At 38.5% G+C, this 56980-nt stretch carries 42 protein-coding genes (1 of these 42 only partly in view); 24 read left to right on the top strand and 18 right to left on the bottom strand.

From position 1 onward, the window contains the following. Positions 1-215, top strand: a 215-nt coding sequence (locus tag H5089_RS20180; RefSeq protein ID WP_220486925.1) for a hypothetical protein, incomplete at its 5' end; no start/stop codon positions are given. 134 nt (positions 216-349) lie between these two features. On the opposite strand, the gene H5089_RS08530 is transcribed toward H5089_RS20180, so the two are convergent. Beyond that, complete coding sequence (locus H5089_RS08530; protein WP_182711996.1) at positions 350-913, bottom strand: YSC84-related protein; 564 nt, start codon at positions 911-913, stop codon at positions 350-352. Positions 914-1062: 149 nt separating this feature from the next. Here H5089_RS08530 and H5089_RS08525 point away from each other — a divergent pair, with 149 nt between their 5' ends. Next, a complete protein-coding gene (locus tag H5089_RS08525) occupies positions 1063-2274 on the top strand; it encodes a tyrosine-type recombinase/integrase (RefSeq protein ID WP_182711995.1) in 1212 nt (403 codons plus the stop codon). Further along, a complete protein-coding gene (locus H5089_RS08520; RefSeq protein ID WP_182711994.1) occupies positions 2274-3473 on the top strand; it encodes a sodium:proton antiporter in 1200 nt (399 codons plus the stop codon). Before H5089_RS08525 ends, H5089_RS08520 begins: the two co-directional genes overlap by 1 nt. A gap of 141 nt (positions 3474-3614) precedes the next feature. Here H5089_RS08520 and H5089_RS08515 read toward each other — a convergent pair whose 3' ends face one another. Further along, positions 3615-6662, bottom strand: a complete 3048-nt coding sequence (locus H5089_RS08515; RefSeq protein WP_182711993.1) for an FAD-binding and (Fe-S)-binding domain-containing protein — start codon at positions 6660-6662, stop codon at positions 3615-3617. A gap of 145 nt (positions 6663-6807) precedes the next feature. Between H5089_RS08515 and H5089_RS08510 the strand changes: the two genes are divergently transcribed. Next, a complete protein-coding gene (locus H5089_RS08510) occupies positions 6808-7017 on the top strand; it encodes a PGPGW domain-containing protein (protein ID WP_024596520.1) in 210 nt (69 codons plus the stop codon). 71 nt (positions 7018-7088) lie between these two features. Here H5089_RS08510 and ppsA read toward each other — a convergent pair whose 3' ends face one another. Next, the gene (gene ppsA / locus H5089_RS08505) at positions 7089-9464 is read right to left on the bottom strand and encodes a phosphoenolpyruvate synthase (RefSeq protein WP_007378803.1); all 2376 of its coding nucleotides are present in this window, start codon (positions 9462-9464) and stop codon (positions 7089-7091) included. A 157-nt stretch (positions 9465-9621) separates the two neighbouring features. Between ppsA and H5089_RS08500 the strand changes: the two genes are divergently transcribed. Further along, the gene (locus H5089_RS08500) at positions 9622-10431 is read left to right on the top strand and encodes a pyruvate, water dikinase regulatory protein (protein WP_007583184.1); all 810 of its coding nucleotides are present in this window, start codon (positions 9622-9624) and stop codon (positions 10429-10431) included. Between the two features lie 62 nt (positions 10432-10493). On the opposite strand, the gene H5089_RS08495 is transcribed toward H5089_RS08500, so the two are convergent. Continuing rightward, positions 10494-11843 (bottom strand): class II 3-deoxy-7-phosphoheptulonate synthase, encoded by a 1350-nt coding sequence (locus H5089_RS08495; RefSeq protein ID WP_024596521.1) that lies wholly within the window; start codon positions 11841-11843, stop codon positions 10494-10496. 955 nt (positions 11844-12798) lie between these two features. Between H5089_RS08495 and H5089_RS08490 the strand changes: the two genes are divergently transcribed. Next, entirely contained in the window at positions 12799-13674 is an 876-nt protein-coding gene (locus H5089_RS08490) for a DNA replication terminus site-binding protein (RefSeq protein ID WP_165723776.1), read from the top strand. A 70-nt stretch (positions 13675-13744) separates the two neighbouring features. Here the strand turns inward: H5089_RS08490 and H5089_RS08485 are convergent, their stop codons facing one another. Next, complete coding sequence (locus H5089_RS08485; RefSeq protein WP_024596523.1) at positions 13745-14959, bottom strand: hypothetical protein; 1215 nt, start codon at positions 14957-14959, stop codon at positions 13745-13747. Between the two features lie 773 nt (positions 14960-15732). Between H5089_RS08485 and H5089_RS08480 the strand changes: the two genes are divergently transcribed. The 6 genes from H5089_RS08480 (at position 15733) to H5089_RS08455 (ending at position 25871) form a co-directional block, all read left to right on the top strand. Further along, positions 15733-16971, top strand: a complete 1239-nt coding sequence (locus tag H5089_RS08480) for an AAA family ATPase (RefSeq protein ID WP_182711992.1) — start codon at positions 15733-15735, stop codon at positions 16969-16971. A gap of 15 nt (positions 16972-16986) precedes the next feature. Continuing rightward, a complete protein-coding gene (locus H5089_RS08475) occupies positions 16987-17949 on the top strand; it encodes a transcriptional regulator (RefSeq protein ID WP_182711991.1) in 963 nt (320 codons plus the stop codon). Between the two features lie 406 nt (positions 17950-18355). Then, the gene (locus H5089_RS08470; protein ID WP_182711990.1) at positions 18356-21502 is read left to right on the top strand and encodes a DEAD/DEAH box helicase; all 3147 of its coding nucleotides are present in this window, start codon (positions 18356-18358) and stop codon (positions 21500-21502) included. A gap of 877 nt (positions 21503-22379) precedes the next feature. Next, positions 22380-23846: a DNA recombination protein RmuC gene (gene rmuC, locus H5089_RS08465; RefSeq protein WP_024596527.1), complete on the top strand. Its 1467-nt coding sequence runs from the start codon at positions 22380-22382 to the stop codon at positions 23844-23846. 50 nt (positions 23847-23896) lie between these two features. Continuing rightward, on the top strand, positions 23897-24088 hold the full coding sequence (locus H5089_RS08460) for a DUF3185 family protein (protein ID WP_024596528.1): 192 nt from the start codon (positions 23897-23899) through the stop codon (positions 24086-24088). Positions 24089-24704: 616 nt separating this feature from the next. Continuing rightward, positions 24705-25871, top strand: coding sequence for an aldo/keto reductase (locus H5089_RS08455; RefSeq protein WP_182711989.1), 1167 nt, complete (start codon positions 24705-24707; stop codon positions 25869-25871). A gap of 56 nt (positions 25872-25927) precedes the next feature. On the opposite strand, the gene H5089_RS08450 is transcribed toward H5089_RS08455, so the two are convergent. Further along, complete coding sequence (locus tag H5089_RS08450) at positions 25928-26659, bottom strand: aspartate/glutamate racemase family protein (RefSeq protein ID WP_182711988.1); 732 nt, start codon at positions 26657-26659, stop codon at positions 25928-25930. A 115-nt stretch (positions 26660-26774) separates the two neighbouring features. On the opposite strand from H5089_RS08450, the gene H5089_RS08445 reads away from it, so the two are divergent. After that, on the top strand, positions 26775-27656 hold the full coding sequence (locus H5089_RS08445; protein ID WP_165743966.1) for a LysR family transcriptional regulator: 882 nt from the start codon (positions 26775-26777) through the stop codon (positions 27654-27656). An 86-nt stretch (positions 27657-27742) separates the two neighbouring features. Here H5089_RS08445 and H5089_RS20300 read toward each other — a convergent pair whose 3' ends face one another. Then, positions 27743-27910, bottom strand: a complete 168-nt coding sequence (locus tag H5089_RS20300) for a LysR family transcriptional regulator (RefSeq protein WP_261765618.1) — start codon at positions 27908-27910, stop codon at positions 27743-27745. 7 nt (positions 27911-27917) lie between these two features. After that, positions 27918-28823 (bottom strand): LysR family transcriptional regulator, encoded by a 906-nt coding sequence (locus tag H5089_RS08435; RefSeq protein ID WP_182711987.1) that lies wholly within the window; start codon positions 28821-28823, stop codon positions 27918-27920. Positions 28824-28928: 105 nt separating this feature from the next. On the opposite strand from H5089_RS08435, the gene H5089_RS08430 reads away from it, so the two are divergent. Next, the gene (locus H5089_RS08430; protein ID WP_182711986.1) at positions 28929-29705 is read left to right on the top strand and encodes a class III extradiol ring-cleavage dioxygenase; all 777 of its coding nucleotides are present in this window, start codon (positions 28929-28931) and stop codon (positions 29703-29705) included. An 80-nt stretch (positions 29706-29785) separates the two neighbouring features. Next, positions 29786-30463, top strand: coding sequence for a haloacid dehalogenase type II (locus H5089_RS08425; protein WP_182711985.1), 678 nt, complete (start codon positions 29786-29788; stop codon positions 30461-30463). 61 nt (positions 30464-30524) lie between these two features. Here H5089_RS08425 and H5089_RS08420 read toward each other — a convergent pair whose 3' ends face one another. Continuing rightward, the gene (locus tag H5089_RS08420; protein ID WP_182711984.1) at positions 30525-31400 is read right to left on the bottom strand and encodes a LysR family transcriptional regulator; all 876 of its coding nucleotides are present in this window, start codon (positions 31398-31400) and stop codon (positions 30525-30527) included. 114 nt (positions 31401-31514) lie between these two features. Between H5089_RS08420 and H5089_RS08415 the strand changes: the two genes are divergently transcribed. Next, complete coding sequence (locus tag H5089_RS08415; protein WP_002959229.1) at positions 31515-32015, top strand: lactoylglutathione lyase family protein; 501 nt, start codon at positions 31515-31517, stop codon at positions 32013-32015. Positions 32016-32254: 239 nt separating this feature from the next. Here H5089_RS08415 and H5089_RS08410 read toward each other — a convergent pair whose 3' ends face one another. Next, complete coding sequence (locus H5089_RS08410; RefSeq protein ID WP_182711983.1) at positions 32255-32635, bottom strand: hypothetical protein; 381 nt, start codon at positions 32633-32635, stop codon at positions 32255-32257. Positions 32636-33358: 723 nt separating this feature from the next. On the opposite strand from H5089_RS08410, the gene H5089_RS08405 reads away from it, so the two are divergent. Continuing rightward, positions 33359-34291: a ChaN family lipoprotein gene (locus H5089_RS08405; RefSeq protein WP_182711982.1), complete on the top strand. Its 933-nt coding sequence runs from the start codon at positions 33359-33361 to the stop codon at positions 34289-34291. Between the two features lie 66 nt (positions 34292-34357). Here H5089_RS08405 and H5089_RS08400 read toward each other — a convergent pair whose 3' ends face one another. The 4 genes from H5089_RS08400 to H5089_RS08385 are packed head-to-tail and all read right to left on the bottom strand — an operon-like array spanning position 34358 to position 37717. Next, a complete protein-coding gene (locus H5089_RS08400; RefSeq protein ID WP_182711981.1) occupies positions 34358-35077 on the bottom strand; it encodes a HugZ family protein in 720 nt (239 codons plus the stop codon). After that, positions 35074-35862: a heme ABC transporter ATP-binding protein gene (locus H5089_RS08395; protein ID WP_182711980.1), complete on the bottom strand. Its 789-nt coding sequence runs from the start codon at positions 35860-35862 to the stop codon at positions 35074-35076. The genes H5089_RS08400 and H5089_RS08395 overlap by 4 nt, the downstream gene beginning before the upstream one ends. Next, complete coding sequence (locus H5089_RS08390; RefSeq protein WP_024603606.1) at positions 35859-36911, bottom strand: iron ABC transporter permease; 1053 nt, start codon at positions 36909-36911, stop codon at positions 35859-35861. Before H5089_RS08390 ends, H5089_RS08395 begins: the two co-directional genes overlap by 4 nt. Beyond that, positions 36908-37717 (bottom strand): hemin ABC transporter substrate-binding protein, encoded by an 810-nt coding sequence (locus tag H5089_RS08385; RefSeq protein ID WP_182711979.1) that lies wholly within the window; start codon positions 37715-37717, stop codon positions 36908-36910. The genes H5089_RS08390 and H5089_RS08385 overlap by 4 nt, the downstream gene beginning before the upstream one ends. A gap of 139 nt (positions 37718-37856) precedes the next feature. Here H5089_RS08385 and H5089_RS08380 point away from each other — a divergent pair, with 139 nt between their 5' ends. Further along, entirely contained in the window at positions 37857-39938 is a 2082-nt protein-coding gene (locus tag H5089_RS08380; RefSeq protein ID WP_182711978.1) for a TonB-dependent hemoglobin/transferrin/lactoferrin family receptor, read from the top strand. A 261-nt stretch (positions 39939-40199) separates the two neighbouring features. On the opposite strand, the gene H5089_RS08375 is transcribed toward H5089_RS08380, so the two are convergent. Further along, positions 40200-40871 carry a hypothetical protein gene (locus tag H5089_RS08375; RefSeq protein ID WP_182711977.1) on the bottom strand — a complete coding sequence of 224 codons (672 nt, stop codon included), beginning with the start codon at positions 40869-40871 and terminating at the stop codon, positions 40200-40202. A gap of 108 nt (positions 40872-40979) precedes the next feature. On the opposite strand from H5089_RS08375, the gene H5089_RS08370 reads away from it, so the two are divergent. After that, positions 40980-41855 (top strand): LysR family transcriptional regulator, encoded by an 876-nt coding sequence (locus tag H5089_RS08370; RefSeq protein ID WP_182711976.1) that lies wholly within the window; start codon positions 40980-40982, stop codon positions 41853-41855. A gap of 263 nt (positions 41856-42118) precedes the next feature. Here the strand turns inward: H5089_RS08370 and H5089_RS08360 are convergent, their stop codons facing one another. After that, the gene (locus H5089_RS08360) at positions 42119-46141 is read right to left on the bottom strand and encodes a rhombosortase-dependent M36 family metallopeptidase (protein WP_182711975.1); all 4023 of its coding nucleotides are present in this window, start codon (positions 46139-46141) and stop codon (positions 42119-42121) included. A 149-nt stretch (positions 46142-46290) separates the two neighbouring features. Between H5089_RS08360 and H5089_RS08355 the strand changes: the two genes are divergently transcribed. Then, the gene (locus H5089_RS08355; protein WP_165723782.1) at positions 46291-46815 is read left to right on the top strand and encodes a hypothetical protein; all 525 of its coding nucleotides are present in this window, start codon (positions 46291-46293) and stop codon (positions 46813-46815) included. On the opposite strand, the gene H5089_RS08350 is transcribed toward H5089_RS08355, so the two are convergent. Further along, positions 46812-48329 carry a sensor domain-containing diguanylate cyclase gene (locus H5089_RS08350; RefSeq protein WP_182711999.1) on the bottom strand — a complete coding sequence of 506 codons (1518 nt, stop codon included), beginning with the start codon at positions 48327-48329 and terminating at the stop codon, positions 46812-46814. The genes H5089_RS08355 and H5089_RS08350 overlap by 4 nt on opposite strands. Before the next feature lie 370 nt (positions 48330-48699). Here H5089_RS08350 and H5089_RS08345 point away from each other — a divergent pair, with 370 nt between their 5' ends. The 3 genes from H5089_RS08345 (at position 48700) to H5089_RS08335 (ending at position 53420) form a co-directional block, all read left to right on the top strand. Beyond that, entirely contained in the window at positions 48700-50511 is a 1812-nt protein-coding gene (locus H5089_RS08345) for a glycoside hydrolase family 3 protein (RefSeq protein ID WP_182711974.1), read from the top strand. A 1-nt stretch (position 50512) separates the two neighbouring features. Beyond that, positions 50513-51247, top strand: coding sequence for a 5-oxoprolinase subunit PxpA (locus H5089_RS08340; RefSeq protein ID WP_182711973.1), 735 nt, complete (start codon positions 50513-50515; stop codon positions 51245-51247). A gap of 154 nt (positions 51248-51401) precedes the next feature. Beyond that, positions 51402-53420, top strand: coding sequence for a S9 family peptidase (locus tag H5089_RS08335; RefSeq protein WP_182711972.1), 2019 nt, complete (start codon positions 51402-51404; stop codon positions 53418-53420). Between the two features lie 819 nt (positions 53421-54239). Here the strand turns inward: H5089_RS08335 and H5089_RS08330 are convergent. Beyond that, positions 54240-55841, bottom strand: coding sequence for an isocitrate lyase (locus H5089_RS08330; protein ID WP_182711971.1), 1602 nt, complete (start codon positions 55839-55841; stop codon positions 54240-54242). 239 nt (positions 55842-56080) lie between these two features. Between H5089_RS08330 and H5089_RS08325 the strand changes: the two genes are divergently transcribed. Next, positions 56081-56980, top strand: partial view of a malate synthase G gene (locus H5089_RS08325; protein ID WP_182711970.1) — the beginning only. 1290 nt of this gene lie beyond the right edge of the window; 900 of the gene's 2190 nt are visible here — the first part of the coding sequence; it begins with the start codon at positions 56081-56083; its stop codon lies beyond the right edge, outside the window.

The following is a 56980-nucleotide window of genomic DNA, read 5'->3' as shown; positions in this document are numbered from 1 at the left end:
TGTTAATGAGTAATATATTTGTTTTAGGGAAATTACATGCAAGAGTAACGGGATTATTTGATTTCGGTAGAAATCAAAAAGATTTAAATTATTTACCTCTGACAGTAAGTCAAATTCATAACTCGTATAAAAACTTAGGATTAGATGTATTGGAAGTAGATGGGTTACTGGAGCTTACTGAACGTTTTTGCAAAAATAAAATGAAGAGAACTTAATTGAAAGTTAAGGCAGGGATAATATAAAGCAGACAGTAACAACCCATAAATTACGTTATGTTAAATTGGTTGGATTATAATAAAGCGAGCGTGATTATACAAACCAGCTCGCTTTTAGGAGAGTAATTTGGTGGTTAATTAAGCTCTGAATCTACCCAAAACTTAGTTCCTTTTAATACAGCTTGTAGTGCAAGGCCATTTTCGGTTACAGAATACACAGTAACTTGATCTGCAATTGCTTCAGCAACCAGTGCACCGCCTTTATCTTCATATTTTGCAGCCGCATCAGCGTTTCCGCCAAATGCCCAACCATGTTCAATAAATCTATTTAATGCAGCTTGGTTATGAAAAACCATTACAACGTTAAAATCTTTTACACCTAAGCCAAGCCCTAAACCGGCTTCGCCCATATTCATGTAAGTCGATTTACCCGTAAGATTATTTTTAACTACGCCGTAACCGCCACCAAAACTAGCTAAAACAACATTTACGTTAGCGTTATCAAAAACGGCGAAACCAGCAGAATTAGCAATTTGTTTTTTAACATCAGGTTTTTCAGCGTATAATTTATCTAATGTATTTGTTTTCATACTTTGTACAAGTGAACGTTTTTCGCTTGGTGATGCACTACCTGTAGTAGCACACCCAGTTAACGCAACAGTTAAAGCAAGTACGCTTAGTATAATTAGTTTTTTCATAATGTTTTCCTTAATAAGATATAGCAACCAACAACCATAGAATAATCACGGTATTAAAATAATTAGAGCTTTACTATGTCCAATACTAGACAGTATCGGACTTTAACGTTATTCTGTAAGTCTATTATTTAATTGAATATTTATACATTATGCTTGTTGCTTTGGTTGATACGTTAAAACAATTAAGATATCAAATTGCCCATCTAGATGACGGTACTCTCAATTCAGAATACCCAGAACTTGCATCCTTTATACAGGAAATTGGCTTGACTGTAACTGAATCAAAAGCTGATCTGACATTCTTGTATCAGTTTTTATATGTTTATGGCCGAAAGTCAGAAGCCACTTATAGTCGTTTTCGAAATGAGCTTGAACGCTTTTATTTATGGTCGTGGTTAATAGCAGAAAAATCAGTATTTGATTTAAAACGTGAAGATATTGAAGCTTACGTTGATTTTATGGTTGAACCCGATAAAGCATGGGCTGCAACTTCAGTGCAATGGCGTTATAAAGATGAGCAAGGAATTCGTCGATTAAACCAAAATTGGCGCCCTTTTATGCTTAAAGAATCCATTGCTAGTCAGCAAACTTTATCGTCTATGTTTACTGCTCTAAATGTATTTTATAAGTTTGCCTTACTAGAAGAAAAAACATTTGCTAACTTTGTCCCTGTTGTTAAAAAAAATAGTCCGTACTTAGTTGTTCAATCACAAATTCAAATTCCAGACACATTAAGCGATATTCAATGGGAATACGTTTTTGGTGTAACGCGTGATTTATGCGAACATAACCCTGATTTAGAGCGAAACTTATTTACGCTTGCCTGCTTAAAAGGTCTGTATTTACGAATTTCAGAATTATCTGAGCGCCCACAATGGTCGCCGGTGATGTCTAATTTTTGGCAAGATAATGATGGCTTTTGGTTTTTACGTATAATGGGAAAAGGTAATAAATTACGAGATGTAACCTTAAGCGATGATTTTGTTGAATATTTAAAACGTTATAGACTATACAGAGGTTTACCTGCCCTTCCCCGTGTTGATGAATCAGATCCTTTGGTTCATAAAATTCGCGGGCAAGGTGGTATGACCGTAAGGCAAATTAGGCGTTTAGTTCAACAAAGTTTTGATTATGCTCAGCAATCATTACTTGATGATGGTTTTAAAGATGACGCTGAACAACTTGGCGCTGCAACTGCACATTGGCTTCGTCATACTGGCGCTACACATGATGCGCAAACCAGACCGCTTAAACATTTATCAGAAGATTTAGGTCATTCTAAAATTGCGACTACCGATCAAATTTATATTCAAACAAATATTAAAGAGCGAGCAAAGTCAGGACTTAAAAGGAAAATTTAATGGAGTATTTAGTAATAGCATTTATAGGCGGATTATTTTTAATTTATTCTTTAACACTTCGCCAGTTAGAAAAAACAGAAGTAACAGGCCCAATGTTTTTTGTTGTTGGCGGAATATGTTTAGCTTTAATGCTACCCAACGAAGGGGATAAAATAAAAGAAGGCGTTGATCTTTTATTACCATTTATAGAGCTTACGCTAAGTATTTTTTTATTTTCTGATGCAGCTAAATCAAAGTTGAGTGTATTAAGGCATAGTTTTCAGTATCCTAGTTTACTGTTGTTTGTAGCCCTACCCTTAACTTTGTTACTTGGTATTGCTGTTGCTTTATTTTTCTTTGCTGAGCTTTCACTTATTCAAGCAGCGTTGCTCGCTATTATTTTAACACCTACCGATGCAGCTTTAAGTAAAGGGTTACTAGCAAGTACACAAGTGCCTGAAAAAATACGCGAAGGAATAAATACTGAAAGTGGTTTGAACGATGGATTATGCGTACCTATATTTTTAATATTTATATTACTCGCTAAAAATCCTGATTCAGCTATTACTGCAACACAAACATTAAGTGTGTTTGGCCGAGAGCTTGGCTTGGCATTATTAATAGCCATTACAAGCATTGTTTTTTTTATACCGAGTTTAAACTTTGCAATGAAACGTCATTACTTTGCACAAAATACCAGTCCATTTTTATTACTCGGTTTTGCCATGGCTGTGTTTTCTGTCACTCAGTATTTTCACGGCAGTGGATTTATTGCGGTGTTTATTGCAGGTTTATTATTTGATAAATTTTCGACTGAAGAAGTTAAAACAGAATTAATTGAAGACTCAGAGCACATCGCAGATTTTACATCGCTAATGATTTGGTGCTTGTTCGGGTTTGTTTGTGCTTACTTAGTTATTCCTAAATTAAATACTGAAATTATAATTTACGCTTTGTTAAGTACAACATTGATTAGAATAATTCCTGTTATGTTGTCACTGCAGTTTACGGCATTGAATATTAAAGAGCGTTTTACATTTGCGTGGTTTGGACCAAGAGGATTAGCATCAATTGTTTTTACATTGATGGTGATTGATACGCAAATAGAAAACAAATATCAAATAGCGACAATAGCAATGACGACTATTTTGTTTAGTGTATTTATTCACGGTATAAGTACAAAGCCAATTGCAGACAGTTTCGCTAAAAAATCTAAATAGCTTTTATAAAAATTAGTGAATTTTTTGCCGAGGTATCAAGGCGTTTTTCCAGCCTCAAAAACGATCATTTAATTAAGCGAATGGGTATTAATAAAAAAAGGCGTAACTTATTTTTAAGTTACGCCTTTTTTTTAACTTTTATTAGCTAAGTACCTGTGCGAGTAATTCAATTGGGTGTTTTGGTTTAAATTGTTCAAAACGTTTAACTTGGCTACGACAAGAAAATCCCGTAGATAAAAGTTGCTCAGGTTTATTTTTATCTACAATTGGTTTCCAGCTCATTTCGTAAAGCGCACGTGAGTTATCTTGATTTTGTGCTTCGTGGCCATAAGTCCCCGCCATTCCACAGCAACCTGTATTTGTTGTTTTTAATGTTAAACCAATATCACTGAAAATTGTTTGCCAAACATTTGCCGCTTTTGGCAGTGCAGTTGTTTCAGTACAGTGACTCAGTAATGTAAATTCAGTATCTGTATTTTGCTTTGCGCTTAGTGATTTAAACGATTGTGTTTCTAGCCATTCATGGGCAAGTTGCACATTAAATTGCCCACGGTTATTTTCTAAAATTGTATTATATTCATCGCGGTAGCACATAACGAGTGACGCATCTAAACCGACTAGGGGTGCATTAATATCATTTAATTTATTTAAAAACTCGGCTGCATTTTTAGCTGTAACTTTAAATTCATGCAAAAAACCTTTTACGTGTTGCGGTTTACCATTTGGTTTAAAAGGTAATAGCATTGGTTTTTTGCCAAGTTGGGTTATTAAAGTAATAAAACTTTCTACTAATTCGGCTTCGTAAAAGCTCGTAAATGGGTCTTGTACTATTAATACATATTCACTTTGTTGCTCTGCATTTAATTTATTTAATAAATCAAAATCAAATTTTTGTGTTTTAGTAATACGCTTTGAAAGTGCAGGAATACTTAACTGTGGTGTATCAACATAGCCAACTGTTTTTTTAATAACATTGCTTACTAATGATGTTTTAACAACTGGGTTTATAACTTTTGCAAACTTTGCCATTAATGGCGCGCTGTTTTCTATGTTACCAACAAGGTAATCTTTTAGCGGACGCGCATAATAACTATGATAATAATTTAAAAAGCGCGAACGAAAAGTAGGAACATCTACTTTAATTGGGCAAGCAGTTGTACATGCTTTACATGCTAAACATTCATCCATTGACGCTTTTACCTCGTGAGAAAAATCGTAAATACCTTTTCGTTTTTCGCGGCTGTGAACGAAACGTTCCCACCAGGTGATTACTTCACCTTTGTTAAGCTGCTTTTCTACTTCGAGTAAATCTACATTTTTTGACTCTTGTAAACGAAGCCATTCGCGCATTAAACTTGCGCGTCCTTTTGGTGAATTACGACGATCGCCAGTTACTTTATACGATGGACACATAGGTGAATTTTCATCGTAATTAAAGCATATGCCATTACCATTACAGGTCATTGCATTGTTAAAACTGGTTTTAACTTCTATTGATATTTGCTTATCGAAGTGCGATCTCTTTTGTCCATCAACACTAACTAGTGAGTCTTCACTATCGATAGGGGTACATATTTTACCAGGGTTGATGCGGTTGTTAGGATCGAAAGCTGTTTTTATTTTACGAAGTTGCGTATATAAATGCTCACCAAAAAACTCAGGACTATATTCACTTCGGTAACCTTTACCGTGTTCGCCCCACATTAAACCGCCGTACTTAGCGGTTAGTTTTACTACCTGATCTGAAATAGTTCTAAGTAGTTTTTCTTGTTCTGGGTCGCACATATCAAGTGCTGGGCGTACGTGTAAAACGCCTGCATCAACATGGCCAAACATACCATATTGTAAATTATGGCTGTCGAGTAATGCTCTAAATTCGACAATATAATCTGCTAAATTTTCAGGGGGTACAGCGGTATCTTCTGCAAAGGCGAGCGGTTTTTGGCTACCTTTTACATTACCTAATAAACCCACAGACTTTTTACGCATTGCGTAAATTTTTAGTATATCGCTTTTATCACTGGTTAACTGATAACCAATAACGCCATTAGTTTGATTTGCTACGCATTCATCTAGAAGCTTACAAAGCGTGTCTACTTTGTCTTTTATATCATCGTTTGATACTGCATTAAACTCGACCATGTTAAGGCCTTGCATATCTTTATTTGGTACGTCGGTTATTAAGTCCGATACTAAATTCCAAATAATGTCTTCACGCGCTAAGTTTAAAACTTTGCTATCTACGGTTTCTACCGATGTTGCGCGTGCATCAACTAAAAACGGTGAGTGACGAAGTGCTGAGTCAAAGCTATCGTACTTGATATTAATAAGTGTTTTGAATTCGGCAATAGGCGTTAGGTTTAATTTAGCTTCTGTTACTATACCTAATGAGCCTTCTGAACCCGTTATTAAGCGGCTCATATCAAAAGTTAGTAAGTCATCACTTAGCACATGCTCTAGGTCGTAGCCGGTTAAAAACCTATTTAACCGTGGAAACTTAGCTAAAATAGCAGCGCGTTCATTAACTGAAATATCTAAAACTGTTTTATATAAACTACCAATTAGAGAGTCTTGCTCGGCTATAATTTTTGCTTTGTCGATGTCTATTGGTGAGGTACACATAGGTGTACCATCGACTAAATAAGTTGTAAGCCCTAAAACATGATCGCTTGTTTTTCCGTAAACTAACGAACCTTGCCCCGATGCGTCAGTATTTATCATGCCACCAATAGTTGCTCTGTTACTGGTAGATAAATCGGGCGAGAAGAAAAAACCATAAGGTTTTAAAAAGTCATTAAGTTGATCTTTTATTACGCCGGTTTGAACGCGTACCCAGCCTTCTTCTACATTTATTTCGAGGATTTCGCGCATATAGCGAGACAAATCTACAACAATGCCTGGTGTTAACGATTGACCGTTAGTACCTGTTCCGCCACCACGAGGGCCAAAAGTTAAAGATAAAAATGGGTCGCGAGATGCAGTTTGCAGTGCGAGTTGAATATCTTTTTCATTTTTTGGAAAAATAACACCTTGGGGTATTTCCTGATACACACTGTTATCGGTTGAAGCAGTAATACGCGTTGCATAACTTGCATCGGTATCTCCACTAAAACCTTGGCTTGCAATGGTATTTAGGTAATTTGCGACAAGTTCTGTCGCGGCATCTTGCTGTGTAATTGTTGCTATCATGACGGCGATATTTTAGGGCATTTGACTAATTATATCATGGTGATGGCGAATAGAAATTGAAGATTTTACAGTTTGTAACACTCTTTTAGTCGATTTTAATGCAGCTTAAATTATACTCAAGTTAACGAGTAATGAGGTGTGTTATATGAAAAAATTACTATTACAGATCAGTGGCGTGCTATTTATTTTACTAGGGTTATTTTTTGCGGTTGTACCAGGACCATCACTTATATTTTTTATGGCGGGTTTATTGTGTTTTTCGTTTTATTACCCTAAAGCGCGACATTACTTATCACTTTGCCAAAAGGCGTTAACTAAATCATGTGCTTATTTAGATAAAAAATTAGCCCGTTAATTTAACTTTTAATTGGGTATAAAAAAATGCCAGCAATACATTGCTGGCATTTTTTATAGCTTACCTATTTATTACTTTGCTAATTTTTTAGCTAGGTATAACCATGTTTCTATTACTGTGTCTGGATTGAGTGAAACAGAGTCAATGCCCTGCTCTACTAACCATGCTGCAAAGTCTTCGTGATCTGAAGGACCTTGACCACAAATACCTACGTACTTGCCTTTTTCTTTAGCTGTTTTAATTGCCATAGAAAGTAGTTTTTTAATTGCTGGGTTACGCTCATCAAATAAATGTGCGATTAAACCTGAATCACGATCAAGACCAAGCGTTAACTGTGTTAAATCGTTAGAGCCGATAGAAAAACCATCAAACATTTCTAAAAATTCATCAGCAAGTAATGCATTTGAAGGCAGCTCACACATCATGATTACTTTAAGACCATTTTCACCCCGTTTAAGGCCATGCTCTTCTAGTAATTCAATTACGCGTTTACCTTCTTCAAGGGTACGTACGAATGGGATCATGATTTCAATGTTTGCCATATCCATGTCGTTTCTTACGCGTTTTATAGCTTCACATTCTAATGCAAAACAATCGCGGAAGTCTTCAGAGATATAACGTGCGGCGCCACGAAAACCAATCATTGGGTTTTCTTCTTCTGGCTCGTATTGCTGGCCACCAACTAGGTTTGCGTATTCGTTTGATTTAAAATCAGACATACGCACAATTACACGCTCCGGTGCAAAAGCACAACCAAGCGTTGAAATACCTTCAACCAGTTTTGTTATGTAAAACTCTACCGGTGATTCGTAACCGGCAATCATGTCAGTAATTTCTGCTTTTAATGCATCGGTTTGCGCATCAAAATTTAATAACGCTTTAGGGTGAACGCCAATCATACGGTTGATAATAAATTCAACTCGCGCAAGGCCAACACCTGCATGCGGTAAGCGTGCAAAGTCAAAGGCGCGATCGGGGTTACCCACGTTCATCATTACCTTCATTGGTAGTTCTGGCATTTTATCAACGCGTGACGTTAGTATTTCAAAATCTAAAATACCTTCGTAAATAAAGCCGGTATCGCCTTCGGCGCACGATACTGTTACTTCTTGTCCCGCTTTAATTAAATCAGTTGCATTACCACAACCAACAACTGCTGGAATACCAAGTTCGCGTGCAATTATTGCCGCGTGACACGTACGGCCACCACGATTTGTAACAATCGCTGCTGCACGTTTCATGATTGGTTCCCAATCAGGGTCGGTCATATCGGTTACTAAAATGTCGCCTACTTGTACCTGGTCCATTTCTTTAATTGAATCAAGAACACGTACAACACCGCTACCAATTTTGTGACCAATTGCACGGCCTTCAACAAGTACATTACTTGTGCCATTTAATTGAAAACGTTCCATTACGTTTGAGTCTTCGTTTGAGCGGACAGTTTCTGGACGTGCTTGAACTATATATAGTTTGCCGTCGTTTCCGTCTTTTGCCCATTCGATGTCCATGGGACGACCGTAATGTTTTTCAATGATTACAGCTTGTTTGGCAAGATCTTGCACTTCTTCATCTGTAATCGAAAATTTATTAGAAAGCTCAGGGTCAACATCAACGATGTCTACTTGCTTACCATGTGCTTTATCTTCTGAGTAAATCATTTGTATGGCTTTAGAACCAATATTACGACGTACTACTGAAGGTTTGTTTTTAAGGAGTGTTGGTTTATGAACATAAAATTCATCAGGGTTAACCGCGCCCTGTACAACCATTTCACCTAAGCCGTAGCTTGATGTAATAAATACAACGTCTTCAAAACCAGACTCTGTATCAATACTAAACATTACGCCAGATGCTGATTTATCTGAACGTACCATGCGCTGTATACCTGCTGATAACGCTACACCACGGTGATCGTAACCTTGGTGAACACGATATGAGATTGCGCGGTCATTAAATAATGAAGCAAATACGTGTTTAATAGCGACCATGACTGAATCGATACCGACAACGTTAAGGAAAGTTTCTTGTTGGCCTGCGAATGATGCATCTGGCATATCTTCAGCGGTAGCTGATGAACGTACTGCAAATGAAACATCTGCTGCAGTATCGCCATGGAGTTGGCTATATGCGTCGCGAATGGCTTGATCTAGGTTTGGTTGGAATGGTGTGTCGATTATCCATTGGCGGATATCGGCACCGACTTTAGCGAGTGTATTTACATCATCAACATCAAGTGTATCTAGGATGTCATGAATTTTGGCGGTGAGTCCTGATTGATCTAGAAACTCATTAAAAGCATCTGCGGTAGTTGCAAAACCACCCGGTACTTGTACACCAGCGTTTGCGAGGTTTGAAATCATTTCGCCAAGTGACGCGTTTTTACCGCCAACTCGAGGAACATCTTGCATACCAAGCTCTTGATACCAGAGAACGTATTCTTGCACGGATCTTTCTCCAAAAAAAACAAATTGTAGGTCTAACTGTGAGAGTTAAGAAAGAAAACCTTTTATAAAGGTCGTCATCATTCTACACTGGCAACAGTCCTCACGTAAACCGTGGGAAACCCATTTTAGGGATTTAAACGCAATAAAAAGGTTAATTATGAGAACTGCTTTTTATATATCAGATGGAACAGCAATTACTTCAGAGGTATTTGGGCATGCGACTTTGTCGTTGTTTCCTATCGATTTTAATCATAAAACAATTCCATTTGTAGAAACTGAAGAAAAAGCGCACGAAATTAAAGCTTTAATTAATGCAACCGCTGCAAAAACAGGTGAAAAGCCTTTCGTGTTTTTTACTTTTGTAAATCACAATTTAAGTGAAATTATAAAATCGGCTGATGCAGTTACGTATGATTTTTTAACTACGTATAGCGAAAAAATAGAAAAAGAGCTCAATGTAGCCCCTGTTCCAAAAATGCATCGTACGCATTCTATCCACGAAAAAAGTTATGATTTTAGAATTGATGCGGTTAACTATGCTCTTATGAATGATGATGGTGGAAATATTAAAAACTTTTCCGAAGCAGACATCATTTTAATTGGCGTTAGCAGAAGTGGTAAAACACCGACAAGCTTATACTTAGCACTGCAGTACGGCATTAAAGCGGCTAACTACCCTATTACAGAAGAAGATTTAGATAATGAAGGTTTGCCTAAATGTTTAGTCCCTTATAAACATAAGTTATTTGGACTGACGATTGACCCTGAGAGGCTTGCGGCTATAAGGCATCGACGTATGGCTAACTCTAAGTATGCTTCAATTAAACAGTGCCGTATTGAGGTGCGCGAAGTAGAAATGTTGTATAAGCGTCACAAAATAGCTTACTTTAATTCTACGCATCATTCTGTTGAAGAGATTTCTGCAAAAATACTGATAGAAACAGACTTGGAGCGACGTAAGTACTGACTTACTCATCAAATTTGAAATAAAAAAACCGCAACTAAGCGGTTTTTTTGTATCAATAAATATTATTTACGTGCGTCTTTTAGTAAATCAGCTACTAAAAAGCCTAACTCTAATACTTGGTCGGCGTTAAGGCGTGGATCACACTGTGTTTTGTAACGCTGTGCTAAGTCATCGTCAGATAAACCGTAAGCACCGCCTGTACATTCTGTTACGTGCTGACCTGTCATTTCTAGGTGAACACCACCTGCGTATGAACCTTCAGCTTTGTGTACAGCGAAGAATTGACTGATCTCGCGCATGATATTATCGAAGTTACGCGTTTTGTAACCTGAAGTCGCTTTTTCAGTATTACCGTGCATTGGATCAGAACTCCAAATTACTTTACGGCCTTCTTGTTGAACTCTTCGTACTAGTGCTGGGAGTTTTTCTGGCAGTACGTCTGCACCCATACGTGTAATTAGCGTTAAACGACCAGGAATGTTATCTGGGTTTAATGCGTCAATTAAACGAATTAGGTCGTCTGGGTCCATACCTGGGCCAACTTTAACACCAATTGGGTTTTTAATGCCTTTAAAGAACTCAATATGTGCGTGGTCTAGTTGGCGTGTACGTTCACCAATCCAAACAAAGTGAGCAGAACAATCGTACCAATCACCCGATAAATGGTCGCGACGTGTTAGTGCCTCTTCGTAACCAAGTAGTAAAGCTTCGTGAGAAGTGTATAAATCGGTTTCTTTTAAGCTTGGCGCAATTGTAGAGTTAATTCCGCACACTTCCATAAACTCTAGTGCGTCTTGAATTTTATCTGCAAGTTGTTGGTATTTTTCTTTAAGTGGATTTGCAGCAACAAAGCCCATGTTCCAGCGGTTAACCTGATGAAGATCGGCTAGGCCACCTTGTGCAAATGCACGTAATAAGTTCAACGTAGCGGCACTGTGATGGTATGCAGTCATTAAACGTTGTGGGTCTGGAATGCGCGCTTCTTCTGTAAACTCAATATTATTAATGATGTCGCCACGGTAAGATGGTAAAGACACGCCATTAATTGTTTCTAAGTCTGCTGAACGAGGTTTAGCGTATTGACCAGCCATACGCGCTATTTTAACTACAGGGCATTTACCGCCATAAGTTAATACAACAGCCATTTGTAAAATTGTTTTGAATGTATCGCGAATATTAGCGGCATTAAAATCGCTAAACGACTCGGCACAGTCACCACCTTGAAGTAAAAATGCACGACCTTCGCACACGTCTTCAAGTTGTTTGAATAGGCTTCGTGTTTCTTCTGCAAAAACTAGAGGCGGAGCCGTTTTTAATTGGCCTTCAACTGATTTAAGTATTTCTTGATCTGGGTACTGTGGCTGCTGCAGTATTGGCAGCTCTCTCCAGCTATTTGGGTTCCACGATGACATAATTTTTCCTCATTCCTACATTACCTGATAAGAAGAAATTAACGTATGCAGACCCCTATGTTCAAGGACTAAATTCACTATTTTCCAATTATTTAGTTATGAGTTAAGTATAAAAGTAATTTTACTTAACTCAGGTGGTTATATAACAATCACTTTAGTTTTATTTCAAATAAACTAAAGTGATTAAAAACATACAATTAAAGTTAATTAGTTTCAATTTTAACACATTGAGAATAAATAAAGCACAAGGGTATATTATATGTATTTTACTTAAGAACACATCATACTTAAATTGCATCAAATGTAATCTTAACTTTACGCGCTAAATTAATTATTAACTAACAGGGACTATGTGCAGGCCTAAATATATGATATGGGATTTTGTGTTGCTCATTTATATGTACTTTAAGCCTAGTAGAATAGCGCTGTTGATTATTCTGATGCCAGAATATACTTACAACTGACCCAAGGTAATCTGCTGATTTACCACTCACCTTCCCACCCTGCCGCCAACGTTATGTAGCAAGTTGTGATAACTAAAAACTTAACTGCCAGTGATGCCTTAAATGGCTCTCATGCAACAAAAATCATGTATGACATTCTACGCTTTTGGATGATAAACCCATAGTTAAAACACGTTATAATATTAATCACTAATTAGAGAAACAACCAAAACCAACCTATTATTTAGAACTTAACCGCACCATTTTCATTTTACATCCCTCATTTATTACACTACATGGGCAATTAAGCTCTAAGCGGACTAACTCTTTAATCAATAAACCAGTACTAAATTACAGGAATAAGTAGAACCATTCACTCCAGAAAGAACACATCATACATTATATGCTTTTAATGGTATCTGAACACCGAGTATTATTATATTAAATATTTACTCAATGCAAAGTGCATGCAATAATATGGAGTTAGTAAGATGTGTTCTTTGAGGTGTGCAGTGGTTACTAAAGTACAAATTAGGAGTCAGTTTGATTTAATGAACGAATTAACTTTAAGGTTAATTGAGGAATTAAACGAATGTGAGTTTTCCAGAGCAGAGTACTATCAGTTACCTGATGTAAGTAATTTAGATGAAAATAAGGTTCCTGAGTCCATACTTGTCTCTAAAATAACTGGAGCGCCGGCTCAAAAGGCAATTTTAAACTCCTTTTCTGACATTTATAAAAAATCGGGCTTAAGCAGTCGCGTGTTAAAAAGGCACCCTGGTTTACTTGTTATTAAAAATGCAGATAAACAAGCTTTAAATAATCGTATAGCACAAGTTAACAAAGCTAAAGCTAGTTTCAAAGAGTGTATATTGGCAATTGATAATAACGATGCCCGATTTGAGGCTGTTCATAATGCAATACCAAATTTAATAACACTTGCTGCTTATCGTAAGATTCACAGTGAGAGTGAATCACCATTTTCTGTTAGGTTTACTTGGATGCACAAGCACGCAACTAAAACGTTGACTAAAAAAATGGCCCTCGAAATGCTCGACAAATCGGCCAGTTATCGAAATCCAAGAATGATAGATCAGCAAAAATGGCAATCACTTGTAGCTCAAGAACAATTACGGGTTGCTAGTTTAGGTGAAAAGGAAAAATTAAGAATTCGTCGCCCTACTCGTGTAAGCCCTCAAGTTAATGTGAGATACACAGCACAAAACCGCTATCATGTGAGCGCCGCATTACCATTTATTCTGATTAATCCAGAACCAGACGTTAAACTAGGTATCTTACCTGATTATAAAAAACCCGAAGCTCATCCTCGAAAACGTGAGTATGATTTTTTAGTTGATAGGCTATATTTAGAACAAGTTGACCGATAGCTATTATGTTAAAAAGGCCACAATATGTGGCCTTTTTAGTAAATATGTACAGTATTTAAAATAACGTTTATTATTTTTCTACTATCTCTTCTATTTTATCTTCATCAATTAACACTGCATTTTCAACAATACGTTTACCGCCTTGAATCTCAATGCGCTTGTTGTGTTTGTTCAATGTAAGTATTTCATCGCAAAACTGATCAGAGGGGTGCATTTCGTATGTGTAATCAATAATGTTACCAGTTTTGTCATCTTTGACGTTTGTAATGCTGTATTCTGATATAGCACCTTTTTCAATCAAATCTTTCATTGTGGTGGTCATATCACGACGAAGCGCTTTTAATTTATTTTCCGTAATATCATCAGTTGAATAAATAGATCCATATTTTTCCATAATAGAAAGTAATCTAAAATGATACGTTTTACCTGGAGCTGCATAACGCCAAAGGTGATACAAACGAAGCATCATCCAACGCGATAATCCCCGTTTTAATTCTTGTGCACTATTAAAGTAATACCCTTTGTATTCAAGGTTATCAATCATGTTATGAACAAACGCATTTAAGCAGGCCACACACTTTACATTGCCACCTTGACCTTTTTTACCACTAAAGTGAAGTGACGATAAAAAGTTCATATTTGACTCGTAAAACGAATCATCTATATCAGAGTTTTTAGTATCGGTTGCTGAATATTTAAATGAAAGTTTAGAACCTTGCAATGCTTCAAGTGACTCTTTAATTGCAGGATATGGCATTGACTGCCCTACCGCTTTGAGCTCTTGCGCTAATTCGTTCATAGAAAAAACAACCGCGTATTGAATACCGGACTTAAAATTAATTTTAACTATTTTGCCTTTAGAAGCTAAACGAATAAGTGCTCGTTCTACTTTTTCTTCTCTGTCCGATGGCCAAACAAGATACTCGATATCTTCACCATCTTTACGAGTACTGACAACAGCAGGAGTAATTTTTATCTCACCATCGTATAAAATACCATCTACTTTCTCTGATATTTTACGCGTAATGATTGTTTTTTTAGGCGCTTCTTCAAGTGGCAATTTTTTATAGCCAGAGCGAACAAAACGGCCCCACAAATCATAATGATTAAACGTGTTTGAATATGCACGTAAACCATGAGCTGCATTTTCAATAGAAATTCGCACGTCTTTGTTGTCTGTAAATAGTGCTAAACTTTCGTTATCAATTGCACTTTCCACCCCGTGGATTTGGCCCCTGAGTGTATCGGGCAAATTATCTACCGAGATGTTGACCTTTCGGCTCATTGTTCTTATTTCCATTTTTATTGCGACATCTAATAACAACACATTAAACAACAAAAGTTAAATGTTTAAGTTAGTATAAAAGTGATCTGACTTTAAATAAAACGTTTAGATCACTATTATACTAAGTAATGTACATAACTTGCGATTTCAGATCATATTTTTACTAACTAGGTCATCTCAAATCGGTTTTTTACTAACTCAGCTGTTATTTTGTCCATCACAATGGCTTTATTTTAAAATTTAGCACGACAAATTCATACGAAAATTAATATCCCTGTGGATAAAGGCTTATCGAGTTAGCATAGATCTGATCTGTACCAAGTACAGATCAGATCTATACTAATTAAACGTACCTATTGACGCTAAGGTTAGTGCATAACTTGATAATTTACTTAGTAAAAAATTGATCTCAAGGGCTTTTTTTGTTCATAACCTTATGCGCAACCTGTGTATAACTTGATTTAAAAAATAAGGCTTAGTAAAAAGGTGATCTGCAGGTAGATAAAGATCTGATCTTAACCAAGTATAACGCTGATCTGCTTTTTTTTATATTGTTTATATTAATCATAATGTTATGTGTTAATTTAAGGTCCTTAACCTTTACTACCTTATATATTTAACCACCTTTAAACTTCTTTATTTATACTAAGCAATATTAAAAGTGTAAAAGTATTTTTAAATGTCTTCTTTTTAAAATGCATGTCGTATTAAATAGTTATTTACAGCAATTTGAATGGACATTATACTAACTGCCTAACTTTGAGGAAGAAAGTATGTCTATCAATAATAACGCGCTAAGTACCTACCGGCTTTTAAAAGCAACTGCAGAAGTAGCTGAAAAATCTTTAGAAGGTCGTATTCAGCACTATCGTGCTCATCTTAAATCAGAAGAAAAAGAATTAAGAACTTATACGCAAAAAGCAGCTGCCGATTTATTAGGTTGTAATAATCGTACTTTAAAAAGACGTCATGACAACGGTGACTTTGATGATTTAAACATAAAACGCGGCGCCAATGGTCATTATGCTTACACATTAGTAAACATTTTTGCTATGGCTGATATTATGGATATTAAACCAGATCATCGTACTGATGATGACAAACTGCAAGTCATTGTCATTAATTCTCTCAAAGGTGGTTGTGGCAAAACAACCAGCATGGTTAATATTGCAGCAGCGCTGGCAACTACTAATATTAAGCGCTATCGCATTGGTATAATTGATTTAGATCCTCAAGGTTCTTCTTCAAGCTTTTTTCCTTCAAGCGAGCATGACCCAATTACTGTTGGTGATTTAATGCGTGATTGTATAGATTTAGATGAGGCCGAAACATGGCCTGAATTTGTTTCAAACTCATTTTTACCAACGCATATCCCAAATATTCGTGTACTACCATCAGGTATGGACGATTTTTATTTTGAGCACGAAACTGCAACATTACTCAAAGACACCTCAAATTATGAGCAAACTCGTCATTACCATAAGTTACTTGAAAAAGTAATTAACCCTGTTAAAGACGAGTTTGATATTATATTAATAGATACAGCTCCAACTCTTAATTTTATGTTTTATAATGCATTAATGGCTTCTACTGCGATGCTTATCCCTGTTCATCCAGAAGCTGTAGACTTTGATGCTAATAATAAATATTTAAAACGACTAGGCGAGATTTACCATACCGTTGCGGCACTTGGCCATGAGGGATGGGATTTTATGCAGTTTTTAGTGACCAACTATGTAAAAGGTAATCACTCACAGCGCGATATTGTTAAAGATGTTCGTAGTGCATTCGGTCGCCAAGTTATGAGTTACCCAATCAACCACAGCTCGGCGATTACTGCTAGCTCTTCGTCTTTCAATACTATTTTTGATCAAAAAGCGTCAGACAGCTTAGCAAGCCGTGAATCACTAATGCGCGCTCAAGAAAATATTAAAGATGTGGTCGATGAGCTAGAAATGCTTATTCGTTCAAATTGGCAGTCAACTCAATCAACACTCAATACCCCTAAGTAAGGATGTTAAATAAAAATGGCTAAAAAACGTAAAAATGACACCCGCTTAGATCCTTTTGCAACAGCTGTAGGAAGTAGTAGCCTTGACGCATTACTTGAACAAGCAAATGCTGGTGATGTAATTCGCATGCCAGCACCGAGCGATCCTGAGCGCCAAATTACTCTTATTTGCAAAGTGATCGCACACGCTGACATTGAATCTACAACAGGTGTGTACGGTAAAAACCGCCGTGTACAAGCACTTCTTAACGAAAAGTCAGTATCGGATATTTTACCTGCCATTGCAGAGGATGGCCGTAATCAGCACCCTGCGTTACTTTGGGATCAGGGTGATAAAAGCTTAGTTTTAGCGGGTTCTCGCCGTCGTATGGCCTGTATTTTAGGTAACGCTGATTATTTAGTACTTAGTTCAAGTGACTTTACTGAGCAAGACGCTAAAATTTTAGCTGTATCTTCAGATCAATATATCGCTCCAAGTCTATGGGAGCTAGGACAAGCTTACCAGCAAACTAAAAATGAGCTTATTGAACAAGGTAAAAAAGGATCTTACAGAGAGATTGCTGCAATTGAAGGTGTATCACACACCGCCATTGCAGATGCTGTTAAAGCGTATGAACAAATACCTGCTGAAGTTATTGCACTCTACCCTACTGCGAATCACGTGGGTCGCGAAGTGGCTAAAAAGCTCATGAGCGCAAAGGTGAGAGACCAAGAGGCGTTTAATCAACTTGTTAGTGACCTAGCTAGTGATGAAGAGCTAAACGCCATTACAAGTGACGACAAGCGTGCAATGGCAATCACTAAATGCCTAACTGCTGAGCCTCAAGCTGCTGTTAAGCGTGAAGCTGTACTTGAAAATAAGTTTGTATCGGTACAACGCAATTTAAAAAGTGGTGATGTGTCTATCAAAATCGACAATAAAGTGATGACAGACAAACGCTTAGAACAATTAACTAAGCTATTAAGTGTCTTTAATTAGTTAGTTAAATAATGATCTGTCAGACATATATACTTAGTTAAATACTGATCTGACAGATTGTTTTGTTAGTAAAAATCTGATCTTTACTAGCCTAATCCTACCTTAAATAATCATATTTCCTCTTCAAGATCACTTTTTTACTAACTAATCGCCCCCTTTTAGCTATTCGCTCTTGATTTATTATTATTGTTAGTAAAATTGTGATCTATAACGTGTCGTTTAATCTTTATATTTGTATGTAGTGCCTAATATTTTGCGAAATTTTATACTCATTTTTACCTATAAACCGATTTTTTACTAAGCTATCAGCTCCAACCAGTTTATATCTTGTTAATAGTGCTTTAGCTCAGAGCACATAAGGCATATACTGGCAGAATTATTTTTAAAATTTAATGCTTAGAGTGACATGTCTGCTAACTTATCAAAAAATGATTTAATGGCTATTTTTGAAGAAATTAAAAATGAGCAGGCTACCCAGTTTCCTCTTTCTGAACGCTTTATTAAAAAACTTTTTCGCGAAAATGTCTTAGATAAAGGCAAAGAGTACTACAAGAAAGGTCAAATCACCTGGCTAGAGCATACCCCTAATTTTTCTGTTGTAGACTCTACCGTGCAAGTGGATAACGGATCATCATTTAACCAACGTATTGAGATCAGTAAAGTACCAACTGGTTATTCTGTTGATACACACTGTACGTGTAATGCAAAAACCAAATGCCGACATTTAGCTGCTATTTTGTTTAAGCTTAAAATAGAGCACTCTGGTGAATACGGTGAAGATTACTTCATTAATGATTGGTTTAGTGAATTAAGCGCTCTTAAAAGTGGTGATCAACATACACCGTCGCAAGTATTATTATTTGTATTAGATATTGAAAATAACAAAGTATTTTTAACACCTAAAATAGCTAATTTTGAGACTAAAAAGAATTACACGTTAGGCCGAAACCTCACAGAGCAACAGTTAAATAGTTTCGTAACGCCAAATGATTTACTCGAAAGTGATTTTAGATTATTTAGTTGGATACGTTCACAAAATGCAGTAGGAAGTATTGAGCTAAAAGGCCAATGGGGCTTTAGTGCCCTACAACAATTGATAGCTACTGAGCGCTTGTTTTTTCAGCGCTCTCGCGTGCCAATTAAAGCGCAATCTGGCCAAGCATTGAGTTTTAGATGGGAGCAAGATAAAGATCTATCACAATTAGTTATTAAGCTTGAGCAAACCCAAAACTGGGCTTTATTAAAAACAACACCGCCTACTTATCTCGATTTAGATCATTTAAAAGCTGGTCGTCTTCGTACCCCATTGAGTGCAGACGAAATAGCGCATTTACAAACTATGCCTGCTTTGCATGACGCTAATTTTGACAGAATATATAAACAGCTTGCCGATAACTTTGGCGCAGGTGTTATACCGCACCCTACTAACTTGCAGCCAACGTTACCTAAGTTATCTAGTAACGCTGTTTTAAAAGTAACAATGGGCGAGCAAGGTTTATCACTTTCGCTGTTATTTAAGTATAAAAATAAAAACTATTTAGCTGGTTCTGCCCCAGCAAGTACTATAAATAGCGCATTTGAAAACACCGTAACTAACGAGCTAATCAATCTAGGGTTTGAATTTTGTAAAGGGGGTTTACAAAGTGAGCTTGTATTTACAAAGCAATCTCCTATCCATTTGCATTGGCTAATATACGAAGTATTTCCCGGCTTTAAGCAGCGTGGTTGGCAAGTCAGTGTAAGTAAAGTAACAAGCCCTAATCCACAATGTGAAGTGAGTTTACATGTACACCGTGCAGCAGGGCATCAAATGCACTGCAAAGTATTGTTGTGTGACGCAAAAGCAGCGCTGTTGTTTACTAATGCTGATTCGCTTTATCAGTCATTGAATCGCCAAAGTGAACTGTTTTATTACTACCCGCTTGGTCGACAATTTGGGGTTATTAATAAGTCTGCCATTAACTTATTAAACGAATTTAAAGAACGCTTTGAATTTGTAAAAACACGTGACGAATTTAATATTCCGCTTTCGTATTTACCTGAACTAGTAAAGCACACAGCTATTAACGTAGAGCTTCACGACGATTCACTTGAGCTATATTTACAAGAGTTAAATAATACCGATAAGGCAATGCCTAAGGTTTCATTACATGGCTTAAATGACTCTGTAACACTTCGTGAGTACCAACAGCAAGGCGTTGATTGGCTTAGCTTTTTAAAACGTCATCAATTAGGTGGTATTTTAGCTGACGACATGGGGTTGGGTAAAACACTCCAAGTTATTGCATTTTTAGCGAGTACATTTAATCGCCCACAAGCAGGCCCTACACTTATAGTGTGCCCAACTAGCTTGGTGAGTAATTGGAAAAACGAAATTACTAAGTTTGCTAAAAGTTTAAAAGTAACCACTATTTTTGGATCAAACCGTAACGATCCTTTACAACACTTAGCACAAGCGCAATGCATTCTTACTACATACCCGCTTTTAAAGCGTGATATTGCATATTATTCGCCATTATATTTTGAAAATATTATCCTCGATGAAGCACAATACATTAAAAACGATACCGCACAGGTCTCACGATTAGTTAAACGCTTAAATGCCGACTTTAAACTTTGTTTAAGTGGTACTCCAATCGAGAATAATTTACTTGAGCTTAAATCGTTACTCGATTTTGCTATGCCATCGTTACTTGGGTCTCAAGCCCACTTTAAGCAGCACTTTCAAACACCTATTGAGCGTGAAGCTGATATGCAGAGGGCTGAGCAGTTAAAAGCGTTAATTATGCCCTTTATAATGCGCCGCACTAAAGCACAAGTAGCGCAAGAGTTACCTGAAAAAACAGAGCTTACAAAAGAGTTTGAGTTTGAGCCTAAGCAAAAAGAAATGTATCAAGGCATTACACGTTCATTAGAAGAGAAGCTAATAGACTTATTTGCCGAACAAGGCGCACAAAAAAGTAAGCTTGCATTTTTAGAGGCGCTTTTAAAGTTAAGGCAAATTTGTTGCCACCCTAAATTAATAGATCCAGATACTCAAGCAGGCTCCGCTAAGCTTGAATGGTTAACAACACACTTACCGCTTATGCTAAGTCTGGGTCGTAAGATTATTATATTTAGTCAGTTTACATCGGCACTCGATTTAATAGCCCAACGCCTTGAAGAAATAAACATTAACTTTAGTATGCTTACAGGGCAAACGCGTCAACGAGATAAAGTAATCGACGAGTTTACCAGTGGTAAAACATCCGTGTTTTTAATTAGCTTAAAAGCCGGTGGAACAGGCCTTAACTTAACACAAGCAGATACCGTTATTCATTTTGATCCATGGTGGAATCCCGCAGTAGAAAAGCAAGCGACTGATAGAGCCTACCGTATTGGTCAAACTAATCCTGTATTTGTTTATAAGCTCATAATGAGTAACTCAATAGAGCAAAAAGTATTTAAAATGCAGCAAGACAAGCAAGCCCTTGTTGATGCATTATTTACTGATAAATCAATGAGCTTTACAAAGTTTGATGAGCAGCAAATGTTGTCATTAATTAAAAACTAAAAAAGATCTAAAAAGTTTTGATCTTTTTATGAACTTAATTAAAAAGCGGACGTCTATTATTATGCTTGTTGATTAATTGCAGTTAACACAAGCATCATGTTGATTTCCCATTTAGTTACTAATTTTAGTAATGATTGAGCCAGCCCATTTTGAGTTGGCTTTTTTTATGTCTAAAATTTAGCGTGCAGCACTTATTTTAAAAGTTTTTATTTTTTTATGAACTTAATTCAAAAAGACGCGTCTACTATTATGCTTGTTGATTAATTGCAGTTAATACAAGTTTTCATGTTGATTCCCTATTTAGTTACTAATTTTAGTAATGATTGAGCCAGCCCATTTTGAGTTGGCTTTTTTTATGTCTAAAATCTAGCGTTCAGCACTTATTTTAAAAGTTTTTTATTTTTTTTGAACTTAATTAAAAAAGACGCGTCTACTATTATGCTTGTTGATTAATTGCAGTTAATACAAGTTTTCATGTTGATTCCCCCTATTTAGTTACTAATTTTAGTAATGATTGAGCCAGTTCATTTTGAACTGGCTTTTTTTATGCCCATAATTTGATTTGTTTAAATCAACCCGAATAAAAATAAATGATCTTCCGCAAATTAATTTGAATTAATTATTTTGTTATCCGGTCTACTCTAATGCCTGTTGTTATATAGCCTCACCTAATAATATTAGTTATTTTGGTGATTATGTATTTAAGTTGCAGCTTGCTCGGGCACATGTTGATTATCCCTTTGATTACTTAACTTAGTAATATTTGACCAGCTTATTTTAAGCTGGTTTTTTTATGTCTGTAATTTCTTAACTCCCCTACTTCTGTTGTTGGTTATTGGTTATGATGGCATGTCTCTAAATTTTATAAGTTTATTTTATGCTCACTCAAGTACTCACTAATATTGATTGGTTAAGCGCTGGTGCTGGTGTTGCTTTAGGCGCCCTATTTTACGGCGCTGTATCAACACGGCTTCGCAAAAAGCTACATCTACAAATAAGCGAACAGCAGCAACAGCTTTCCCTGTTACAAAACCAATTTGATAATAAAGAGCTGCAATACAGCGCCTTGCTAGAAGATCATGAACTGCTAGAACATACTCACCAAGAGCAGCGCGATGAAGCGCAGCATTTTAAAACGCGTTTTAGCGAACAAGAAAAACAAAGCATTCAATACAATCACTTTTGGCGTAAAGCCGAAGGCGAGCTGGCAGCGCTTCGTGAACAATACAATCAGCGCGATGTTGAATATAATAATATGCGCACTACCCTTGAGCAAAAACAGCAAAACTTTAGCGAGCAACTCGCGCAAATTGAGCAAAGTAAAAATACGCTCAAAAAAGAGTTTGAAAACCTAGCCAATAAAATTCTAGAAGAAAAATCACAAAGCTTTAAAACCTTAAATCAAGAAAGCATTGAGCAATTATTAAAACCAGTTCAAGGCGAGCTAAAAGGCTTTAGAGAAAAAATGGAATCAATGCACGTTGAAGACATAAAACAACGGACTGCGCTTAAAACCGAGCTACTGCATTTGCAAGCTAAAAGCCAAGCTATAACAGATCAAGCCGACAAGCTCAGTAACGCCCTACAAGGGCAAAAGAAAACCCAAGGTAATTGGGGCGAGCTTATGCTCGAAAACGTATTAGATAGTGCTGGCTTACGTGCAGGCGTTGATTATAAGCGCGAAGTGTCGTTTAACACTGAAGATGGCCGCTTACGCCCTGATGTAGTTGTGTACTTACCACAGGGTCGCCACTTAGTTATTGATGCTAAAACTTCATTAAATGCCTATACACGCTACGTGAATGCTGAAAATGATCTAGATGCTAATCAAGCAATTAAAGAGCATGTAAACGCCGTTACAGCGCGTATTAATGAACTTGCGAGTAAATCGTACGACCGCTTACCAGGTATTAACTCGCCAGAAGTGGTGGTTATGTTTGTACCAATAGAATCAGCTTTTGTAGAAGCACTCAAATATCAAAGCGATATTTACCAACAAGCAATCGAAAAAAATATACTGGTAGCTACACCCACGACTTTGCTTACTAGTTTAAATATTGTTAAACAGTTATGGCGTTTTGAAGAGCAAACTAAATACTCAAAAGAGCTGGCAAGTCGAGCGGAGCGTTTTTATAACAAGCTCAATGGTTTTTTATTGAGTATGGAAGGTGTAGGTAAGCAGCTTGATAAAGCGAAAGAAAGTTATGATAAAGCATTTTCGCAGCTATACCGTGGTAAAGGTAATTTAATTAAACAAGCATCAGAGTTTAAAGAGCTTGGTGTATCGGTACAAAAAGAGTTACCTAGTGAGAGCGTAGAACGTGCTCAATTAGAATTAGATTAACCCTGATTTATTTTTATTTAGTTTATGTAAGTTAAACCTTAAGGATATTTATGAATAATAAGATTGTAGGAATTGTTTTAATCGTTATAGGTATCGCTTTAATTATGTGGGGATACGACGTGTATGATGCGGCGGCTTCGCAGCTTAGCCGTGCATTTAGTGGCGACACACCAATAGAAGCATGGGCGGGTATTATTGGCGGTGCCATCTGTGTGTTAATTGGTATTAAAAAGCTCAAGTAACCTGAACTTGAATAATTGATCTATTTAAGCAGCTATTTTCAGCGCTAACTACGTTGAATTTAGTTGTAATTTGCTGCACTGCAGAGTGTTACTTGGCAAGATAAAACTCTTACAGGGCTTGCCAGCAATTGCATTGTGAAAGAGACAAATACGTCGTGTATTGCAAGGCAAACCTTTAATAATAAACGTTTTTGTAATATTTACCCCAATTATTTCAACTACGCTCGGTTAAATTAGCTAAGTGTTGCCGCAATCGCTTTGATAGTGAGATTATTTGTGCATCTTTAATTTATTGCGGTTTTGTCTACTAATTTGTACACATCTAATAAATGTAACCATTTTATATTGTATAAATGAGTATTAAAGCGTGCACCAATTTGGAAGTATGCTTTTTTATCAAGCTATTAAAATGCACTGTTTTGTACATTTAAAAGGACTATACGAGTAAAGAAAATAATCAGTTATAAATGTTAATTCAAACGTCTATTCAGTGTTTGTTAATTTAACTATCTTATTGATAGTATTGTCATTTATTACATTCTCCTTGCTTGAGTTTGGTTGTTATTTATACTAGCTTAGAGCGTAGATATTTAACCTACTCAAGGAGAATAGTCACATGGTATCTCGCAGAAATTTTATTAAAGCAGGGGCTGCCTTAAGTTTAGGCTCTATTTTTAGTGCTTCAGCTTTGGCTGAGCAACTAAAGGTAAAAATGTCTAACGGCAGTGTTATGCAAACTAAAGGATCAATAGATAAAAGCGCTGCTCTACCCACAAACGATGTTACTAACGCTAAGCATTATCGGCCGGAATCAAGAATGGGCTTGGGTGGCCTTGCCGCCGGGAATGGCTTTAATACTATATCAAGCGATACAGAAATTTTAACAATGCTAAATGCAGCATGGGATTCTGGTATTCGTCATTTTGATACGTCACCTTTTTACGGTTTGAGTTTAAGCGAAAGGCGCTTCGGTGATTTACTTCGAAACAAAAAGCGTGAAGATTATGTTTTATCCTCAAAAGTAGGCCGCCTTCTTACCCCTTCAGCAGAGCCTTTAGAAAATAGTTGGCATTGGGCTGATCACTCACCGTTTCATTATAAGTATGATTATTCAGCCTCAGGCACGCGCCGTTCAATAGAAGATACTTTGCATCGTATTGGTGTCGCCTCACTCGATATTGTTTATATTCACGATTTATCACCACAAAATAGTGACATGGGGGATGACTGGCTTAAGTATTTTTATCAAGCGGCTAAAGGTGCTATTCCTGAGCTGACTAAAATGCGTGATGAAGGAATAATTAAAGGCTGGGGTTTTGGTGTAAATACACCTCATGCTGTTTATAAAGCGCTTGATATGTCAGACCCAGATATTTGCTTACTAGCGCTGCAGTATTCAATTTTAGATCACAAGCAGGCACTTGATAAAACCTTTCCTATGCTTGATAAACGAGGTATTTCAGCAGTCATTGGTGCGCCGCTTAATGGTGGTTTTTTAGCCGGTCGTAATCGCTTTAATTACTCGCCTAAAATTCCAGGGCCTATGCAGCAAAAGTTTAATGCAATAAGCGACATTGCATCTAAACATGGGATTGATATTAAAACAGCTGCACTGCAGTTTGCAGAGGCGCCTTCAACGGTATCCTCAATTATTCCTGGGGCACGCACGGAGGAGCAAATTAAAGCTAATGTAGCCTCAATGAAAGTTACCATACCAGGCGAATTTTGGAGTGAGTTGAAATCTAAACAGCTTATTGCACAAAACGCCCCCATACCTGCATAACAAAATAGGTGTGCCATTTGCTTGGCACACCTCGTTATAGCTAATGAGGTTGTTTTTCAAGCAACGCTTGAGAATAAGTGAGTTGATTGTTGAGTGCTTGTATAAGCCCAATTAACACACTCTTGCGCTAAAATCGCGATGGTATCTAAACATGTATCGGGTGAATTAAATACTTGTTCATTTAAAACTAGCGGTATTTCGGTGCAACCAAATAGTACTGTATCGGCACCGTGGGCTAGCATTAGCTCATAACTTTGTTTTAAAAGATTATGTCCTGAGGTTAAATCTCCTGACTTAACCGCCGTTATACCTTGCATTATAAATGTTTGCTGTTGCTCGTTAGGCTCAATAAATTCAATATTGTGCTTACTAAATGCCGTCTGATATATCCGCATATTGAGCGTGGCTGTGGTCGCTAATATCCCTACCTTACGTTTGCCCGTTGCCTTTGCGCGCTTAATAACGCTTTGTACAATACTAATGGTATGCACATCAGCATTTTGCGTTAGTGCGTTGTACCAATAATGCGCAGTATTACACGGTATAACAATGCAACTTACACCTAAGCTAGTAAGTTGGTTAAAACCCTTTTTAAGCTCAAAAAATGGATTTTCATCTTCAATACCCATTAAAAATTTTGTTCTGTCAGGAATTTGCGGGATATTCCTTATAAACATAGGTATGTGCTCTTGATCATTCTTAGCAGGTGATAACGCAATTACTTGATTCATAAATGAGGCGGTAGCCAAAGGCCCCATTCCTCCCAATACTCCTAGTGTTCTAAGCATTGTTATATTCCGATAAGTTGTTACTGTATGGGTTAAATTTATCGTGTTTTTTTTGTTTTGAATAATGCTATTATTTTACTGTCCATGCTTAAATTGCATATCTTGAGTGAGTATTATGAATATAGAGAGTAAATGGTTAGAAGATTTTTTGGCCTTATCTAATACAAAAAGCTTTTCGCAGTCCGCAAGGCTTAGGCATATAACGCAACCTGCTTTTAGTCGACGAATTAAAGCATTAGAAGAAGCCGTAGGTGCAGAGCTAATAGATAGAGAGAACTTACCAATTACACTTACCTCAAGCGGTAAAATATTTCATATAACAGCGCGTAATCTAATAAACCAAATGAATAACTCAGTGAGTATGTTAGAAGAACTCTCCTCTGAAGAAACTCACTCAGTAAAGGTTGCTGCAGCGCACTCATTAGCTACGTTTTTAGCGCTAAAGCTGTCGAACTTTCATAGTAAAAGTGATCGCAAAGTAGTCCTCAATATAGAAGCCATTGATGTTGATAAAGCCACTGCTACGCTCGAACAGGGCGCATGTGACCTACTTATTGCTTTTGATAACGAACGATTAAAGTTACCTCCGTTTAGTCATCAAAAAATAGGCAGTGCAGAGTTATTGCCAGTGAGTGCCTGCAATGCAAACGGTAAGGCAATATACAATTTAGAAAGTGATGGGTTTGTACCTCACTTAGCTTACAGTTTAGATTCTTATATGGGTAGGCAGTTAGAGCCGATAATATCGGGCTCTAAACTTAAAAAAGTATTTGTATCGTCGATGACAGAGCTTTTAAAAATACAGGCTTTAGAGGGTAATGGCATTGCTTGGTTACCAAACTATGTCATTACTAAAGAGCTAAAAGAGAAAAGTTTAGTTGTGGTTGGCCAAAAGCATCATTGCGTACCTATTACATATTATGCGTATCGGTACCATGCAGCGCTTCACCCTGGCGGCGAGAGCGTCTGGAATAAATTAAAAGAGCTAAATGTATAACGCAAAAAATTACTGTAAACCCCCATTACAGTAAAATGGGCGTTATTAATTTAACGCGCTCACAGTAATATGAATCTGTATTTTAATTATATTCCTATTTTATTATGGATTTTTACTTCCATAATAATTGGGTGTTTTGTCCCTTTTTTAATTTGCTTAGATAGTGACGAATTATCCATATCATGCAGTGCTGCGGCTTTGGCAAATGAGCCTTGTTGCACTACATCTACAAATAACGTTAATTGATTACTTATCGATATATCACTGTCCTAAATCCCAGTAAGGTGTATCGCCATAATAGCCACTTGCAAAATCAACAAACGCACGTACTTTACTGGGTAAAAACTGTCTGTTTGCATACACCATGTAAAGCCCCATTGGCTCGGGTTCGTAGTCATTTAAAATGCGCACTACTTTACCTTGAGCCAGTGCTTCCCCTGCTATAAATGTTGGCTGCATAGCAATACCACCACCCGCAATGGCTGTATTTAGTAGCAAATCACCATTGTTAGCCACAAAGTTACTTTCAAGCTTTAGCTCGCTTTTTAACTCATTAACCCCAAATAATCGCTTTGTGGGTTCGCTGTGGGAATAGCGTAAATAATTATGTGACTGTAAATCTAGCAGTGTTTGTGGCGTGCCATGGCGTTCTAAATAGTCGGGTGATGCAAACACCGCTAGGTGTATAGGGGCAATTTTTTTAGCTATCAACGTTGAGTTTTTTAATACACCAATGCGCAGAGCAATATCAATACCCTGCTCTACTATATCTACATATTGGTCGGTGAGCCGTAAATCTAACTTTAAATTTGGATACTGATTTTGAAAATCAACCAACAAACCTGCTAAATGCTTAGTACCAAACGACATAGGTGCACTAATACTAAGCACACCCGATACACTTTCGCTTAAGTTGTTTAGTGAGTTTTCCATGTCTTCAATATCAATAACCACCTGCTGACAACGCTGATAATATTGATTTCCAGCCTCTGTAACACTTACTTTTCGCGTTGTACGGTGTAATAAACGCGTGCGTAGATTATCTTCCAGCGCAGAAATATATTTGCTGACTAACTGCGGGGAAATATCGAGCTTATCGGCCGCTTTTGAAAATGATCCTTCTTGCACAACAGCTAAAAAGGTCTTCATGGTGGTGAGCTTATCCATATTTAACAATACTTTGTTGATAATGTATAAATAAGTATCATATTTATCGTCAAATTAGAAACTTATATAGTGTTTATAACACGTCTATTTGTTTAAGGTTTTAGTATGACTCAGCCTGCTTTATTTATATCTCACGGCTCGCCAATGATGGCTGTACAGCAATCGGCTACGTCAGATTTTTTTGCATCATTAGGTCAAACGCTTAGTAAACCACGAGCTATTGTGGTGTTTTCTGCCCACTTTGATGAAGCGCACGATATAGTTATTACATCCGGAGATGCGCCGCATACTATTCACGACTTTTATAACTTCCCCAAGCCCCTGTATGAAATTCAATACCCAGCACTAGGAGACCCTAAGCTTGCTAATACTATTAGTGAGTACTTTTACAAAGCGGGTATTAAAACGGTGCAAAATGCAGATCAAGGGTGGGATCATGGTGTGTGGATCCCGCTGCGCTTAATGTACCCAGCAGCTAATATTCCCATTGTACAGGTGTCTATTAACACGCGTTTGGGCGCTCAGGCTATGTATAAATACGGGCAGTTACTTGCACCACTGCGCAGCGATAACGTATTAATTATTGGCTCCGGCGGGATTAGTCACAATCTACGTGAAATATTTAAAAGCCCTGCTACACCTAATCGTGTTCAAATGGTTGATGAGTTTACCCATTGGGTTGAGCAAAAATTAATAGCGCAAAACACCCAAGCGTTACTTAACTATTTAAATGAAGCACCTCATGCTTTATTTAATCACCCTACCCAGGAGCACTTTTTACCTCTTTTTGCAGCGCTAGGAAGTAGTGACGGTAAAGCCAAAAAAATACATGAAGACATCGAAATGGATGTTTTAGCGCTTGATGCGTATAAGTTTTATTAAATTGAGCGTTCGTTCAAAGTAAGTTAAGCTGTAAGCAAGTACTCTAAAACCAACTTAATTTATTTTATTGCGGAGCAAACATGGCAACTACACTTGCATTTGACGTATACGGTACGCTAATAAACACTCACGGCGTACTGTCCTTACTCGACGACATGATTGGCGATAACGCCCAAGCATTTTCAAATACATGGCGCGAAAAGCAATTAGAGTATTCATTTAGACGTGGATTAATGCAAAATTATATTCCTTTCTCGCTATGTACAAAACACGCACTCGATTACGCCTGCTTAGCGCACAAAACCGAGCTAAGTGAAGAGCAAAAGGGGCAACTGCTAGAGCTTTATAAAACGCTTCCTGCGTTCGATGATGTAAAAGCAGGCCTTGAGCAATTAAAAGCGAAGGATTACCGTTTGTTTGCATTTTCAAACGGCGCTGCCGACGCAGTTCATACCTTATTAGAAACCGCTGGCATTAGTGAGCTTTTTGAAGGGGTAATAAGTGCCGACGACGTTAAAACCTTTAAACCAAACCCAGGGGTTTATAGCCACTTTTTACGCGAAACCAATTCAACAGGCGCAAACACGTGGCTTGTATCAAGTAATCCGTTTGATGTAACCGGTGCTATATCGCACGGTATGCGCGCGGCGTGGATTCAACGATCTAAAGACTCAATCTTCGATCCGTGGGAAATACAGCCAAATACAATTGCAACCGACTTACTTGATTTAAAAGCAAAATTAGAAAGCGTTAATTAATTTTCTATTCCCCCTTTTGCTTATGGTATTAAGTGCCGTGGGTGTAAAGGGGGTTTACGTTTTAACTATTTACTCCCGCCTTTATTAGCTCAATTACTGTATTCATACGCTTTGCCATTGGCCTATTTCGGTGATGGCACACATAAATATTTTCGCTGATAGGATTAGCTAAATGGTGCGTTTTAATAAGCGCAGGTTTATTAAATGCGCTAACGGCATGCGCAGGTAAAACCGTAAAACCTAGCCCTAAACTTACCGGCTCCAGTATTAAACTTATCTGGTTAGAAAACCCCGTGCGTTTAATTTGATCAACATGTTCAAACTCACTGTAGTTTTCGCTCAGTAATAGCTGCGCGTGGTGTTTTGCATCGGGGTGGCCAATAAAGCCAAGCTCACATAAGACCTCCCACGTTGGGTTTTTAATATGTGCGGGGGTGACAAGTAATAAGGCTTCTTTACCAATTTTGTGGCTGGTAACTTCGCTAAGCGTCGGAGCTTGAGTTAAAAAACCTATGTCGGCACTGTGGTTTGCCACAGCTTGCTCTACACTTGTATTGGGTGCAAAGCGATAATCAATATTAAGCTCGGTATGCTTTGCCTGCAGCGCTAATAATTGGCTATAAAATTGTAGCCCACAACTACCAGGCGATTGTATTTTTACCAAGCCGCTGTAAGGCGAATCATCTTTTAATTGTTGTTCTAAAAATTGCCATTCCTTTAATAACAAGCTGCCTTGTTGATACAAGTTTTGCCCATGTACGGTAAGGGTAAATTGTTTGCCGTGGCGCTCTAATAGCGCGCAGTTTACTTGCTGCTCAAGCTTTTTAATATGCTGGCTTACGCCAGATTGGGTCATAAAAAGGCGTTCGGCGGTTTGGGTAAAGTGATTTACCTCAACCAACGTACAAAACGTGTTTAACCATGCAGGGTTTATCATTACAAAACATACTCAAAATGATGATTAATGATAATTTTACTTAATATTGTTCAGTTCGTAAACTAACTCCATCAACTAGCCACAAGATAAGTCACAAGTTAAAGAGGAAGCATTATGAGTCATACATATCCACGTAGTTTTTCGCACATTGGTATTTCGGTTCCCGACGTTGAAAAAGCAGTCGAGTTTTACACTAAGGTTATGGGTTGGTACACAATAATGGAACCGACTTTAATTACCGAAGACAAAAGCCCAATTGGCGAAATGTGTACAGAAGTATTTGGCGAAAAGTGGGAAAAATTCAAAATAGCGCACCTATCTACAGGGGATCGTATTGGTGTCGAAATTTTCGAATTTAAAAACCAAGAAAACCCAAAAGACAATTTTGAATACTGGAAAACAGGCATCTTTCATTTTTGTGTTCAAGACCCTGATGTAGAAGGTTTAGCCGAGCGTATTGTAGAAGCTGGCGGTAAAAAACGTATGGAAGCCCCTCGTTATTACTACCCGGGTGAAAAGCCGTACCGCATGATCTACATGGAAGACCCGTTTGGTAACATCCTTGAGATTTACAGCCACAGCTACGAGCTTATATATAGCGCAGGCGCTTACTAAACGTACCTAGTTTAAAGCGCTTAGCTAAAAACAAAGGCCGCAGTATTTATTACTGCGGCCTTTTTGTTTCAGTTAAAGAGTTTTTAAATACACTTCACCGTCTTCTTATTCTCTATAACTTGTTTTTGCTTAGCTTGTGCAGCATGTTTTGCCCTGAGTTGAAAATATTATCAACCTCCAGAAAAGCACTACCAATCGAACTGTGTCCTAGTGAATTTATGAACGACATAACACATATGTCAGGAACTTTTTCTCTTATCCACAAACAGGCTATATGTCAGTACCGCTGAGATTAAAAAACAAAATATTACGCTTAATGTAAATAATATAAAGTTTTCATTTTTTGATATAGCTCCTCCTTTAAGGAGTATTTCACCGCTATTAAGTGCATCTATTCCTATATAGATCATCAACGGAATTACAAAAAATGCATTGCTGAGCTTAATAAGTAAGTCCTTTGATGAAAGACTTACTAATTGAGAAGCATCATGCTCTTCCTCTTCTCTATTTAATAGTTCGGCTTTTAATAGCTCAAAGCGTTCAGGGTACAAAGCCCTATCAATAGACGTGATAGCTTCTTGCAATTCAGTAATAGAATATTCTGAATAATTTGGTTCCATCTATAAAACCTTCTCCAGGGCCTAGCGCTTACATAAGCGGAATAATATAGTTGACTAAAATGGTTTTAGGAACAAAAAACAGCCAACTATAATTTCATTTGATATTTACGTTAGGTTTTTTCAGTTAAATGTATATAAAACAATTATATATAGATAATGGGCCAAAGTAAGAATATGGAAGCTACTAGTTTAAAGTGTCCATTTTTATATGAATGTGCATGTGCTGAAAACCAACTTAATAAAGCTCCAATTACACATAAAATCTGAAGAATGTTACCAAACCAGTGTTCATTAAGAAAACTCATAAAACTGGTGTTTTGACTTGCAAATATAAATAACAAAAGAGCTGAGGTACCAAATAAGAGACAGCTTCTTGATTCTGAAAATTTTAGTAAGAATAGGCTAAAACCATCTTCCATGTTTTCACTAAAAATTGGATGCTTCATAGAACTCCATTTAACATCGAACGATTTTATAGGCCTCGAATCGAGCATACTTCTGCCGATGTCACGCTCATTTTATACTTTACACAGTTTTAACAAATTACCTAAGATATTGCTATCAAAAGCTATTTAATATCTACAAGCAAAGTTAAGGCATATAAATGCGCATTTCGCTCATTTCCTTGATTATGTAAGTAAGCAGCAGTTTGGCTGGCTTAATAGGTATTACAAGTATATGATATTGATAATTATTTGCATTAAAAGGTTTTGAAAGGTGTGTATGAAAAAGTCTATGTTAACTCTGGCGTTAGTTACGGGTTTGAGTGGTTGTAGCACAACAACTGTGCCGCCTGATAAAAGCTCATCGCTTTATTACGCTGCGCTTTATAATGCACAAGCAAAGCCTGTTAGCTCTGTATTATTAGAGCCCAAGCTATTAAATGCCGATGTGGTTTTAGTAGGTGAATGGCATACGCACCCGGGTGTGCATTTATTTCAGGCGGAGTTATTTGAGCAATTAAGCAAAAGTAATAAACGCACTGCCCTGTCGCTTGAACAATTTAGCCGCGCCGATCAGCTTACTTTAAACCAGTATGTTAAAGGTGAAATTGGTGAGCAATACTTAATTGATAACACCCAAGCGTGGCCTAACTACAAAAGTGATTACCGTGCGCTGGTAGAGCTGGCAAAAACGAACAATAGCGATGTAATCGCTGCAAATGCTCCTAAAAATATTGTTACGTGTATTGGCAGGCAAGGCATAAGTTACCTAAACGAACTTGATGAAACACAGCAGAGCTATATTGCAGCCGCTATTGATACCTCCCCCAGTGATTATAGACAACGTTTTATGACCTCAATGCATCACGGCTCGCCAAGTCAAAATGAAAACTATTATGCTGCGCAAGTTACCTGGGATGAAACCATGGGGGAGTCTATCGTTAACTATTTAAATAATCATAAAGATGCGCAAGTAATGCATATAGCGGGCGATTTTCATGTAAAAAATGGCGAAGGTATAGCGCGCGTTATTAAGCGTTTAGCGCCAGAGCTAAATGTTGTGTGGATATCGCCGGTAACGAATGTGCAAGCTAATCAAAGTGGGTATCAGTTGCAGGTTAACCCTTTGCCAACCCGTTATGTACAAAAAGAACATCAGCAAGCCGCTTTTAAAGCGTTAGGCAAGCGAGGCGAGCAAACAGCTTGCTTATAAAATAACGACATAGTTAGTGAATCTCTTAACCAGGGCGCAGGTTAACTATGTCGTCATGTATTTAGTTTAGTTATTTCGGGCTTGGTTGGTTAGCTCAACCAGCGCTTTACGTACCTCTAACGGGCTGTTGCACTGGGTTTTAAAATTAATAAAGTAATTACGCTTTTGGCTTTGTATATAAAAACCAGTGGGTAATAGGCCGCTCATTATAGGGGTGTTATCGGCTACGCCGTAGTGCTGCATTAATATGAGCGACATAGCATCTTGGTGATCTTCATTCATATGGTTAATCATGCTTTGCTGTTGGCTTTCATCCCAGTTTTTTGCCTCGCCCTGCCACTCGATTTGTTCAAGCCAAAATATTTTGCCAAAGCCGCCAATGTAACGCACTCGCACTACGTCTAATTGCCATAATTGAAAGTCGTGCGCGTTGCGATAGCTAGCGGCTTCGGGGTATAGGGAAATATAGTTATCAAGTAAAGTGTGTGCTTGCTCACTTGGCACAATAGAGCCATCGCCTACAAGCGTTACGCGGCCGTGCTCGTTTTGATCGCCGTAGTCGGCGGCATCATATACAGTTAGGCTCATACGAGAGTCGTGCTTTAGATTTTTAGTGTGCTGGGCTATATCGCTAATAAAAAAGTAAACGCGGCCTTGTTCGTCGCACATATAGGGGGTTACTGAGCCAAACGGGTAACCGCGTAAATTATTAGAAATGGTCGACATGACACCAGCATTGGTTTTGTAAACCAATGTGCGTGCATCGTTTAACGCTTGCTCTCTCATAAAAACTCCTGACGTTGAGAAAAAACCATGGGTGCATCGTTATAAGGATGAGGGTTTACGTGCAGTTTCATGGCGTACATTTGTTGTAAGTTTTGTTCAGTTAATACGGTGTTTATAGGCCCACTTTGCAGCACTTTTTTGTTGTGCAGTAAAATAGCATCGGTTGCATAAAGGCTGGCTAAATTTAGGTCGTGTATTGCAATAATGGCGCTGTTACCCTGCCCTACAAACGCTTTAACGCAGCTGAGCAAAGCATGTTGATGGCGCATATCAAGTGCTGATGTAGGCTCGTCGAGCAGCATTAGTTTTGGCTCGGCCGATTGTGTAAAGGCGTTTAGTTGCGCCAAAGTGCGCGCCATATGCACACGTTGTTGCTCTCCGCCCGAAAGCGCACTTACGCGGCGAGTTAAATAATGGCTTAAATCCATAATAGCGGCGTATTTATTTACTTTTTCGCTTTGCATTTTTAATGACTCTACATACGGGTAGCGGCCCATTGCAATAAGCTCAAATACAGTAAAATCAAACCCTACGTGGTTTGCTTGCATCATCACTGCACGCTGTGTGGCTAGGCGTTTTTTCGCATGAGCGGCCAGCGGCTTAGCATTAAAAAGTACACTGCCTGTAAAGGAGTGCATACCTGCTAAGGTATGCAGCAAGGTAGATTTACCTGCGCCATTTTCACCAAGTAGTGCTACAAGTTGCCCTTGTTTAGCGCTGCCATTAATAGCGTTTAAAACGCTGTGATTATCAAAGCCAACGCTTAGATTGTTAAACGTGATCATGACCAACCTCGCTTATTTTTCACTATTAAATAAATAAACAATGGCGCACCCAATAATGCAGTAATAATTCCAATGGGTAGCTCTGATGGCATTATGGCAATGCGTGCTAGCCAGTCAGAAAGTAGCAATACCACTACGCCAATTAGCATACAAAGCGGCAGCATATTACGTAAATGCGGCCCCACCATTAATCGGGCAATATGCGGGACTACTAAACCAACAAACCCTATTAAGCCGGTAAGTGCCACAACCGCCCCTACTCCTAGTGCAACAAGTATAATTACATATAGTTTGAGCTTGTTGGTGTCTACCCCTAGGTACTGAGCTTGTGACTCGCCAATAAGGAGTAAGTTCATGGGCTCTTTTAACCGCCACAGGCCAATTAGGCTGATAAACAGTAACGGCGCAGCTTGAATAATCGTGCTCCAGCTTGCTCCGCCTAATGAGCCCATGGTCCAGTAATTTATTAATCGTAGCGCGCTATCGTCGGCAAAAAAGCTCAGTAGCCCAATAACCGCAAATGCTAACGCGTTAATAGCCACCCCCACTAATATAAGTGTGGTGATATTAATTTGCCCTTGCTGCTTGGCAATAAAATATACCAGCGAGGTAACACCAAGCGCCCCTAAAAACGACGCATAAGGTAAATACAACTGCGCGTTAAAATTAAACTGCGCGCTAAGTGCTATAAACGCCACAGCAACCATGGCCGCACCCGCACTAATGCCAATAATAGATGGATCGGCCAATGGGTTGCGGCACAGCGCTTGCGTTGACGCGCCTGTTTGGGCAAGCACCAACCCTACAAGCACTGCAAGCACAAAGCGTGGCAAACGTATTTGCATTACGACATTTATTTGCAGCGCATCAAACTGATTAAAGCGCTCGGGTGCAAGCCAAGCAATGGCTAAACGCCAATCCCACCCTGCTGGCCCATACCCTATGCTAAGTAGCGCCAAAGCAAAAATACACACAGAGGCTAATAGCATCCATTTATGGGTTTGGCTAAGTGTTACAGGGTTAAAACGGCTCAATGTTAGGGTGTTCATAAGCGGATTTTATACTCGTTAAGCTCATTAATTGCTGTGGCTATACGCGGCGACATGCCAAGCGAAAGTAGGCTATCCATTACAAGTAAGTTACAGGTTTGCGCCGCTTTTAATAAGTGTAGTGTAGGTTGCTCACAAAAAGCCTGCTTACCGCCAAGGCTTTGTACAACATGGGCTGGGGCTACTAAAAAGTCGGGCTGATTTACAGCCAGTACTTCACTATTTATTGCTTTAAAGCCTGAATGCGTAGCGCCTATATTGGTAATGCCTGCATAGCTAAATAATAAATTAGGGACGGTTTCTTGCCCGGCGGCAACAAGCCCGCGCTCATTAGCTGAGAGTAAAAATAGCGCGCTGTGTGTTTGCGCTTTTGCTTTTTCAGGTAACGATTTTGTAATGTGTGTAATAAGTGTTTGTGCTTTTTGCTTGGCGTTTAAGTCGGTACCAAGGCGTTTTATAAGCTCAAGTAGCTCGTTAACTGAGGTCGGCTTTTTATAATGAATTAGCTTAACCCCTGTTGCCTCAATTTGCTTAAGTGCTTGGCTTCGCCCTGCGCCTTCAAGCGCTAACAAGGTGGTTGGACGCATTGAAAGTACGCCTTCTGCAGCTAAATCGCGATAATAGCCCACTTGCGGTAATTGCGTGGCTTGGTGCGGGTACATGCTCGATTGATCAACAGCTACAAGGGTATTTTGTTTGCCTAGCGCATAAATTATTTCAGTAAGGGTGCCGCCAGCGCTAATAACGCGCTCTTGTGCAAGTGCAGATTGGGCCATTAAAGCAAACAATATAAATAGGTATTTCATTACACACTCCGGTTTTATTTTTTGGCTATTATAACCAGTTAAATCTAAATGAAAATGATTATCATAATTAATTGATCTTAATTTGACTTAGTTGTAACATCTCCGCCATAAATAATAACTATTATCATTTGGAGTTAAAATGAATCCCTCTGCGTTTAGATTTACTGCTATAGCAACCTTACTACTTGGCTCGGGCACTGCCATTGCCGAAAACATAATTGACGATCATATTGTTGTAAGTGGCTCGCGCTTTGAGCAAAAGCTTAAAGATGTAACAGGCTCAGTCACTGTTATTACCGAGCAAGACATAGAGCGTCAGCTAGCTGTAGATTTACAAACCATGTTTAAGTACGACCCAAGCATTGCAACGACAGGCAGTGGCGCAGGCGCGCAAACACTAACAGTACGTGGTGTTGGTGGTAACCGGGTTGTATTTATAAAAGATGGCCGACGCACCAACGATGGTTATGCAGGTGGAGGGGGCTATTTAGTTGGCCGTAATTATTTTGACGTAGCAGGTGTAAAACAAGTAGAAGTAGCCAAAGGTGCTGCATCGTCATTATATGGCTCTGATGCACTTGGTGGCATTGTGGTTATAACCACTAAAGATCCTAGTGATTATTTAAAAAATAACAGCAGCTTTGTAAAAATGGCGCTTGGGTATCAAGGTCAAAGTAATCAAGTTGCCGCCGATATTACTGCGGCAAAAGACTTAGGCGACTTTGCAGTAAGCGCCGTGTATAGCCACCGCGACAGCGAAGAAGTACAAAACTATGACGAAAATTTACCCGGTTATGATGCTAAGTCGGATGCTTTATTAGTTAAATTTGAGCAACAGCTTGATGAAAAACGCACACTTAAATACACCCTTGATTACTTTAATCAAACAACTGAGCAAGTAATAACCCCCGCTGTTCAAGAAACCGAAGAAGATGACACGAGTTGGTCACTAGCGCTCGATTACCATTCAGAAGTAGCAACCGCCGCGTTTGATAAATGGTATGGGCAAGTGTCTTATAGTAGTTACGAGCAACAAAGCGATCAAATTAGTGGCGCAAGCACCTACACCGATTATAACGACTATCGTTTTGAGCAAAATATTTTAGGTTTAAAAGCGGTATTTAATAAAGGGTTTAACGCAGAGAGTGCCGATCATGAAGTGGTATACGGGATTGATATAGACTTATACGACACCACCCGCCCACGTTTTAAAACCCGTATTTTAGCCGATGGCACTGTTGATTTTACAGATCAAAAACAAAAAGCATTTCCGGGGGCTGATACCTCTTTAATTGGCGCTTATGTACAAGATAGTATTTCGTTTAATAATAGCGCGTGGTCAGTTATTGCGGGTGTGCGATATGATTACTACACCCTAGAGGCTAAAAATGATGAGCTATACGCCGATGCGCAGCTTGGTGATATTACCGAATCTGCTTTTTCGCCTAAGCTAGGTGCTATATACCAAGTGGATGATAACTTGTCGTTGTACGGGCAATACGTACGAGGCTTTAAAATACCACCACACGACCAAGCCTATCAAAGCCACGGCGTTGAGCCGTTTTATCAAATATTACCAAACGCCGATTTAGACCCTGAAAGCAGTGATTCGTTTGAGCTTGGGCTAAGATACGCCAGCAGCGATATTAGTGTAAATTTAAGTGCTTTTTATGCAGCATACGATGACTTTATAGAAACCGCCGTAGTGGGTGTTGAGCCAACGTACATTCCTGGCGTAAACAAAACGCTGTATCAGTACCAAAATATTAGCGAAACACAAATAAGCGGTGTTGAAGCAGGAATTGCCATGTATGTAGCTGAAAATATACTACTAGAGGCAAACGTGGCTTACGTTGATGGTGAAAATAAAGAAACCGATCAGCCTCTTACCAGCATTAGCCCGTTAAATGGCTCAGTATTGTTAAGTACAGAACAGGGTAATATTAACTGGACCGCCGCGTTGCGTTTGGCTAAATCGCAATCGGATGTAGTACTTGATACAAACGGTAATAAAACTACGCAAGGACATGGCTACGGCGTTGTTGATTTATACGCAAACTACGAATGGCAAGCGTGGCAGCTAAATGTAGGTGTACTTAACTTGCTCGATAAAGAATATGTACCTTTTGAGTTGATTGCAGGTCAATCACAAGGTGCTGATTTTAGCCAATACACCCAACCTGGGCGTAACTTTTCAGCCAAAATAAGCTATGAGTTTTAATTAGCTCCTAGAAAATTAAATAGCAACAAACGCTGCATGAAGCTGCAGCGTTTGTTGAGTTTATTTTTATGATGACACCCAACCTAATTTTTTATTTATTGATTCCTAGATTCTAATTGGAAGTGCACCACCTAATTCATTATGGCTAAAGTACAAAATTAACGGTGGGTGTCATCTCAAAATTTCATCTTAAAATTTACTAAAAACAAAGTAACACTTTATAAGCCAGCGATTTAAAGCCAAAATCACTGGTTTTATAAATTAATTAACTGCAAAGTCTTTTGTTTCTAAATAGCTTGGTACGGTTTTAAAACATGCCTCTAGTTTGCTTTTAAGCGCAGTGCTTATCGAAGCATCACACTTCAATTTCCCGTTATATTTACTCATAGTAAGTGGTACTAAGCTTAACGAGTCATAGCTTGGCTTGCTTTGTATTTTATGAATTACTAAACCTTGCTGCTCTGTTAGCTTTATTAATGTAAACACATTTTTTTGTGCTTGATTAGTCGTTATTTTTTCAACATATAGCGGGTTTTTAAAGGTTAGCTTTGTAGTGAAAAGTACGTTGCCACCGCGTTCAAAATGGCCGTTAAATACAGTTACATTTAAGGTGGGTGTCTTTTTATTTATTAATAAATTTAGGTCAAATTTGGTTGGTAAAATAGTGATCTGTTCTTGCTCGTCTGCTGCTTTATTTAAAATATTTTTGATTGTTTTTAAGTGGGGGTCATCCGTAGTTACTTCATACACTATTTGGTAGTTGTGTGGAGGGGCGTATAAAGGCATGTGGCTGGCAAGTACTTTATCGCCGGCTAAAATAAGCGCCATACCATGGAAGCCATTATAGCTGTGGGTTATGTGTGAATTGTGTTGAGGTGTATTTGCGTGCGCTGCACTCGATAATAAAATAAAAAATAGCAGTATGTGTTTCATGTTAGTGCTCAAAAAATATATATAGCGTCACTATAAGCTGATTTTTATATACAAATAATCGATAATAAGTGATTAGTTGTTTCCTTTTGGTTAATACGGTTTGGCGCTATGCATTTAGATGACATTGAAAAAGTAATTCATATGGCGGGTTCGCAAAATCTGCATACAACCGCTAAGCACTTTAATATTACCCCAGGTGCGCTGTCTAAAACGCTAAAAAAGGTTGAGGCAAATTTAGCCACGGAGCTGTTTAACCGTGTAGGTAAAACCTTAGTACTCAATGATAAAGGCAAAGAGTTTGTTAAGCACAGTAGCGATTTAGTTCATAATTACCAGCAGCTTACTAGCCGTTTTAAAAGCGATAATCATAAATTTAATGCGGTTATTGCAGGCCCTGCCATTTTACTCAAAAGTGGCGTTAAAAAGCTGCTTACACCCCTTAGTAACCTGCCTTGCTCGGTGCGTATTAATAATATATTTGAAGATGAAGCCATAAGCCAAGTTGCATCAGGTTCGGCGCATATTGCGCTAGTTACTCGCGAGGCATTAAACAACAGCTCACATACTAATTTAGTGGCGGTTGACGTATTTAATACTGAGTTTAGTGTAGCTGCGTCTCCTTCACATCAGCTAGTACAAAAAGGCTTTTTAACACTCAATAAAAACCAATTACTACAGTTGTCTTTTGCATGCCCGTTGTTTTCACCACTGTGCGGCCTTGAACAAGGTATTGGCTCCGACGGTTGGCAAGATGAAATAGCCCCGCGCAATATTGTATTTAGATGTAGCGATTACAGTGCATTAATAGAGGTGATACAAAGTGGCTTGGCGTTGGCATATTTACCAAATTTCGTGATTGATGATTTAGGGCTTAAAAAATTAACTGTAAAGGGGGTTAACAGTCGCTACAGCGAAGACATAGTAATGATTTACAAACCATCAAAAGCTGATGGCTGGCTTAATAAACTCATGCACTCTTTGTAGAGAATTTATCAATTTAAGTTCAATGTAAAGTATTACTTAGCTAAGCAGTGGTTAGCTAATATCAGCAACAATGCACTGATTACGGCCATGTTCTTTTGCATGGTAAAGTGCTTTGTCAGCACATTTGTAAACTTGGTCTATGTCGTTACTGTGCTCAGGACTAAAAAAATCAAACTAAGTGCATAAAAAAGGCCAGATGCAAACGCTACTGGCCTTTCATTAAAACCGTCATGTATTTAGAGATGACGGGATGTTATTTAAACTTATTTACTTACGTTTTTACGGCGTCTATTAAACCATACTAATGGAGTAAGTAATAAAGCTATAAAGCCAAAACTACCACCACCGCTAGATTTTGATTCAGTTACAGGCACTGTTGCTACCGCTTCATTTTTTACCATTACAGTACTTTGTTGAGTCACAGTTGTTACACCATCACTTACGGCAACTTCAAAAACAAGCTCTTCATCTGCAGTAATAGCTGCAGGTGTGAAGCTTAAAGTTTCAGTGTCAGTACCAGTGAGCGTAGCAGCACTACCGCTAACCTGAGTCCAAGCATAAGTTAGTGTTTGACCATTGCGATCTGTAGCTGTTGCTGTAATTGTTCCTGTAGCAGATTCAGTAATTTCCGCCGATGCACTTTCGACTAAAACAAGTGGGGCTGCGTTATCACATGCTAGTGAATCACCCGCTACAAGCTCTGAAAATACAGGAGATAAAACGTTAGACATAGTTAGGTTATCAATCCACCAACCTAAATCACTTACTGCGCCATCTGATGAGATTCTAAAGCGCACTTTTACTAAGTTGCCGTTTAGAGCATCACCAAAGTTGATAGTTTCATAATTACCATACGCGCCACTATCTTGTACGTTATTACCTGTAAAAGTTTCACGTTCTTGAAGTTCTTGCGAATCATTTTCGATTAGAACAGCGTCATAGCCAACATCAAATGTGCCGCCAATTTCAGTAGCATCAACCCAGTCACCGCCATTAACACTAACTTCTACAACACCACCATCCCAGTTTTGCTCAATACTATAGAAATGCCAAAATGAGATTTCAAAGTCGCCTGAGTAACCAACTTCGAATGACTTACTCTCTACTGCTACATCTGATTGGAAACCATTATTTACAAGGCGCATTGCCTGTGTGCCTAGCCCAAACCCACCTTGTTCAAAGAAGGCAATATTACTACTATTATCCATTACCTGAGTGCCAACAGCTAAGTCACCACCAAACATTACGTTTTCTTTTAAATCTAATAGTGATGAACTTGCTACTTCCATATCATCTGAAGCTACAGCTCCAACAGGCATTTCTGATTTAAAGCCCATATTTACTTCAAACGTGAGTGTTTGATCAAGCGCTTCAACAATATCATCGTCTGTTTCAATTTCAGGAAATGTGACTTCAATTTCTAGTGTTTCAGCTGTACCCGCTTCGTTCAAAGTAACTTTGATATCGTTACTTGTTATTGCTTCGTACGGTTGAACTTCACCAAAAGTAAGTAAACCATCATTTTCAAATGTTACATCGTGATCGCTTATAACAGTCAGCTGTGCTGTTGTACCACTAAGTACTTCACTACCACGGTTAGTAATTGTTACGCTAACAGTACTCGTTTCGCCTTTATCTAAAATATTATCATTAGTACAAAAACCAAGCTCTGTACCATTGTACATGTTGTTTAAGTCAGCACTTGCAAATGCATAGCTAGAAAGCTGTGTTTTATCTGATTCAACCACACCAGTAAGGTCATTACTGAAACGATCTGGCGATACTGCGCCAAGACCCATACCACGTTTAGCAAATGCACCTACCATTAATTTGTAATCAGCAGGGTCTACTGCATAGGCAGCAGCTAAAATAGCATCACGTGCTTCAGTGTAGGTTGGTGCAATAGGTGTTAATTTGTAACCTGCAACTAAGTAATCTGCCATTCGAGTTTGTGCTTCATTAAAGCCATGCTCGTTAATAAGCGCTACATAGTTTTCCCATAATACAGTTGCCCAAATTTCGCCGGCAGCATGAGGAGAAGCCACGCTTGTTGGTGATATACCAATATCAGCACCAGCATTTTCAGTAATATGGCGGAACGACAATGCATTTACATCTGTATCAGTTGAATAAGGAAGACGACGAATACCGAAGTAGAAGTCTTCTACAAATGTGCCGCTACCATATGCTTTTTGGAACTTATCGTTACCTGTAATATTTATATCGCTTTCTTTAGCGATAAACATTAATGAGTGGAAATCGCCCCAGCCTTCGCCCATTGCGCGGCCTTGGAAGTTAATAAGGCCTGATGAATTACCGACTAAGCGGTTACTAATGTAGTGACCCCATTCATGAGCAATAATACCATTATCAAACGTACCATCTTTTAATGTTGCTTTGGTAAACATGTCTACAGTAACAACTTCACCAGCATCAATTAGGTCATACATTGCATGACCATCAGCGTAATTTAAACCCATATTTGGAATGGTTACAGTATCGTCTTCACCGCCCATTGGTGCCGGTTCTGCCGTATCTGGGTCATTATTAACAACGATAGTTGCTATTGCACCTGCATCTTGTGCATTTTTTACTTTAATCGTAAAAGCACATGAGCCACGATCTACAATTGCAATTTTCCCTGCTAGTTCAGCAGCATTTATAGCAGGCTCACAACCATCATTAATACTTGTTGAATCTACTGTATTTCCATCATCTAAACGAACAACTTCTGCAGCCACATCACTGAATTGGTATTTACCAAAGCCAGATTCTTTTGTTGAAGCTAAAAGGCCTAAAGAGTCATGTGAAGTTACTGTAATACCAAAATCTACACCAACAGTGGCATCTTTACTGTTGTACAAGTACATTTGCATACGTGGGCTAGCACCATCAGCTGGTGTAGACATATTTGCATTATTACGACCTGAGTTATCTTGAGCCTGTGCTTCAATCGGGTCGCCTTCTACGCCGCCACGACCAAAGTTAGATACCTGCGCTACATTTGACGTTTCATCAAAGCCATGGTCATAGAAAAAATCATGTAAAAAGTTATTCATGTAAAACAAGTTAACAATAGCCGCTTTACGGTTTGCGTAGCTATTTGCGACTTCATCTACTTGATAAGGGTAGTCAAATGTGAAGTCTGCTGTTGTTTCAGCAGTAAAGTCACCTTCACTAAAGTCTTGAGGTGCAACCACATCTGCGTAAGCAAATACGTTATTACCTGATGTTGTTGTTGCGTCATCAGCTAACCATGGGTCCATTGTGCTTAGTTTGCTGTAGTAAGATAGAGATACCATTGGCGCATCTAAAATCTCAGTCTCGTCTACTTGTTCTGGGCCATCTGCAGGAATTACGTCACCGTGCGGACTTTCCATTGGGTAGCCATCTTGGTTTGCGTAAACACGGTAATTAAAGTCAGCTGCATGAGATTTCAAATCTTTCGCAAAATATACTTTGCTGTTATTTGAATCTACTACGTAGCTAAAGTAGTCACTTTCTAAAGAGCCAACTTCTGCTACTTCTACTTCAATGTAGTAAGCTGATTTAAGCTCGCCTGCAACTTCAAAAAACACTTCTTTTGCACGTGGTGTACCTAAAACAATCTTAGAATCATCTAATGATTTAGCCTCATATTTTGCATATCCACCTTCGTTACCAATTTTACGAAGTGAGACATCAATATTTGCTAATTCACTAAATGCTTTTCTTATGCTTTGCTCAGAGCTTACAAAACCAGTTAACGCAGCAAGTTTATTTTTAGATGACGACGTATCAGCAAAATAACCCGAGCTTGCTACTAAGTTGTACTCTTTATCCATTAACAAGTTGTATTCGCGGTTAAAAACTTCAACACCGTTTACTTGTTGTTTGTATTTTGCACTAATAGAACCGCGTTTTTGTTCTGATAAATCAACCATAACAGCAGAAGATGCTGTTGCTTTACGATTACTAATACCTGTTAAAGTTTCAATATAAAAGTCAGCAGCATATTGATTACGGTTATCAGCTGCGATTAAAGCCATGTCAGGCTTACGCTGACCTATTGCTTGCCATAAAAATGTTGCTTTACCCATTTGTGCATCGTAAATAGATTTTTGACCCGACACAGTGGCGCGTTCGGCTAAGGTTTTCTGCTGAACGGCAGCTAAAGAAGCGCCCTGAGTAACTGAATTTGTTGCACTTACATCATAAAATCGAGTTTGTTCAGCGGCCGTTAGTTCACCTGCTGCTAATGTAGATGTTACAACCATGGCAATAGTTGTTAATTTGAATTGAGACATGTATCCACCTGTTTGTATTTATTATGTTTAAATACTTAATGTTTTTAAATTGATTGTTTTATGTAAACATCTAGTTAAGTTGTTAATATACAGACTTGAATAAGGCTGAATAGCTTTAAATTTAAAGAAAAGTAAACAAAGGTAAACGAATGCAAAAAATAATTTTTACAAGTGCAGTGCCAATAATCGCAGCTTTATTACTATCTGCATGTAATAACAGTGAAAAAACAGAGGTTAACAACTCTCAGGTACAACCTAAAACAGCAGAGATCATTATAAAAGAACCATCTAAGAACCAGAAAAGTGACATTATTTTCCCTAAAAAAGAAAGTAGTCAAGGTGTTGTTAAAAATGCATCTAAAAGCATAAATTCATCTGGTGATAAACTTATCTTTAACTCTGAGCAGTTATTTAAAGGCGACGTTATTTATAATCAGAACTTAAAACAAAAAGGTGTAGTAACAGGTACTCTTACCATTACACTAAATACCGATTCTGTGCCTGATGAGTTAAAAAATAATTATGAATTAGTCAAGTCAACAGCTCACAATTACACATTACTTGTTGAAAAGGATGTTGATATTGCAGGATTGTCTAGTGCTCTAAACAGCTATAGATCAGTGAGCAATGTAGAAATTGCAATTAACTATTCACCTATCGAAACACACTTTTAATCAGCAACAATGCACTGATTACGGCCATGTTCTTTTGCATGGTAAAGTGCTTTGTCAGCACACTTGTAAACTTGGTCTATGTCGTTACTGTGCTCAGGCCAAGTTGCAATCCCAATAGAAATTGTTATAAAGCCGATAGTTTCCATATTTGTAGACTCAACAGTTTTACGTAGTCGCTCTGCTATTTTGAGCGCACTTTGGCTGTTTTCATTAGGCAAGACAAGTACAAATTCTTCACCACCTATACGTGCTACGATATCGTCTTTTCGAGATAATTTTTTGATAATATCAGTAAGCGATTTAAGAGCTTCATCTCCTTTATCATGGCCAAAGGTATCGTTAACTCGCTTAAAGAAATCGATGTCTATCTCTAAAATAGCAAATGGAGTTTGCTTAAACATCAATTGGTTTAATAAACCGTTTAAACTCCTACGGTTATGAGTATCAGTGAGGGGATCTGTTTGCGTATCATGACGAAGCTGACCTATCTGCATTTGCAAAGTATTAACTCCATTGAGCATTGCAATTTTTAGTCTTTGGCTTTCAAAGTACCAAGATTTAACACTTTTTAGCTCTTCAATACTTGTTGGATCGTCAAGTGTATTTGCTTTGTCTGCTAGTTGTTTTAAAGGTCTAGAAATTAAGTGAGCAAAAAAACCTATTAAAAGAAACGTAATAACAGCCATCGGTAATGTACGTTTTATTACTTCAGTTATGAGTAAATCAAGTGACGAAAGCGTTGCTCTTACAGGGCGCTGAGCGACAATTACCCATTTTGCTTTAGGCACGGAGGAAAAGCCTGCTAGCATTTCTATCTCTTGGCTATTTTTAACAATAGAAGTACCGCTTTGGCCTGTAATCATATTATTAGTGATGGAATTATTTGTGACGACTGTCCCTATTAGTGCCTGATCTGGGTGATAGAGAATTCGCCTACTGGCGTCGACCACATAAATATATGTTCCACCCTCATAATAATGCTGCTCTAATAAGCTATTTAAAATATTACGCTCCTTTAGATAAAGAGAGCCACCAATATAACCAAGGTAATCTCCACTTTTATCAAACAAAGGATGAGAAATAAAAACAATAAAGTTCCCAGCAGCCGACATATAAGGCGCGCTGATTAATGGTCTTTTTTCTTGTAGCGCTTGTACAGCGCCAGGTGAGTGGATTGATTCACCAATAAGTTGCGGAAATTTAGGAGAGGTTGCGACAACAACACTATGCTTATTAATTACAACCGAGTTAAAGCTATTCGTTTGTAAGTGTAAGCGGGTCGCTTCTTGGTTTAATAAATCTTCATCATCAACTCTTTGCTCTATTTTTTTAGCTGAATAGGCCAGTTGTTGCATTGCGGATTCTAAAAAATTATCTGTTGCGGATGCCAGTTTATTGGCATAAGCATAGTTACTTTTTAGCGTGTAAGCTGTTAACTGCTCTTTTTGTACTTGGTAGGTAGAATAAAAGCTACTTACTAAAGTACTAATAGAAGCCGTAATCGCTAAAAGCAAAATAAGAAATCGAAGATTTAAGGCCGTTAATAATTTTTTTCGCAAACGTATGCCATCCTAAGTACAGGTATTCAGTACCCGAACCTATAATTGTATATAAAGCCCGCAATTATACCCTCTTGAAAATTTATTATCTAATATTAACAAAGCCACAAAAAATATAACTAAATATAACTTTTCGCTAGTTGCAAGATTATGAATTTTCTTTAACTTTTACAATACGTTATTGGTTCCTCTGCAAAAAATCCTTCTTTTGCAGTTACCTCAAAAAGTAGTTAAGCTGCTTACACTTATCTACTTTTTAGCTTTGGAGTGTGTTTTGCTAAATAAGTGTATTGTATCGTCTATCGTTTTTTTATCTGGGTGCTTAATGCCATTACAATCCTCGCTTGCTAAACCCGTGCTTTCTCTTGAACAACAACTTGGGCAAAAGCTAATACTCGACTTTCGTTACTTCTGCCAGCAAGGAGTAAGTAATAAATGCCGAACTCCAATGACCGAGTTACCTAATGAACTCGCTACCGCTATTGCAAAATACGATATTGGTGGGGTAATTTTATTTTCTGAAAACACTCAATCGATAGAGCAAACAATTGCGCTTAATAGCCAATTGCAAACAGCTGCAAGTAAATCCAGTAGTAAGCTGCCGCTATTTATATCAATAGATCAAGAAGGCGGACGTGTAGCGCGTTTACCACGCGATGTTGCCACCTCATTTACCGGTAATATGTCGATTGGCGCAACCTACAAAAAACACGGTACAAGCTTTGCGACAAAAACAGCAACAGTAATAGCTAAAGAGCTAAATTCGCTGGGTATAAATGTAAACTACGCGCCCACGGTTGATGTAAACATGAACCCCGATAACCCTGTTATTAACGTACGCTCGTTTGGTGAAAAGCCAGCATTAGTGAGTAAATTGGGCGCCGCACAGGTTGCAGGATTTGAAAGCAATGGCGTGATTACCTCGTTAAAGCACTTTCCGGGTCACGGCGATACAAACGTAGATAGCCATACAGGCTTGCCTAAAGTAAACCATGCAAAAGAAGTTATTTACGAGCAAGACCTAGCACCGTTTAAACACATTATCGCCAAGCAAAACCCAGGTATGATAATGACGGCGCATATTCAATACCCAGCGCTTGATAGCACAACGTTTATAAGTGTTAATGGCAAAACTATGATAAAACCGGCAACAATGTCGCGCGCAATCATTACTGATATTTTACGTGGCGAGCTTAATTACCAAGGAGTTGTAGTAACTGATGCGCTTGATATGGCTGGTATTAGTAACTTCTTCACACCAACTCAAGCGGTAATAAATACATTTGCCGCTGGAGCTGACATTGCCCTAATGCCTATTGAAATTAGAACACCAGATGATTTAAATAAACTCGATGATCTTATTAAAGATCTTGTTGCAGCGGTTAAATCAAACCAACTTGATGAGCAAGAAATAGCACAATCGGCACAGCGTATTATTACACTTAAAAATAAATTTAGATTAAGCACTAATTTTGACCCTATTACCGCGCTCATAAATGCAAAGCAAACAATTGGCAGTGCAGCACATCGCGAAATAGAAGCGCAGCTTGCTGTAGAGGCAATAACGCAGGTTAAAAATAATAACAGTACTTTGCCGCTTAATTTAAAAGCAGGAAGTAATGTTCATATTATTATGCCAGACACGCGTAAATGTATGGCAATGCAGCAAGCAATTGAAGCTATCAGCCAGCAAAAACTTAACTATAGTTGTAGTAGTTTACAAGGGTTTAATCCGGCACTCGCAAAAGCACAAATACACGCTGCTGATGTAGTTATCGCCGGTAATGCAACACCTAATCAAAGTGCGGTCGAAATTGGCGGTATGGATGATTTAAAAGATGATTCAAATTTTGCACTTAATAATGCAGAGCAGCCAAAAGCACTTGAGTCATTATTAAATATGGCAAAGCAGAGTAATAAAAGCACTGTTTTTATAAGCCTGAGAGCCCCTTATGACATTGCTAAATTTGGCGATTATGCAAATGCCGTACTTGCATCGTATGCATATAATATTGATGTAGATAAAAACGATATTGTATCTGGTCCTGCTTTTACCGCACTTGCAAAAGTGTTACTAGGAGAAGCACCGGCTAACGGCGTATTACCTGTCACAATAAAACCGCAAAAGGCGCACTAATATGAAACTCAATTGTGATTTAGGCGAAAGCTTTGGCGCGTGGAAAATGGGGCTAGACGATGACGTTATGCCACATATTGATATGGCTAACATTGCGTGTGGGTTTCATGCAGGTGACGCCGATGTAATGGCATACACTATTGTACTTGCCAAGCAACATAACGTACAAATTGGTGCTCACCCAAGCTACCCAGACAAGCAGGGCTTTGGTAGGCGCTCAATGGTACTTAGCGAAAAAGAGCTTACAAATTGCCTGCACTATCAAATAGCCGCTATTGAGGGGATGGCAAAAGTACAAGGTTTAACACTTAGCTATGTAAAACCCCACGGCGCACTTTATAACGACATGATGGCAAATGATCAAATATTACAAACCGTTATAAATGTAATTGCCAGCTACCCAACAGATTTAAAGCTAATGATTTTAGCGACTAAAAATGCCAATAAGCACATTCAAATAGCCAAAAGCTCAGGAGTTGATCTAATACTCGAGGCATTCGCCGATAGGCAGTACACCGACGACGGGCATTTAGTGTCACGAACACTTGAGGGCAGCGTTCACAACAAAGCTGCATTACTAAAACAAGTAACTCAGCTTTTATCCGATGGTAGTGTAACAACACGAACAGGAAAAAAACTAACGCTCAACGCCCATAGCTTATGTGTACATGGCGACAACGCTGATGGCATATCACTTATAAAAGATATAAAAGCCCTGTGTAACTCAGCCAATTAGGCTTTCCACACAACCTTAAATTATAAGCTGTAAAGCCCCTTTACAGCTTTAACTCATAGAGTTAAATAAGAGCTTCATCGCATCCTACTGTTAATTTAATAATCCCTAACATATAACTACTTAGAAAATTAAAAAAGTAACAACAGGGATAAAAATGAAAAAGTTTTTAAAACTTAGCCTCGTTTTAGGCTGTAGCAATTTAGCCTACGCTGAAAAAAATACACTACAACTGCAAGATGTATTTAATTTAGAATATGCCAATCAAATAGATATAACCGAAGACGGTAAAACGGTTTATTTTGTGCGTAATCGCATGGATATAAAAACAGATCGTAAAGTGGGGAATATTTGGTCTGTTGATTACAAAACCAAACAAATGCAGCCATTAACCTCTGGCGTGCACATGGATTACTCGCCAGTACTCTCTCCTGATGGCCAACGCCTTGCGTTTATATCAACCCGCGATGGCAGCAGCCAAATATATATTAAATGGCTTAAAACAGGTGCTATGGCAAAAATAAGTAACTTAACAAGTAGTCCTCGTGCGATTACATGGAGCCCTGATTCCAACCAATTAATATTTAGCATGTTTGTTCCAAGCGCTAATTCAGCACCAGTGAGCTTACCAGGTAAACCAAAAGGTGCAACGTGGGCAGAGCCTGCTAAATTTATTGATGATGTTTACTACCGTTCAGATGGTGGCGGTTACACACAAAAGGGCTTTAGCCAATTATTTTCCATAGATGCTAACGGTGGTAATGCCAAACAACTCACTCATGATGAGTTTGATAACGCGGGCGATGTAAGTTTTAGCAACGATGGTAAGTCGCTTTATTTTTCTGCAAACAGGCACACAAACAACCAACTAAAACCCACAAACAGTGAAATTTATAAACTCGATTTAGCTTCGCAAAATATAACAGAAATTACCGATAGAAATGGTCCTGACGAGCAGCCTAAAATCTCTCCCGATGGTCGTTACTTAGCGTACACAGGTTACGATGATAAACGCACTAACTACGAAAACGCTCAGCTTTATATTCGTGATTTAAAATCTGGAGAGACAGTTAGCTTAACGCCGAATTTTGACCGCAGCGTAGGTCAAATAAAGTGGAGTGCAAACTCCAAAGGCATATACTTTAGCTATGCAGATAAAGGCCAAACTGCCCTTGCGTATCAACCACGCAGTGGCAAGCGTAAAATAATAACAACCCAAATTGGCAGCGTTGCATTTGGTCGCCCTTATTCTGGTGGCGACTTTGATGTAAGCGAAGATGGCGAAATAGCCTTTACCCTTGCAGATACTCAGCGCCCTGCTGATATAGCAACAATTAAACGCGGTAAAGCGCAGCGTTTAACTACCCTTAATGCTGATGCTCTAGGTGATAAAGCTTTGGCTAAAGTGGAAGAAGTTTGGATTAAATCAAGCTACGATGAACTCCCTGTTCAAGGATGGATTGCCTATCCGCCAGGTTTTGACAGCAGCAAAAAGTATCCGTTAATACTAGAAATACACGGCGGCCCTGTCGCTAATTATGGGCCGCATTTTAGCGCCGAAATTCAACTGTTTGCAGCAAAGGGGAATATCGTTCTATACATGAATCCACGCGGAAGTGATTCATACGGTAACGAGTTTGCACAAACCATTCATCATAATTACCCAAGTAACGACTTTGATGACTTAATGACAGGTGTTGATGCGCTAATAGCGAAAGGCTTTATTGACGAGTCTAAATTGTTTGTAACCGGTGGCTCTGGTGGCGGTGTATTAACTGCATGGATTGTGGGTCATACAGATCGTTTTGCTGCAGCTGTAGTTGCTAAGCCTGTTATCAATTGGATCAGTTTTGTACTAACAGCAGATTTTTATCCGTTTTTTGCTGATTACTGGTTTCCAGGAAAACCATGGGATCACATTGAGCATTACATGAAACGCTCGCCTATCAGCTATGTTGGAAACGTTAAAACTCCTACTATGTTGCTCACTGGGGAATCTGACTACCGTACACCAATTTCAGAAACTGAACAGTTTTATCAGGCATTAAAGTTACAAGGTGTTGATACTGCAATGGTGCGAATTCCTGATGCATCGCATGGTATTACAGCTCGCCCATCAAACTTAATGACCAAAGTTGCTTATATTCAATGGTGGTTTGATAAACACACTAAATAACCTAAAATTTGTATAACATTTATAGCTCAAATAAAAGCCACTTTAAATAAGTGGCTTTTGTATTTATCGCCGTAGTATTCAAACTGTAAACCCCCTTTACACTTCTGTGACAGTTAAATATCGGACTTAGCTAAAACTTCAGTTAGTAAAATTTCGGTTTATAGCATTTTTTGTAACTTGAGTTGGTAAAAAATCGGTTTGAGTCACTGTTTATAGCCTCTCAGTTAGTAAAATTTTGTTTTATCGCACGGAGAAGTTAGTAAAAAATCGGTTTATAAATTCACTAAGTTTGTCTATTAAAGCAAAAATCAGTCACTTACCAGCCTTTTAAAGTTGTTGTAAACGCTTTTTACAGCAAAATCACCCCAAATATGCCGTTTTATGAAAGGTTAGTTAAACTCTGATCTGTAAATTCACTCAGGTAGTAAAATAGTGATCCAACATGATTTGGCAAGGGCGTGTTGAACTTTGGTGGGTTAATTTGCAGCAGTATGTTTGGTTTTTAGGCAAGGCGGAGCTTATGTAGTGTGGTTATTCCCCATGAATAGGCGATAACGTAGCATAAATACCAAACATGCGCTGCCCTTTGGATTCTTTCTAGGGACGATAAACTCTTTGTTGCTCGGTTTTTACTTAGCCCACTAGGTTACAAACCTCGCGCCGCGATTTAATCGCCCCTAGTTTGAACAAATTTCAATCCACAAAGATCAACACGCCCTAGTTAAAGTCTGATCTGTAATTATGCTTCAATGTTCTAACTTTACTTAAAGCAATAAAAAAGGGCCTATTGGCCCTTGAGTAACACTATCTAGTTAGGAATTAAAATTGGTTCATGGTGTTGTCTTCACCACCGGCTTTTAGCGCGTTATCACCAGAGAAGTATTCTTTGTGCGTATCGCCCATGTTAGACCCTGCTAGGTCTTGGTGCTTAACAGAAGCTTGCTCACGACGAATTTCTTGGCGTTGTACATCACGTACATAAGCCAGCATACCCATATCGCCAAAGTAACCTTCTGATAAAATATCAGTGCTCAGTGCAGCTGTATGGTACGTAGGCAGAGTAATTAAGTGATGGAAAATACCGGCTTCACGTGCGCCATCGCGCTGGAAGTTTTGCACTAGTAAATCGGCTGCTTGTGCAAGCTCTGTTGCATCCATTTCTGGTGCCATAAGGCCTTTATTATCGCCAAGGCTTGGGTAAGCACTAAGGTCACGGCCTGCTTCTTCCCACTCTTGATACACTTGCTCACGAAACTTAAGCGTCCAGTTAAACGAAGGCGAGTTGTTGTATACCAGTTTTGCATTTGGCACGTGTTCTTTTACACGATTCACCAGTTCTGCAATTTGTTTAACATGTGGTTTTTCTGTTTCAATCCACAGTAAATCAGCGCCCGACTGCAAGCTAGTAATACAATCTAATACTACGCGGTCTTTTTCAGTGCCTTCGCGGAACTGGTATAAACCGTTATCTAGGCGAGTTGGTTTACATAACTGGCCATTAATTTTCATTGCCGTATCGCCTTCATTTAAATCATCAACACCGTTAATTGGCGTAGTTTCTAAAAATGCATTGTATTGGCTTGCTAAGTCACCAGGTGTTTGCGACACAGGTACTTTTTGAGTAAGGCTGGCGCCTAATGAATCTGTACGTGCCACAATAATGCCGTTATCAATACCTAGCTCTAAAAAGGCGTAACGTACTGCGTTAATTTTTGCTAAAAAGTCTTCGTGTGGAACGGTCACTTTACCCGCTTGGTGACCACATTGTTTGGCGTCAGATACTTGGTTTTCTATTTGAATGGCACATGCACCGGCTTCAATCATTTTTTTAGCCAGTAAGTAAGTTGCTTCTTCGTTACCAAAACCGGCATCAATATCAGCAATAATTGGCACAACATGGGTTTCAAAGTTGTCTATTTTATCAATAACAGCTTGAACATCGCCGCCGTTCGCTTTTGCTTCATCTAGGTCGTTAAACAAGTGATCTAGTTCACGTGCATCAGCTTGCTTTAAAAACGTGTAAATTTCTTCAATTAGCGCAGGTACCGATGTTTTTTCATGCATGCTTTGATCTGGCAGCGGACCAAATGCAGAGCGAAGCGCTGCAACCATCCAGCCACTTAAGTATACATAGCTGCGTTTAGTTGTTTTTTGATGGCGCTTAATAGCCATCATCATTTGTTGGGCAGTAAAGCCATGCCAACAGCCTAAAGATTGCGTGTACTGGCTTGTGTCGGCGTCATATGAAGCCATATCTTCACGCATTACGTCTGCTGTGTATTGCGCAATTTCAATCCCTGTACGAAAACGGTTTTGTAAACGCATACGGCTTGCGTATTCAGGGTTAATAGCTTTCCATGCGCTGCCTTGTGTTTGGCAAAGAGTAGAGAGTGTGTCTGTTTCGCGTTGATATGTTGTCATAATAAAATCCTTCGAACGAGTGTGTAAATTATTTTAATGTTGTGAGAGTGGCTAGGAGTGTGTTCCGTAGCGCTTAATTCAACATTAGGCTCCTTTTCTAGATTTAGTAAATTTATAGTTGTTATTGTGGCTATACATTTTGTGAATAGCTAAAAAGCACTCAACTTTGCCTTTTTGAGTTATTGTTGCCTTACGCACAAGCACACAACAACATCGCGACCGTTTAAAGGAAGGCAACTATGTCCCACACTCTCACACATTCAGGACTCAGCGTAGATACACAACTCGCTGATTTCGTTAAAAATCAATTACTACCAGGCACTCACTTAAGTGAGCATCAATTTTGGCAAAGCTTTGCACATATCGTTCAAACACTTACCCCTACAAATAAGGCACTGCTTGAAAAGCGAGAATTGCTTCAACAGCAAATAGATGACTACCATCTTGCTAATAAAACGTGGGATAGCGTTAAGTACCATGCCTTTTTACAAGATATTGGGTACTTGGTTAAAGAGCCTGCCCACTTTGAAATTGAAACCCTAAATGTAGAACCCGAAGTAGCCCTTACAGCAGGCCCTCAGTTGGTTGTGCCTGTAAGTAATGCACGCTTTGCACTTAATGCCGCTAACGCTCGCTGGGGCTCGTTATACGACGCTTTATACGGTACTGATGTGTTAAGCGAAGATGACGGGGCTGAAAAAGGTAATACCTACAACCCTGTTCGTGGTTTTAAGGTAATGGCCTACGCTCGCCAGTTTTTAGATAAAGCATTGCCGCTGACCAATGGCTCGCATATAGAAAGCACGAATTACTCAGTAGTAGATGGCGCACTTTTAATTACCTTGCGTGACAGCTCTCAAACCACATTAGCTAACCCATCTCAGCTTATTGGCTATCAAGGTGAAGCACAAAACCCAACCGTAGTGTTATTAAAAAACAATGACTTACATATAGAGCTACATATCGATCACCACCACATTATTGGCCAAGCAGATAAAGCAGGCTTAAAAGATGTAGTGTTAGAGGCCGCGCTTACCACCATTATGGATTGTGAAGATTCAGTAGCTGCGGTAGATGCAGAAGACAAAGTACAAGTTTATAAAAATTGGCTTGGGTTGATGCAAGGTAACTTAGTTGAA

This window comes from Pseudoalteromonas sp. SR45-1, from assembly GCF_014163655.1.
GTDB classification, from domain to species: domain Bacteria; phylum Pseudomonadota; class Gammaproteobacteria; order Enterobacterales; family Alteromonadaceae; genus Pseudoalteromonas; species Pseudoalteromonas distincta.
The sequence above is the reverse complement of the archived record's forward strand: the minus strand, read 5'-3'. Positions and strand labels throughout refer to the sequence as shown.

Bases quoted from the DNA above. Each gene is read 5' to 3' on its own strand.
- H5089_RS08530 (WP_182711996.1), bottom strand. From the start codon at position 913: ATGAAAAAACTAATTATACTAAGCGTACTTGCTTTAACTGTTGCGTTA.
- H5089_RS08525 (WP_182711995.1), top strand. From the start codon at position 1,063: ATGCTTGTTGCTTTGGTTGATACGTTAAAACAATTAAGATATCAAATT.
- H5089_RS08520 (WP_182711994.1), top strand. From the start codon at position 2,274: ATGGAGTATTTAGTAATAGCATTTATAGGCGGATTATTTTTAATTTAT.
- H5089_RS08515 (WP_182711993.1), bottom strand. From the start codon at position 6,662: ATGATAGCAACAATTACACAGCAAGATGCCGCGACAGAACTTGTCGCA.
- H5089_RS08510 (WP_024596520.1), top strand. From the start codon at position 6,808: ATGAAAAAATTACTATTACAGATCAGTGGCGTGCTATTTATTTTACTA.
- H5089_RS08500 (WP_007583184.1), top strand. From the start codon at position 9,622: ATGAGAACTGCTTTTTATATATCAGATGGAACAGCAATTACTTCAGAG.
- H5089_RS08495 (WP_024596521.1), bottom strand. From the start codon at position 11,843: ATGTCATCGTGGAACCCAAATAGCTGGAGAGAGCTGCCAATACTGCAG.
- H5089_RS08485 (WP_024596523.1), bottom strand. From the start codon at position 14,959: ATGAGCCGAAAGGTCAACATCTCGGTAGATAATTTGCCCGATACACTC.
- H5089_RS08480 (WP_182711992.1), top strand. From the start codon at position 15,733: ATGTCTATCAATAATAACGCGCTAAGTACCTACCGGCTTTTAAAAGCA.
- H5089_RS08475 (WP_182711991.1), top strand. From the start codon at position 16,987: ATGGCTAAAAAACGTAAAAATGACACCCGCTTAGATCCTTTTGCAACA.
- H5089_RS08470 (WP_182711990.1), top strand. From the start codon at position 18,356: ATGTCTGCTAACTTATCAAAAAATGATTTAATGGCTATTTTTGAAGAA.
- rmuC (WP_024596527.1), top strand. From the start codon at position 22,380: ATGCTCACTCAAGTACTCACTAATATTGATTGGTTAAGCGCTGGTGCT.
- H5089_RS08460 (WP_024596528.1), top strand. From the start codon at position 23,897: ATGAATAATAAGATTGTAGGAATTGTTTTAATCGTTATAGGTATCGCT.
- H5089_RS08455 (WP_182711989.1), top strand. From the start codon at position 24,705: ATGGTATCTCGCAGAAATTTTATTAAAGCAGGGGCTGCCTTAAGTTTA.
- H5089_RS08450 (WP_182711988.1), bottom strand. From the start codon at position 26,659: ATGCTTAGAACACTAGGAGTATTGGGAGGAATGGGGCCTTTGGCTACC.
- H5089_RS08445 (WP_165743966.1), top strand. From the start codon at position 26,775: ATGAATATAGAGAGTAAATGGTTAGAAGATTTTTTGGCCTTATCTAAT.
- H5089_RS08435 (WP_182711987.1), bottom strand. From the start codon at position 28,823: ATGGATAAGCTCACCACCATGAAGACCTTTTTAGCTGTTGTGCAAGAA.
- H5089_RS08430 (WP_182711986.1), top strand. From the start codon at position 28,929: ATGACTCAGCCTGCTTTATTTATATCTCACGGCTCGCCAATGATGGCT.
- H5089_RS08425 (WP_182711985.1), top strand. From the start codon at position 29,786: ATGGCAACTACACTTGCATTTGACGTATACGGTACGCTAATAAACACT.
- H5089_RS08420 (WP_182711984.1), bottom strand. From the start codon at position 31,400: ATGATAAACCCTGCATGGTTAAACACGTTTTGTACGTTGGTTGAGGTA.
- H5089_RS08415 (WP_002959229.1), top strand. From the start codon at position 31,515: ATGAGTCATACATATCCACGTAGTTTTTCGCACATTGGTATTTCGGTT.
- H5089_RS08410 (WP_182711983.1), bottom strand. From the start codon at position 32,635: ATGGAACCAAATTATTCAGAATATTCTATTACTGAATTGCAAGAAGCT.
- H5089_RS08405 (WP_182711982.1), top strand. From the start codon at position 33,359: ATGAAAAAGTCTATGTTAACTCTGGCGTTAGTTACGGGTTTGAGTGGT.
- H5089_RS08400 (WP_182711981.1), bottom strand. From the start codon at position 35,077: ATGAGAGAGCAAGCGTTAAACGATGCACGCACATTGGTTTACAAAACC.
- H5089_RS08395 (WP_182711980.1), bottom strand. From the start codon at position 35,862: ATGATCACGTTTAACAATCTAAGCGTTGGCTTTGATAATCACAGCGTT.
- H5089_RS08390 (WP_024603606.1), bottom strand. From the start codon at position 36,911: ATGAACACCCTAACATTGAGCCGTTTTAACCCTGTAACACTTAGCCAA.
- H5089_RS08385 (WP_182711979.1), bottom strand. From the start codon at position 37,717: ATGAAATACCTATTTATATTGTTTGCTTTAATGGCCCAATCTGCACTT.
- H5089_RS08380 (WP_182711978.1), top strand. From the start codon at position 37,857: ATGAATCCCTCTGCGTTTAGATTTACTGCTATAGCAACCTTACTACTT.
- H5089_RS08375 (WP_182711977.1), bottom strand. From the start codon at position 40,871: ATGAAACACATACTGCTATTTTTTATTTTATTATCGAGTGCAGCGCAC.
- H5089_RS08370 (WP_182711976.1), top strand. From the start codon at position 40,980: ATGCATTTAGATGACATTGAAAAAGTAATTCATATGGCGGGTTCGCAA.
- H5089_RS08360 (WP_182711975.1), bottom strand. From the start codon at position 46,141: ATGTCTCAATTCAAATTAACAACTATTGCCATGGTTGTAACATCTACA.
- H5089_RS08355 (WP_165723782.1), top strand. From the start codon at position 46,291: ATGCAAAAAATAATTTTTACAAGTGCAGTGCCAATAATCGCAGCTTTA.
- H5089_RS08345 (WP_182711974.1), top strand. From the start codon at position 48,700: ATGCCATTACAATCCTCGCTTGCTAAACCCGTGCTTTCTCTTGAACAA.
- H5089_RS08340 (WP_182711973.1), top strand. From the start codon at position 50,513: ATGAAACTCAATTGTGATTTAGGCGAAAGCTTTGGCGCGTGGAAAATG.
- H5089_RS08335 (WP_182711972.1), top strand. From the start codon at position 51,402: ATGAAAAAGTTTTTAAAACTTAGCCTCGTTTTAGGCTGTAGCAATTTA.
- H5089_RS08330 (WP_182711971.1), bottom strand. From the start codon at position 55,841: ATGACAACATATCAACGCGAAACAGACACACTCTCTACTCTTTGCCAA.